The organism is Falsiroseomonas stagni DSM 19981 (genome assembly GCF_900114315.1).
GTDB classification, from domain to species: domain Bacteria; phylum Pseudomonadota; class Alphaproteobacteria; order Acetobacterales; family Acetobacteraceae; genus Falsiroseomonas; species Falsiroseomonas stagni.
Window position 1 is genome coordinate 98282 of sequence record NZ_FOSQ01000007.1, and the last position, 57293, is coordinate 155574.

Sequence of the window (57293 nt, forward strand, 5' to 3'; positions counted from 1 at the left end):
CATCGCCGATGGCATCGACCACGTAGGAATCGTTGCCGGCGCCGCCCACCATGCTGTCGGCGTCAAGCCCGCCATCCAGCCAGTCATTGCCATCGCCGCCGACCAGCGTATCGCCGCCCGCAGCGCCGACCAGCGAGTCATTGCCCGCATCGCCATCCAGCACATTCGCGCCGGTATTGCCGGTCAGCACGTTGGCCAGCGCATTGCCCGTACCGGCCAGGCCGGCCGTGCCGGTCAGCAGCAGGTTATCGACATGCGCCGCCAGGACATGGTTGACGGAGGCATTGACCCGGTCGATGCCGCCGGAAGCCAACTCAGTGACCTCGTCGCCGCCATCGTCCACGACATAGAGATCGTTCCCGGAGCCGCCTTCCAGCGCATCCGCGCCAGGCCCGCCATCCAGCGTGTCATTGCCGTCCTCGCCCCGCAGCACGTCGTTCCCCGCGCCGCCGGCCAGCGAATCGGCCCCACCCCGGCCCAGCAGCACATCGTCGCCACCGGCGCCGCCCAGTTGGTCGGAACGCGCCGTGCCTTCCAGCGTCTCGGCGCCGGTGCCGCCGGACAGGCGCCGCCCCGCGAGGTTGACGACCAGGCTCCCCGCCGTCGTGCCGCCCAGGCCATCATCCAGCGTGATCGTGAGCGTCCGGCGTTCCTCGCCCAGTTCCGCGCTGCTGGCGAAGGCGATCGCCTCCACCACCGCCTCCACCACCGCCACGTCCCGGGTGCCGTTCAGCGCGACGAGGAAATCCGCGCCGCCCGTGCCGCCGCTGACACTGCCGACCACGATGCCGCCATGGATGACGTCGGTGCCGGACAGGCTGATGGCAGCGGTGGAGGCCAGGCCGATCACGTCCTCCGCCAACTGGCCGGAGACGACGATGCTGCCCGTGAAGAAGACGCCATCCGGATCGCTGACGCTGACATCGGGGTCGAGCCGCACCGGCCCGGCCTCGATCCGCGGGGTCGAGAGGTTCAGCGCCGCCGCCAACCCGGCCAGGACCGGGGGGGCGGAGGGCCGCAGCGTGATGCTCTGGGTGGACGGCGTCTGGTCCTCGTTGCCCGCGTCATCCACCGCGGTCACGGTGACGGTCCAGTCGCCTCGCGGCGCGGCCGGGATGCTGTAGGACCAGGAGCCGACGCCGCCGCCCTCGTCCTGGACGGCGGCGTAGACGATGCTCTGGGTACCGGATGGGTCTTCGAGCAGCAGGCGGACCACGGCCGAGCTGTCAGACACCGTGCCATCCAGGCGCAGCGTGGCGGCGGTGCTGATGACCGGCAGGGCCGCAAAGGTCGCCTCCGGCGGCGTCGTGTCGATCGTGATCTCGGTGGCGGGCGAGGTGGCGGATACGTTGCCGGCGACATCGGTCAGCCTGAAGGTGACGCGGTGCGTCCCCTCCGCCAGGACGGGAAGGTCGAGTTCCCAGACGCCGAAGCTGTCCGCAATCGCGGTGCCGACGGCAATGTCGTTGACGAGGACCGTGGCGGAGGACCCGGCCTCCCCATAGCCCCAGACCAGTGGGGTCGTGTCGGAGGTCAGGCGATCATTGTCGAGGACACCGGTGTCCGACGTCTCGTCCAGTTCCGCCGCTTCCAGGCTGGCGATCGTGAAGACCGGCGTGAAATGCAGCGGATTGGACGAAGCGCCGCCTGTGTTGTTGTTGCTGAACAGCCGCGTGCCGGCGAAGGTGCCGTCGGTGATCCAGAGTTCCCGCCCCCGCAAGCCATCATCGGCCCAGAAGACGACGCTGCCATCGGCCATCCGCGTCAGCGTGCCGGGGTCGGAGGACGCAGCGCCCGCGTTGAGGTCCAGCAACTGGTAGGTATCGCCGGTGCCGATGTCGAAGACCCAGAGTTCCCTGCCATAGTCCACGGTGGTCGCGGCGAAGACCACGCGGCCGTCGATGGTCTCCACCATCCCACTCGGCGTGCTGCTGTCGATGCCGGGCTCGATATCCGCCAGCAGGCGGGTGTTGGCGCTGGTCAGGTCGGTGATCCACAGCTCCGCACCGCGGATGTCGTCATCGGCCCGGAACAGGACCTGGCCGTCGGACAGCAGGGTGAAGTCGCCGGCTGCACTGCCATCCGAGCCGTCCTGGATGTCCTTGAGCATCCGGGTGCCGATCGCGGTGCCGTCCGTGATCCAGGCTTCCGCCCCCTCCGCCGCCGTCAGGCCGAGGAAGATGGCGCGTCCGCCGCCGATGGCGGTGAAGGGATCGGCGGTGCTGGCGACATGGACGTCCCCGAGCGCCGTCGTGCCCGGCGCCGTGCCGTCGGTGATCCAGAGCTGCCCGGACAGCGAGGCGAAGAGAGCTGTCCCGTTGCCGAGCGCCGTGATCTCCCGCGGCGAGGACGAGCCCAGCCCATCGAGGTCCTTCAGCAGATAGGTGCCGCCAGCCGTACCGTCCGTGATCCAGAGTTCGCGGCCCGATACGCCATCATCCGCCGTGAACAGGGCCTTCCCCGCGGTGAGCGAGACGATGCCCTGGACATCGCTGCCATCCGCGCCCGGCCTGATGTCCTTCGCCAACCTGGTGCCGTCGGCGGTGCCGTCCGTGATCCAGAGTTCGCGGCCCGATACGCCATCATCCGCGGAGAACAGGGCAAGCCCGGAGGACGCATCCAGCAGCGTCAGATGCCCGGGGTTGGCACCGCCACCCAGGTTGATGTCCTTCAGCAGGGTCGTGCCGGCCTCGGTCCCGTCCGTGACCCACAACTCCCGGCCGCTGGCGGGGTCGTCGAGCGTGAAGAGGACCTTCTGGTTCGGCAGCACGACCAGGCCGGCAGGATCGCTGCCGGCGGCGCCGGCGAAGGCATCGGTCAGGCGATGGAGGCCATCCCGGGCACCGTCGGTGACCCACAGCTCCGTCCCCGTCTCCCCAGTGCTCGCGTTGAAGACCACGCGCCCATCGGCGAGGGTGGCGATCTCCGCCGGGCCGACGGGGGCGCCGGAATAGCCGGTGGCGTTGAGGTCGGGAAGCTGGACGGCGTAGTATTCGCTGCCGTTGTAGAGCCAGACCTCGCGGTCACCCCCATCGCCGGCGGCGGTGAACAGGAAGGTGCCGGGATAGACCATGGTGAAGTCGCGCGGCGCGCTGCCCAGCGTGCCCCCGCGGATCTCCTGGAACAGGTAGGTGCCGGCGCTGGTGCCGTCGGTGATCCAGAGTTCGGCGTTGCCGGCGACACCTTCCGCGCTGAAGACGGCACGGCCATCGCCGATGCTGGTCAGGCCCGTGATGTTGGCGGAGTCTGGACCAGGCGCGATGTCGGCAAGGCGCCCGCCACTCGGCGTACCGCCATCGAACAGGAAATAGCCGAGTTCGCGGCCGAAGCCCGCTTCCTCGAAGGTGAAGATGAAGGCTTCGGGCAGGGTGAAGGTGCCGCCGGGAAACCGGACGACGGGGCCGAGGATCGTGAAGTCCCGTATGGCGCTGCCGGCCGCGCCGGGCGTGAGGTCGAGCCCCCCCACCACGGTGTCGCCGGAGACGAGGAACAACTCCTCCCCCATGCCGGCGACATCGGCGATGACGACTGCCACGTCGCTGAAAATCGGCACGATGTCGGAGACGGAGAGAAGCGCGCCCCCGAAGACGTCCCAGCCCGTGATCGTGATCGTCGTATCGCCAACGGCCTTGCGGAGCGTGACGTTGCCGGTCCCGTCATCCGCCGCGAATAGCAGCGTCCCGTCCGCCAGCGCCGCGAGATCCCCCACCTGCCCGCTGGCCGGACCCGGCGCGGCATCGAGGAACTGGGTCGTTCCGGCGGCGGTGCCATCCGTCACCCAGAGTTCGCGCCCATGGGCTGCCGTTTCCGCCACGAAGAAGACGCGGCCATCGCCCGAAGCGGTGAACTGGGTCGGCGTGGCGGCGAACAGGCCGCCCTCCGTCAGCGCATGGGTCCCGAAGGCGCTGCCATCCGTCACCCAGACATGGCTGCCATGCACGGAATCCACGGTGGTGAAGACGGCGCGGCCATCGGTGGTCGCGGTCAGGTTCTGGATGGCGGCGCCGTCGGGCAAGGTCGTCAGCGCGGTGGTGCCGGCACCGGTGCCGTTCGTCACCCAGAGTTCGGCGCCCGACGCTCCGTCGTCGCCGACGAAGAGCACCCGGTCCGTCGTGCCCAGCACCACCGGCGTGACACCACCATCGACCCCGCCGCCACCGAGGGGCGAGACGTTCACCACCGGGTAGAAGGGGCCACCGGAACTCAGGAACCATTCCCGCACGCCCGACCCGCCATCGGCCGTCACCAGGACATCGAGGTTCCGGCCGCCGCCGGGGGCCTCCGTATCGATGAACAGCGTCAGCGCATCCGAGACATCGGACACGATGCCGCCGGCCTCGGTCTGAACCCGGAGCTCTTGGCGCCCATCGGCCAGGGCCTGGGTGGGCGTGATCGACCAGTTGCCGTCCGCATCCGCCGTGCCGGTGCCCAGCAGCCGCCCGCCGACGAGCAGGCGGATATCGGCGAAGGCCGCCGCAACGCCGGTGATGGTCGGCGTGTTGTCGTTGGTGATGCCGTCGCCGATGGCACCGCCATCGGATGCCACGGCAAGGCCGGGCGCCGCCGGCGCCGCCCCCGCGATGGTAAGCGACAGGTCGCGGGAGGCAGGGCCGGCATTGCCCGCCGCATCGACCTCCTGCGCCGTCACCACGCGGCTGCCGAGTTCCAGTGTATCGAGGGGCGTGAAGGTCCAGCCGCCGGTGGCGGAGGCGCTGGTGGAACCGACCACGATCCCGTCCACCAGGATCTCCACCATGGCGAGGGGCGTGGCCTGGCCGCGCAGGGTGGGCGTGACGTCGGTGGTGATGCGGTCGCCGACCACGCCGCTGTCGCCGGTGGGGTCGAGGCTGACGGTCGGCTGGGCGGTGGGGGGCGTGACGTCGATGACGAAGGTCAGCGGTGGTGAGGGGTCGGAGGGCGCCATCTCGCTGAGTTCGGCCGTGACCGTGACGTCATGCGACCCCTCGGCCAGGGGGCTCAGGGTGAAGCTCCACTGGCCGTCGGCGAAGGTGTCGCTGTCCACCAGGGCCCCGTCCAGATAGACGGAGACGAGGGCACCGGGCGCCGCAATCCCCTCGATCGTCGGTGCCGTCACCTTCGTGATGTTGTCGCCCGCCAGGCCGGAATCGGAGCCGGTGGCCAGGACCGGGGCGTTCGGCGTCGGGGAAAACCCACCACTCGGCATCGTCCATCAACTCCATCGGGGCAGAACAGGGCCCGGTGCTGGAAGCCCATCCTGGCTTCGCCACGGCGGGCAGGCAGGCGCCCCGCCGCGTTCACGAAGGAACCGCCCCTGCCGTGGCCCTGCCCGGCCGGGGCTCCAATCGTTAACGAAACCTTGCCGATATGGCACGAAACGGCAACGGCCCAAAACCCGATTCCATGAGACAGACGAGACACTTGCGTGCCGCACACCCCCATGGGATCACGTCCCGGATCAGCGCCGCCGGGAACCATGTCCGACGCCACCGTCCAGATCCGCAGCGGCGGCGACAGTGCGCCCCCCTACCAGGTGGAGGCCTCCGCCGGCTTCGCGGCCTGGCTGCGGGCGCAGGACATCGCATTGGCCGTCACCACCTACCAGATCGGCAAGGTCTTCCTGGTGGGGGCGGAGGATGAGCGGCAGCTCAACGTCACCGAACGCACCTTCGAACGCTGCCTCGGCATCGCGGCTGGCGGCGGGGCGCTGGCCCTGGCGGGGCGGAACGCGATCTACCGCTTCAGCAACATCCTGGCCCCGGGCCAGGTGCTGGAAGGGCATGACGCTGTCTATGCGCCGATGGCCGCCTGGTACACCGGCGACGTCTTCGCCCATGATGTCGGGCTGCTGCCCGATGGGCGCCCGGTCTTCGTCAATACCATGTTCTCCTGCCTGGCCGCGGTGGATGAGGCGACGAGCTTCCGCCCGGCCTGGCGGCCATCCTTCATCACCCGCCTGGCGCCGCAGGATCGCTGCCACCTGAACGGCCTGGCGATGGAGGAAGCGACGGGCCGCCCCGCCTTCGTCACGGCCTGCGCCACCACCGACACGCCGCGCGGCTGGGCGGAGCAGCGCGTGGGCCAGGGCGTCGTCATCGACCTGGCGCGGGATTCCGTGGTCTGCACCGGGCTCACCATGCCGCATTCGCCGCGGCTGCATGACGGGCGGCTCTATGTGCTGAACGCCGGCACAGGGGAGCTGGGGCTGGTGGATACCGGCGCTGGGCGGTTCCATCCCCTTGCCTTCCTGCCCGGCTTCGCGCGCGGCCTGGCGCTGCATCGCGGGCATGCGCTGGTCGGCCTGTCCCTGCCGCGGGTGAACCAGGTCTTCGCCGGGCTGCCGCTGGACGACCGGCTGAAGGCGGAAGGGCGCGCGCCGGAATGCGCCGTGCTGGTCGTGGAACTCGCCAGCGGGCGGGTGCTGCACTGCATGCGGCTGGGGGGCATCGTGCGGGAACTCTACGACATCGCCATCCTGCCGGGCGCGCGGCGGCCGATGCTGGTGGGGCTGGCGCAGGGGCAGATCAACCGGCTGATCTCCGCCGGGCCGCCGACCACGCTCGCGGCGCTCCTGCCGCGATGAGCAGCCGGGTGACGCCCGCGACGCGCGCGGCGGAGGCAGCGGGAATCCCCTTCCGACTGCTGGAATACGCCTACGATCCCGATGCCGATGCCATCGGGCTCCACGCCGCCGCCTCGCTCGGCATGGACCCCGCCCTGGTGTTCAAGACGCTGGTGGCCGTGCTCGACAGCGGCGAGATGGTGTGCGCGGCCATCCCCTCCGCCGCGCGGCTCGGGCTGAAGGCGCTGGCGGCGGCGGCGGGTGCCAGGCGGGCGGAGATGGCGCCCCCCGCCAAGGCGGAACGCGCCACCGGCTATGTCGTCGGCGGCATCAGCCCCTTCGGCCAGAAGAAGCGGCTGCGCTGCTTCCTGGATGCCAGCGCGCTGGCCCATCCCGAGATCGTCGTGAATGGCGGCCGGCGGGGCTTGCAGATCCTCCTCGCGCCGGCGGATGCGGTGAAGGCGCTGGGGGCGACGGTGGCCGCGATATCCGCCTGACCGGTGGGCCTGCTGCGGGACGTGGAGACGCCCCCGCCAAGCGCGCCATGGCCGCCGCATTGTGCTGCCTGGGCCGGGAGGCGGGCGCTCACATCGTGGCCGACGGGATCGAGACCCGGGCTGAGTGCCAGGTGCTGGCAGCGTCGGGCGTCAGCAAGGACCGGGGCAACCTGCTGGGCCGGCCGCTGGAGTTGACGGCCGGGAAGGCCGCGCCGGGGTCATCCCGCACCCCGGCTGCCAGAGCAATATGCGTTCAGAGGGAATCATCTGAACGCATTTCTTCCTCTAGATTCAGTAACTTCTAGAGCATGAGCTGCGTTCATTTGAACGCGGCCTGCTAGACCCGGATGATGTCGCGCGAAGCCTCCGACAGCAGCGTCGCCCCCGTCGCGGTGACGATGACGTTGTCGATCAGCCGCGCGCCCAGGCGTTCCTTGTGCAGGAAGATCGGCGGCTCGATCGTCAGCACCATGCCTTCCTCGATCACGCCCGTGGCGCCGCCGAACATGTTCAGGGGCTCGCCCCAGGATGGCGGGAAACCCGGCGCCAGGCCGTAGCCGGAGGTATGCAGCCGGCCCGCATCGAAGCCCGCCTCGGCGATGATGCGCTTTGCCGCCAGATGCGGCCCGATCGCGGGAACGCCGGGACGGATGGCGGCGATCATGGCATCGCCGGCGGCGCGCACGACGTCATGGATATGCTGGTATCGCGCGGAGGGCGTGCCGAGGCAGAAATCGCGCCCGAGCGTCGCGGTGTACCGGCGAAAAGCAGCGCCGAGTTCGATGTTGCCGCCATCGCCCGCCCGCATCACCCGCTGCGTCGGCGCGCCATGCGCGTAGCAGAGGCGCTCCCCCGTCACGAGGTTCATGGTGCTGGCCGGCAGGCCGCAGCCGCTGGCGAGCAGGGCGCGATAGGCTTCCCCCGCCATGGCCAGTTCCGTGCAGCCCGGCCGCGCCACGGCGAGGCAGGCGGCCAGGGCGGCATCGGCATGGCGCGCGGCCTCCCGCACATGGGCGAGTTCCGCGGGCGACTTCCGCGCCCTTATGTCGTGGAGGAGGGTCGCGGGCTCCGCCACCAGCGCATCGCCCAGCAGGTCCTTCATCCGCGTGTAATGATGGGGGTGCAGGTAGTAGCCCGTCATCTCGATGCCGACGCGCGCGGTGGTCAGCCCGTGCCGGCCCGCCAGGGTGGCGAAGGCCTCGATCGGGTCCTCGGGCTCCGGGCCGCCCCAGGGGATGGCATCATCGACCCAGGCATCGTCGCGCCACTCGCCGATATCGGAACCGCGCGAGAGCAGCGTCAGCGGCCGGTCCTCCGCGGCCAGCAGCAGGCACTGGAAGGATTGGTAGGACTTCGCCTCCCCGCCCGTCAGCCAGAACAGCGATACGGGATGCAGCACCACCAGCCAGTCCAGCCCGGCATCCGCCACGGCGCGGCGCGCGCGGGCGACGCGATCCGCGAATTCGTCGCGCGTGAAATCATGCTTCGACATGGCGTGCCCCTGGTTTCGCTGCCGTCAGGCTAGTCAGGCCCGCGGCGCCGCCGCAAGCGGGCGGGCCGGCCAGCCCCCGGCCTTGACGACATCACGCACCACGCGCCGCAGCAACGCCGCCACCGGATCGACGAGGTCCGGCTGCGCCGGCGCGGCCGCGGTGACCAGGGTCAGCTTCCAGTGCACGCGCGGGCGGAAGGGCACGCCGGCGAGTTCGCCCCGCGCCGCTTCCTGCGCGAAGCCGCCCCGCGTCAGCAGCGTGTAGCCCATGCCGGCGCGCAGCAGCGCCCGGATCACGGAATGGTCGTCCACCTCCAGCCGCGGCGCGGGGGCGCCGCCTTCCTCCGCCAGCCAGTCATCCAGCAGGCGGCGGGATGCATTGGGCCGGCCCGGCAGGATGAGGGGCAGGTCGACCAGGTCGGCGGGCCTGGCATGGCCGCGCGCCAGGGCCGGCGCGCCTGGCGTGCCCACCAGGCAGACCTCCTCCTCCGCCAGCGGCAACAACCGAAATCCCTTCTGCGGCAGGGGATCATGCACCAGGGCCAGGTCGACCCGGCCGCGCACCAGCCAGTCATGGATGGTGCCGGAAAAGCCGCCGAGGATGCGCAGCTGCACGCCGGGCAGCGCCTCCGCCATCCGCTCCGCCAAAGGCGGCACCAGCCAGCGCCCGGCGGCGGGGGGCACGGCGATGGCGATGGCGCCTGACGGCCCCTTGGCGGCACCGCGGATCTCGGCGCGTGCCTCGTCGAACTGGCGGAACACGGATTGCGCGCGGTCCAGCAGCACGCGCCCCGCTTCGGTCAGCGTGACGCCATGCCCGTGCCGGCGGAACAGCGCGCGGCCGACATCCAGTTCCAGCTTGCGGATCTGCCGGCTGACGGCGGGCTGGGAGATGCGCAGCGCATCGGCGCCCCGGCTGTAGGAACCGTATTCCGCCACCACCTGGAAGTAGCGCAGCGCGCGCGTATCCATGCCTCGCTCGATCCAACATCTGGGTTATGGACGCTATGCCGCTTATGCCTTTGACGCCAGGGTGGCGCGGCCATAGCGTTTCCATCGAAGCAAGGCTTCGGCGGGAGATGAAGGCGTGAAGTTCGGGCTGATGACCCAGATCCAGATGCCGCGGCCCTGGACGGAAACAACGGAACGCCAGGGCTTCTGGAACTGCGTGACGCAGGCGGAGGCCGCGGATGCCGTGGGCTTCGAGCATTTCTGGATCACCGAGCAGCACTTCTTCATCGAGATCGGCCACTGCTCCCAGCCGGAGATGGTGCTGGCCGCGATCAGCCAGCGCACGAAGCGCATGCGGCTGGGCTTCGGCGTCATCCTGATGCCGGTCCACAACCCCTTCTTCATCGCGGAGCGCGTCGCGACCCTCGATGTGCTGAGCAATGGCCGCTGCGATTTCGGCGCGGGGCGCGGGACATCGCCCTATGTCGTCACCGGGCTCGGCCATGATCCCGCCAAGGGGCGGGAGATCGGGCGGGAATCCATGGAAGCCGTGCTGCGGATGCTGGAGAGCGACCTGTTCCCCGGCTTCAAGGGCGAGCATTTCGACCTGCCCGCGCGCCATGTCGTGCCCCATCCCATCCAGCGCCCGCATCCCCCGATCTGGGTCGCGGCCTCCACGCTGGAGACCTGGCAGCATGCGGGGCGGCAGGGTTTCGGCGTGATCGGGGTCAGCCGCTACACGCCGGAGGAAACGGCGCCCTCCATCGCCGCCTATCGGGAAGCGGTGGCCAAGGCGGATGCCTCCACCCTCGTCGCGCGGGTGCCGAACCCGCAGACCGGCGTCTTCGCGATCAGTTGCGTGCATGACGATGATCGCACGGGCCGCGACCTCGCCTGCGCCGCGGCACGCTGGTACTACGGCGACAATGATGCGGAGCTGAACCGCGTGCGCTTCGCCACCGATGGCGGCGTCGGCAAGGTCAGCGACAAGATCGCCAGCCGCAGCAATGATGAGCTGATCGAGGACGCGATGGCGATCGGCGGCAATCCCGACACGGTCTGCCGGCAGGTGGAGAAGTGGCAGAAGGTCGGCATCGACCAGATGATCTTCTTCCTCCAGGCCGGCAACACGACGCATGACCAGGTGATGCGGTCCATCGAGCTGATCGGCGAGAAGGTCATCCCGCGTTTCAGCTAGCGGCCGCAACCCCCTCGACAAGCGCTGCCCGCCGGGCGGAACATCGGGCCAAGCAAGGCCAACAGGGTTGGGGATGAGGAGAGCGGACATGAAGCTTCTGGGCAGGCGTGGCCTGGCGAAGGCCGGTCTTGCGACGGCGATGCTGGCAGCCCCGGGCAACGCCCGGGCGCAGGCGCTGCCGAAGGTGCGGATCTGGGGCGCCTCCGCGACGATCGAGGCCTATCACGGCTTCCTCTTCCTCGGCATGCCGCTGGGCTTCTATCGGGACCAGGGGATCGACGCCGAATTCGGCACCGCCGCCGGCTCCGCCGCCACGCTCCAGCTTGTCGCCACCAACCAGGCGCAGCTCGGCTATGTGGGGATGGAGACGCTGATCCTGGCCAAGGCGCGCAACCCGACGCTGCCCGTCACCGCCGTCTACCTCCAGGATCGCGGCAACATCTATGAGATCGTGGTGCCGGAGGACAGCGCCATCCGCTCCGTCGCCGACCTGCGCGACAGGAACCTCGGCGTCGCGAACCTGGCTTCCGGTGCCATCCCCTCCATCCGCGCCATGCTGGCCGATGCGGGGCTGAACCCGGATACGAGCATCGGCATGATCCCGGTGGGCAATGGCGCCGCTGCCGCCACCGCGCTGCGGGCCAACCGCGTGCAGGCGCTGTCGCTGTTCCGCGCGCAGCATGCGGTGATCGAGACGCTGGGCGTGAAGCTGCGCTACTTCCAGCGCGAACAGCCTTCCGCCGTGCTGATAGCCAACACCAATTTCCTGCGCAGCAACCCCGATGCCTGCGTGGCCGCGCTGCGCGGCGTGGTCGCGGGATCCGTCTTCGCGCAGATCGCGCCCCAGGCGACGGTGCGCGAACACTGGAAGATGTTCGGCCGCCCGACCGGCATCAGCGAGGAGGAGGCGATGTCCCGCGCCACCCATGTGCTGACGCGCTCCGCCGAATTGTGGAAGCGCTGGGACGATGCGGCCACGCCCTGGGGCTCCATGACCAGGGAACAGTGGGACGCCATGCAGCAATTCATGGTGACGCAGAAGCTCATGGAACGCGCGATCGACAGCGGCACGCTGTTCAACACGGATCTGCTGGCCCGCGTGAACGCGATGGATACGGCACCGGTCATCGCGCGGGCCCGTGCGGCCTGATCGGATGGAGCACGCCGGAGGGGGCGGCGCGGCGCTCGAGATCCGCGGCCTCCGCATGGTGTACCGGCGCGGGGATGCGGCGGTGGAAGCGATCGCGGGCCTCGACCTCGATGTCGCGGACCGGGAATTCGTCGCCATCGTCGGTCCCTCCGGCTGCGGGAAATCCACGCTGCTGAAGCTGGTCACGGGCCTGCGCCAGGCGACGTCCGGCCGCATCACGCTGCATGGGCGGCCGGTGGCCGGGCCGCGGCCGGATGTGGGGATCGTGTTCCAGTCGCCGGTGCTGTTCCCCTGGCGGACGGTCCTGGACAATGTCCTGCTTCCGGCCGATGTGCTGAAGCTTCCCCGCGCGCAATACACGGACCGTGCGAAGGAATTGCTGGAACTCGTCGGCCTCGGCGGGTTCGAGACGATGTACCCCCAGGAACTGTCCGGCGGCATGCAGCAGCGCGCCGCCATCGCCCGGGCCCTGGTGCATGACGCGCCGCTGCTGCTGATGGATGAGCCCTTCGGCGCGCTGGACGCGATGACGCGGGAGCAGATGAACCTGGAACTTCAGCGCATCTGGGCAGCCAGCCGCAAGACCGTGGTCTTCATCACCCATTCCATCGCGGAAGCCGTCTTCCTGGCCGACCGCATCGTCGTGATGTCCCCCCGCCCCGGCCGGATCCTGGAGATCATCAGCAACCCGATGCCGCGGCTGCGCACCATGGAGGACACCTTGAGCCCCGAATTCGGCGCCATGGTCCATCATGTGCGTGGCCTGCTGGGCGGCGGCGGAACGGGGGCGGCGCTGTGATGGCCAGGTTGCGGCACGCGGCGCTGCCGCTGACTGTCTTCGTCATCTTCCTCGCGGTGTGGGAAGCGATCATCCGGGGGCTGGAGGTCCCGTCCTACCTGGTGCCCGCGCCCAGCGCCGTGGCGGGCGCCTTCTGGCGCGGCTTCACGCAGGCGCGATACCTGGACCACGCGATGATCACCGGCTTCCAGGCCATTGCCGGCTTCATCGCGGGCAGCCTGCTCGGCATCGCGATCGGCGCGATGGTGGTGGTGTTCCCTGTCGCGGAGCGGATCGTCTATCCGTACATCGTCGCCTTGCAGACCGTGCCGAAGGTCGCCGTGGCGCCGCTGATCATCGTGTGGTTCGGCTTCGGGATCGAAAGCAAGATCGTCATCGTCGCGCTGGTGTCGCTGTTCCCGGTGCTGGTGAACGTCATCGCCGGGCTGAAGGCGGTGGACCAGGACAGGCTGGACCTGATGAGCGCACTCGGCGCCACGCGCTGGCAGATCATGCGCTACCTGCGGCTGCCGAACGCCCTGCCCTTCGTCTTCGCCGGGCTGAACACCGCCATCGTGTTCAGCGTCATCGGCGCGATCGTGGGTGAGTTCGTGGGCGCCAACAAGGGCATCGGCTTCCTGATCCTGCAGGCGAACTTCGCGCTCGACATCGCGGCGGCCTTCGCCCTGTTCGTCGTTCTCTCCATCATGGGCGTGACCATGCATGCCACGCTGCAATGGATCCAGCGGAAGGTGGTGTTCTGGTCGCGCGCGGAGGAGCATTTCCGCCCCTGACCGGCCGGCGCCTTGGCGCCATCGCCCCTTGCCTTCCCTGGCGCGCCGTCTTCCTATCCACGGGGGAAACGAGAAGAAGTCAGTCCCGGCCATGCAGACCCTGCGCACGATGAGCCTGTTCGCCGCGATCGCGCATCACGGCAGCCTCTCGGCCGCCGCGCGGAAGCTGGGGCTGTCACCCGCCTCCGTGTCTCGCCAGATCACGGCGCTGGAGGAACAGCTCGGCGCCCGCCTGCTCAACCGCACCAGCCGCAGCATGACGCTGACCAGCACCGGTGAGATCTTCCTGCGCCATGCCGAGAACATCCTGCATCAGGTCGAGGAGATGCAGGTCGAGGTCAGCCAGCGGGAACAGCAGCCCTCCGGCCTGCTGCGCGTGCATTCCCGCATGCTGGTGGGAACGCTGGTGCTGATGCCGAACCTGCCGCGCTTCCTCCAGGCGCATCCGCAGATCACTGTCGAACTGGCGATGTCGAACCACGCCATCGACCTGGCGGAGCGCAATGTCGATGTCGACATCCGGATCGGCAAGCTGACGGAAAGCGCGCTGATCGCGCGGCGCCTGGCGACCAGCGAACGCGTGGTCTGCGCCGCGCCCGCCTACCTCGCCGGCCGGCCGGCGATCCGCGAACCCGCCGACCTGATGCGGCAGAACTGCCTCACCTACCGCCTCGGCATGGGCCGGACCGTCTGGCGCTTCGTCGATGCGGCGGGGCAGACGGCGGAGGTGCCGGTCACAGGGTCTCTCACCACCGACAACGGCCCCGCTTTGCACGCCGCGGCGCTGGCCGGGCTCGGCATCGCGCTGATGCCGGACTGGTCGGTGCGGGAGGATATCCGCGCCGGCAGGCTGGTGCGCCTCTTCGCCGGCCATCGCGCCAGCCACCTGGAATTCGAGAATGGCGTCTTCGCGGTCTACCAGCGCAGCCGCCACCTCTCGGCCCGCGTGCGGGTCTTCGTCGATTTCCTCGTGGAGATCTTCAAGGACGCGGAGCGCTAGTCGCCGCCTATAGCGGGGATCGCCACATCGCGGGCACGAAGCCGTAGCCCTCACTCCGCCGCGCGACATGGCCGATGCCCGGGAAGCCGAGATGCGATCCCGCGATGACGATGCGGTCCGTCGCGGCCATGTCGAAGATGCGCGTGCGGGTGCGCGCGGCCAGGTCCGGGTCGGAGTCAAAGGAGATGGACCAGTCCGGCCGCGCGAATTGCAGCGTCTGGCTGTGCACCACATCGCCCCACATCAGGAACTGCGCGCCGCCGGAGGCGACATGCACGCCGAGGTGCCCGGGCGTATGGCCCGGTATGGCCAGGGTCCGAACCCCCGGCGCCACTTCCGTCTCCGTCCCGATCCGGCGCAGGCGGTTGCCATAGGCGGCCAGCACGGCGCGGGCCGGGCCGAAGAAGGGGCTCAGCGGCGCCGGCGCGCGCGTCTCCTCCCCCGTGTCGGACCAGTAGGCGGCCTCCGCTTCCGCGACCAGCACCTCGGCGCGCGGGAACAGCGCGGCGCCGTCGGCGGTCAGCATCCCCGCGGCGTGGTCGCGGTGCAGATGCGTCAGCACCACCGCATCGATGTCCTGCAGCGTCACGCCCGCCGCGCGCAGGTTGCGCGGGATCTGGCCGAGTGCCGGTCCCAGCGCCGCGGCGGCACCGGCATCGACCAGGACCAGGCGGCTGCCCGTATTGACCAGGAAGGCGTTGACGGCCAGCGGCACGCCACCGGGCGCATCGAAGGCTTCCGCCTTCAGCCGCGTGCCGATCGCGGCATCGTAGCGCTGGAACAGGTTGGGCAGCGCCGCATCGGGGAAGGCGAGGTTGCCGTCGAGCAGCGCCGTCACCTCGATATCGCCGACACGGTGGCGGTAGAAGCCGGGCGCCTGTTCGGTGGCGCGCGGCACCGCGGCGCCGGCCGGGATGATGGTGCCGCCCAGCGCGGCCACACCAGCCAGGCTGCCCAGCAGCAGGCCGCGGCGCGGCAGGTTCATCCCGTCCATGTCTCTTCTCCCCGTTTCATTCCGCACGGATGTTCGCCCGTTGGATGGCGTCCCGCCATTCCGCGATGTCGCGGCGCAAGGTGGCGCCGAATTCCTCCGGCCCCAGGCCGCGCGGCACCATGCCGAGGGGCATCAGCCGCTCCCGGAAACCAGGTTCGGCCAGGGAGGCGCGTACCGCCTCCGCCATCCTCGCCTGGATCTCCGGCGGCAGCCGCGCTGGGGCCAGCAGGCCCAGCCAGAATTCATTCGCGAAGTCCGGCAGGCCGCTTTCGACGATGGTCGGCACCTGCGGCAGCAGGGGCGCGCGTTCCGCGCTGGTCACGGCCAGCGCGCGCAGGCGCCCATCCTCCACCAGGGCGCGGGAGCCCGGGATGGTGTCGAAGATGAACTGGATCTCGTTCTGCATCAGCGCGGTCACGGAAGGGCCGCCGCCGCGATACGGGACATGCACCATCTGCGCGCCGGCGCGCAGCGCGAACAACTCCCCGATCAGATGGCCGGAGGACCCTGTACCGGCGGAGCCGAAATTGACCTTGCCCGGATTGGCGCGCGCGAAGGCCACCAGCTCCCCCACATTGCGGGCGGGCAGCGCGGGATTGACCACCAGCAGATAGGGCCCGGTGACGAGGAGCGAGACCGGCACCAGGTCCGTGAGCACATTGTAGGGCAGGTTCTGCTTGAAGCTCGGCTCCGTCGCCAGGACGGAGGTGTGGAACAGGAAGGTGGTGCCATCCGGCGCGGCCCGGGCCACGGCTTCCGTCCCGATGGAGCCGGCGGCGCCGGCGCGGTTCTCCACCACCACGGGCTGGCCGAGGCGGTTCTGCAATTCGCTGGCCAGCAGCCGCGCCACCGGGTCGGTGGAGCCGCCCGGGGGATAGGGGACGATGATGCGGATGGGGCGGTCCGGCCAGCGCGGCTGCGCCTGCGCGGCGGGCAGCAGCGCCGGCATGGCGGCGGTGATGCCCAACAGACGAACAGCCTGCCTGCGGCCGAGCTTGCGCATCGACGTTCCCCCCTTCTCGTCCCGTGCCGCGTCGCGACCGGGTTGCGGGAACGTTAGGCATGGCGCGCGGCCAGGTGAATGTCGTTCCTGGGCACGGCATCCTTGCGCCCGGTGAAAGGATGGTGGCCCGGCGGGGCGGCGGTCACCGCGGCGTTGCATCCAGAGCAAGGATGCTGCTCATCCGCTGGATGTTGTCGGGCAGCACCCCCCGCCGCAACACTTCGCGGACCAGAACGGGAGGACGGCAAGGATGCAGGCAACCCGCCGCGCGGTATTCGGCATGGGGGCGGGGCTGGCCCTGTCCTCCCCTGCCCTCGCCCAGGGCACGGCGCCCTTCCCGAGCCGCCCCATCCGCTTCGTCGTCCCCTTCGCCCCGGCCGGCGGCAGCGACATCGTCGCGCGGCTCCTGGTCGAGGAACTGGCGCCGCGGCTCGGCCAGCCGCTGGTGGTGGAGAACCGTCCGGGCCAGGCGGCTTCCGTGGGCGCCGCGCATGTCGCGCAGCAGCCGCCGGATGGCTACACCATCCTGATCTGTACCCCCGGGGTGCAGATGACGAACCCCTTCCTCTACAGCAACCTGCCCTATGACGCCGAACGCGGCTTCACGCCGATCGTCCACATCGCCTACCTGCCCAACATCCTGGTGGTGCATCCGTCGCTGCCCGCGCGCAGCGTGGCGGAATTCGTGGCCCATGCCCGGGCCAATCCGGACCGGCTGAGCTTCTCCTCCACCGGGCCCGGCAGTTCCAGCCACCTGGCGATGGAATTGTTCATGAGCATGAGCGGCACGCGCATGACTCATGTGCCCTATCGCAGTTCCGGCCAGGCGCTGACGGATCTGATGGCGGGGCGCGTGGACGCCAGCCTCGACAGCTTCGCGGCGATGATCCCGGCGGTGCGCGCCGGCAGTCTCCGCGTCCTCGGCATCTCGACCGAAAGGCCGCTGGAGGATCATCCGGAAATCCCGGCCATCGCCGCCACCCTTCCGGGCTATGAGGGCACGACACTGCTCTACATGGTCGGGCCGGCCGGCATCCCGGCACCCATCGTGCAGCGGCTGAACACCGCCTTCAACGAGGTGCTGGCCCTGCCCCGCATCCGGGAACGGTTCCGGGAGATGGGCATGGCCGCGTCCGGCGGCACGCCGGAGGAACTGGCGCAGGTCATCGCGGAAGGCCGAACGAAATGGCGCGGCGTGATCGAACGCGCCAACGTCAAGCTGGATTGAGCGCCATGGAACTGCAGACCTGTCGGCTGGAGGTGTCGGACGGCGTCGCCATCGCCACGCTCGATCGCCCGCCGGTGAACGCCCAGAACCGCCGCCTGCGCCAGGAACTCACCTGGATCTTCGACAGTTGCAGCGACCGGCGCGACGTGCGCTGCGTGGTGCTGACCGGGGCGGGCAACAGCTTCTCCGCCGGCGCGGACATCAAGGAACGCGTGGGCCTGGTGCAGGAACCCGGTGACTACATCGCGCATAACCGGCTGACGCGGGAATTCTTCTACGCGCCGATGGATTGCCTGAAGCCGGTGATCTGCGCGGCCAATGGCCCCGCCATCGGCGCCGGCTTCGCGCTGATGCTGTCCTGCGACGTGATGTTCGCCGCCGAGACCTGCTGGGTGCAGATGCCGGAGATCGATGTCGGCCTGGCCGGCGGCACCAAGCTGCTGTCGGAGCATTTCTCGCGCTCCATGGCGCGGGCCATGTACCTCACGGGTCGCAAGGTCGCGGCGGCGGAGTTGTATCGCCTGGGCCTGATCGAACCGCCCCTGCCGCGCGACGCCCTGCTGCCGGCGGCGATCGCCATGGCGCGGGAGATCGCGGCGAAAAGCCCGCGCGGATCGCGGGAGATCAAGCGGTCCTTCAACGTGGTGGAGACCATGCCCTACCGCGAGGCGTATCGCTTCGAGCAGACCATTACCGAGGAACTCTCGCACACCGCCGACGCGAAGGAAGCGCAGCGCGCCTTCGTCGAGAAGCGCAAGCCCGTCTTCAAGGGGGAATAGGATGGCAACCGGCCGCTACACGAGTGACCTTGAGGAAGGCGATCGGCTCGGGCCGGTCGAGGTGGTGATCAGCCCCTTCCAGGTGCGCGAATACTGCCACGCGAATGAGATGCACCAGCCCTGTTTCCAGGACGATCCGAACCCGATCGTGCCGCCCAGCATGGCGCATCTGGAGAAGCTGCGATTCTATACCCTGTATTGCCCTGAGGGCTGCGGGCCGAATGCGCGCGTGCACTACACCTTCGATGTGCGCTGGCACGGCGCCCTGCGCGCCGGCACGCCATTGGCGGTCGAGGGCGTGGTGCGCAGCCGCAGCATGAAGCGCGGGCGCGAATACATGGATGTGGACATCACGATGCGGGAGAAGGCGACCGGCCGCCTGCTGGTGGAATACCGCGACACCGTCTGCCTTTCCTACCGCGAAGCCGCGAAGGACGCCGCGTGATGGAACTCCGCCCCGGTGACGAAATCCGCGCCAGGCCCCGCATCATGACGCGGGAACGGATGCGCTGGTATGTCGATGCGCTGCCGACCGTCGAAGCCAATGACGGCCGCGTGCATTTCAGCGTGCCGACCATCCATGATGATGATGAATACGCGAAGGGCCAGGGCCTGCCGGGCATCATCTCCGACGGCATGATCACCACCAACTGGATCCTGGACCTGCTGCTGCGCAGCTTCGGCACCCAGGTGCTGGAGGATCCGGGTGCGCTGGTCACCAAGTTCATCGCCCCGGTCTATGAGAATGTCCCCATCACCTGCGCGCTGCGGGTGGAGGGGGTGGAGGCGCTGCCGGAAGGCGGCAGCCGGCTGGCGCTGAAGGTCTGGGCGGAGGATGGTGCGGGCAGGATCGTCACCGTCGGCACCGCCGCCCTTCGCGTGAACTGAGCATGGATGGCGTCCTCGATGGCGTGCGCGTGCTGGACCTCAGCCGCGTCTTCGCCGGCCCGGCGGCGACCCAGGTGCTGGGCGACCTCGGCGCCGATGTGATCAAGGTGGAGGAGCCCGGCCGCGGGGATGAGGCCCGCGGCTTCGGCGTGACGGCGCCGGTGCTGGAACGGCTCGGCGCCAGCCCGTCCTACCTCGCGCTCAACCGCAACAAGCGCAGCATCGCGATCGACCTGAAGTCGCCGGCGGGCCTCGCCCTCGTGAAGCGCCTGGCGGCATCGGTGGATGTGCTGGTCCACAATTTCCGGCCCGGCGCGATGGAGAAATGGGGCCTCGGCTGGGATGACCTGCGGGCCGCCAATCCGCGCCTGATCCATTGCGGCTTCTCCGGCTATGGCGAGAGCGGGACGCTGCGCGACTTCGGCGCGAATGACGTCGCGTTGCAGGCGCATAGCGGGCTGATGCACCTGACCGGGGAGCCGGACCGCCCACCCGTGCGCGTCGGCACCGCGGGGATCGATCTGCATGGCAGCCTCGGCATGGTCTGCGCCATCCTCGCCGCGCTGTTGCACCGGGGAAAGACCGGCGAGGGGCAGAAGGTCACCTCCTCCCTCCTGCAATCCTCCGCGCATCTGATGAGCTACTTCTACACCGACTGGTGGCTGGCCCGGACCGAGCACCGCCGCATGGGCACGGCGAATCACCTCAGCGTCCCGAACCAGGTCTTTCCCGCCGCGGACGGCGATGTCGTCATCATCGCGCCGTCGGACGACATGTGGCGCCGCCTGGCGCATGCGCTGGATCCGGCGCGGCTGGACCGGCCGGACTTCACCACCGCCATGGATCGCCGGACGCATCGCGTGGCGCTGGTGGAGACGCTGTCTGCCGTGACGCGCGGCCTGACCTGCGACGAGATCCTGCGCCGCCTTGGCGCGGCCAAGGTCAATGTCGCGCGGGTGCACAATGTGGGCCAGGCAGCCGACCATCCCCAGCTGGAGGCGGTTGGCGCGGTGCTGCACTGGGAGCGGAACGGACAGGCCGAGCAGGGCGTGGCACCCCCCTTCACGCTCGGCGCCGCCCCGGTGGGCGTGCGCCTTCCCCCGCCTTCCGTCGGGGAGCACACCACGCAGATCCTGGCGGAGCTTGGCCTGGATGACGCCGCCATCGAGGCCGCGCGCCAGGCCGGCGCCTTCGGCCTGGCGGAGGCAGCGCCCCCGGCGTAGCCGGGCGAGTGTCGGGAGTTGGCGTTGACCCGGTTGCGTGGACACCCCGACGCCGGCGAGGGAGGTGTGAATTCAGGGTGCCCTCGGGCCTGTGGACAGTGAGCCGCCTGACGCCGCAGGCGCGGAAAAGCGCCGCCGAACGTGCCCGCAGGCTGACTGTCCACAGGCCCTGACCGCCGGAGTTCCGGCGGCAGCGGGTGAAGGTGATCCGATCAGGACGACCACCCGAGGGTCTTTCGCCGGAGTTTCTGCCCACGGCGCAGTCGATCTGGAACCGGGTACCGGCCGCCCGCTGTGTGCCTGGGATCGTGCAGCACGCCGCACCGCCCCGTCAGCGCCTCCGCCAGCCGGTCCAGTTGGGCGAGGGTGGCCGACGCCTCGACATAGGCCGGGCTGGTGATCGGCGCCTGAGTGCAGACGCGCACCGCGGCAGCGCGCATCGCCTTGGCCGCATCCATGGCGGCGGCCGAAGCTTCGATGGACAGAGAGCGGCGGCGCGGCATCCCGCCATGCTACCAGCCGAATGCGAACGTATAAAGAACGCCTTGGGCCATCCGGCGCCGTCACGGGACGGGGGTAACCTTCACCGCCACCCGGGGAAAATCTGGACCGGGGGAAGGATGACAGCGGGGCGAAGTGTGCGGGCGACCTCTCCCCCTCCTCCCCTCTCCCGCGAAAACCCCCTCCCCCACCCCGCCGGGGGGCCTTGTCGTAGGGCGCGATCACACCGCACGCGCGGAGACGTGACCGCCGCGCAAGGGGTATCGCGACGGCATTACGGGGACGGATCGGGGGATGATGAGGGGATGCGACGCTAAGCCGCTGAAATCACGCGATGCGTGGAGGAGGGGAAGGGATTCGAACCCTCGATAGGGTTTTACCCCTATAACGGTTTAGCAAACCGTCGCCTTCAGCCACTCGGCCACCCCTCCTCAAGGGTGTTGAAGTTGCACGACGTATGCAGGGGTCCTCATAGCGGCAGAGGCGCGGGGGCACAAGCGCGCCCCCGCCGGTCTATTCAGGAAAGCGCCACTTCGAAGCCACGGGCGGTCGCCGGGCGGGCCATCATCCGCTGGTACCAGGCGGCGACGTTCGGCAGGTCGTCGAAGGGGACCTCATGCCGCTCATGCCGCCAGGCCCAGCCCAGGATGGCGAAATCGGCGATGGAGGGCTCGCCCTCCGTCGCCACATACTCCCGTCCCGCCAGGCGCTTCTCCAGCACGCCGTAGAGGCGCTTCGTCTCCGTGTGGTAGCGCTTGAAGCCATAGTCCCGCGCCGGGCCCTCCGGCTGCATCAGGAAGTGATGGACCTGGCCGGGCATGGGGCCGAAGCCGCCCATCTGCCACATCAGCCATTCCGTCACGGCGACTTTTCCCCGAGTGTCCCTCGGCAGGAATTTCCCGGTTTTCTCGGCGAGGTACAGAAGGATCGCGCCCGACTCGAAGACGCTGATCGGCGCGCCGCCCGGCCCATCCGGGTCCACGATGGCCGGGATGCGGTTGTTGGGGGAGATCGCCAGAAAGGCGGGTTCGAACTGCTCGTTCTTGGAGATGTTAACCGTATGGACCTTGTAGGGCAGGCCCATCTCCTCCAGCGCGACCGAGATCTTCCGGCCGTTCGGCGTGTTCCAGGTGTAGAGGTCGATCATGCGGGGTCCTCTCCTCGTGGCAGGCTTGGGCCTGTGATCCCATGGCGGGCGGCCTGGGCAAAGGGGTGTGGCGCACGCCACGCTTGACCAAGGCGCCCGGGGTTTGCGATCCAGGGGGGGTGAAGCCCATCATCCCCGTCGGCAGCGGCGATGACGATACGCTCTGGGCGGTGATCGCCACCGCGGGGCGGAAAAGCCGCGTCGCCAACGTCTACCGGAACCGCACCGCGGCGCTGGAGGATCGTGCCTGGCGCGCCCAGCAGGTCTCGGCCTATGAGGATTTCCTGCGCCGGTCGGAACAGCCGGTGCCGCATTACAGCGTGGCGCCGATCCGCCGTGCCGACCTGCCGAAGAAATGGAGCCCCCTGCCCGCGCTCGGGTTCCTGCGCGGCCAGTTCATCTGACCGCAGCGACTATCTTGGCCGCCGAGGCCGGTTGGCCGCATTGATGCGGGCATTGGCGCCCGCATCGGATGATGCGGCGCGCCCGCCCGGGCCACCTTCAGGCGGGCGGTCTGCCGCGGCCGCCAGCCGGCTTTCCGCCATGTTGAGGAAGCTGCGGGAGAAGCGTTCGCTGAAGCCCGAGAGGAAGCCTACGACGACGTAGAGCCAGATATTGCCGCCCGGCACGTTGCCAAAACTGATGTTGACGATGTTCGCCGCCAGCAGGGCGGCGATGACGGCTCCGAAGGCGCCGCCAACCAGCGGTAGCGTCGCGCCGGTCAGTTCCAGGAAGCTCTTCGATCTCCCTCGCGTGCTTTCGAACTCGGCGATGCGCAGAAGGATGCTGACGATGCTACCGAGCATCCCGCTGAGCGCCGCCACGAGAACGGAATACGCCTTCGGATCGATGTCCTGCAGCAAGCTGGTGATCCGGGCGGTCCCACCCGGAAACAGGGAGATGCTCAGCGCCGCATAGGCAACAAAGAAGCCGAGGATGATCCCGATCCGCATGAAGGACCCGACACCCCGCATGACGTAGCTGAGCGCCTTCGGCGTCGAGATCTGAAATTCCACATTGTTCACGATAGCGGATGCTTCTTGCAGCCGCCCCGTCTTCAGGAATTCAAGCCCGAGCAGCGTCTGCGCGCTGTAGCGACGGTTCTCCGGCTGTTCGAGTAGGGGCCAGAGCGCGGCGTAGTGGGCGACGAGTTCGCTGTAGGAAGCGTCCTCGTCCCGGTGTCCCCGCAACAGGCGCCTGAATGACCAGGCAGGAGACAATGGTTCGGAAGACCGGATTGACCCGGGCCTTTCGACGAGGCTGAACAGCTCATCCTTGAAGCGCTCAAAATCATCGAATGCCGTATCGGCCGGCGGGAGCGCGGCAAGGTCGACCGCATCCGGGGCGGCCCCGCCGGACCCGGCTGGAAGGGCCGTCCGATGCTCGGTTTCGGAAGCGCTGGCGGCCTCCTGCGTCGCGGTAGTCCCATCCGGCGGCATGGGCGGTCGGTCCGATGTGCTCCGGATCGCGGTGCATGCCGCGAGCCATACTCAACTATCGCGCGGAGAACGAAACGGCCGCAACACCAAGAATCTGTCGGGACTTGCTCCCCGGTCGCGGCTCGATGTGGGAGGGGCAACCCCCAACGCGTCGGCCGCCAGCGCCCCTGCTGTCGTGACCTCGATGTCGTCGCGTGCCGCCAGCCAGGCCAGGCTTTCCGCGAGGTAGCGGATGCGGTGGGGCGCGCCCATCACCCAGGGATGGATGCCGATGCCCAGCACCCGCCCGCCACGCTCCTCCGCCACCAGGCGCTCCACCGCATCCCGCACCAGGCCGGGCCAGCGGGGGACGGGCACGCGGCGCAGCACCAGGGTCTGGACATCGTCCCATTCGCCGGGCGGCGGCATCGCCACCAGGCCCGAGGCGTGGTGGTAGGGTTCCTCGTCATTCGCCCAGTCGAGGCCATAGGCGAAGCCCGCTTCCGCCAGCAGGCGCGTGGTGTGGGCGGTGGCGCCGTGATCCTGGCCGAGCCAGCCGGTGGCGCCGGGCCAGATCGCAGCCAGGCCGTCCCGTACCTCGATGATGGCGGCGCGCTCCTCGGCCTCCGTCATGCGTGATGTCGGCATGCGGCTGGCGGAGACGCCATGCGCCACCGGCTCGAACCCCCGGTCGCGGCAGGCGGCCACCAGTTCCGGATGGCGCTGCGCCGCCATCAGGTTCACGGCCACGCTGGCGGGCAGTTTCAGGCGATCAAGCACGTCCAGGATGCGCCAGGCACCGATGCGGTTGCCGTAGTCGCGCAGCGTATAGGCCGTCCAGTCCGGGGTGCCGCTGAAGAAGGCGCCGCGGAAACGCGGGTCGCGGTGGGTGTCGGCCGGTGGCACGATCTCCGTGTGCTCGACATGCAGCAGCAGGTAGACGGCCAGCTTGCGGCCGCTGCGCCAGGCGCGTTCGGGTCGCCAGGGCTGCGCGGAGAAGGCGTGGATGTCGTGGTCCATGCCGGGCTGCAGGGTCATCGCATCGCCGCGTCGTAATGGTGTTCCAGGTACCAATCCGCCATTTCCGCGCCTGTCGCGAACCAGACGCCCTCATGCTTCCGCATATGGGCGAGGATCTTGTCGAGGTAGCCGATGCGGTGGGGCCGCCCCATGAGGTAGGGATGCAGCGCCACGCACATCACCCGCGGCTGCGCCTCCCCTTCCGCGTAGAGCGTGTCGAACATGTCCACGGCCGTCCGAAGAAAGTCCTCGCCCTCATTCGCCGCGGCGCCGATCATCACGGCGTCGTTGAGGTCCATCTGGTAGGGGATCGACACCAGCCTGCCCGACCGCACGCGCACCGGCACCGGCTGGTCGTCATGGTAGAAGTCGGTGATGTAGGAAATCCCCGCCTCCGCGACGAGGTCCGGCGTGACCAGCGTGTTGGAGGCAGCCGGGGAGAACCAGCCGCGCAACTGCTTCCCCGTCATCCGCCGCCAGGCCTCGACACTCGCCTGGATTTCCGCGCGCTCTGCATCCTCGTTCAGGTTCCAGTGGTAGCGGGTGTTGTAGAGGCCGTGGCTGAACACGTCCCAGTCCCGCTTCAGCATGCCGTCCAGCACCTGGGGGAACATCTCCCCCACGCTCATCGAGAAACTGACGCTGCCGCGGATGCCGTGATGGTCCAGCACCTCCATCATCCGCCAGACGCCGGCGCGGTTGCCGTAGTCCTTCAGCGAATAGGACAGCACATCGGGATGCGGCGTGCGCGGCCAGGGATCGCGCGGGCTGCCGACCTGGGCCGGCATGAATTCGTAATGCTCGATGTTCGGGCAGACCCACACCGCGATCCGCGCGCCCCCCGGCCAGGTGAGCCTGGGACGGAAGGGCAGCGGGGCGTGCGGGAAGCGGGCCTCCGGATCAATCATGCCGCGAGGGCATCCTTGATGAAGCGGCCATCCTGCATGATGGCGGACAGGTGCTTCCCCTGCCCCGTCAGCAGCGACAGGTCGGCCAGCGGATCGCCATCCACCACGACCAGATCGGCGAAGGCGCCGGGCGCGATGGTGCCGATCTTGCCTTCCATGCGCAGCAGCTTCGCGGCGTGGACGGTGGTGGAGCGGATGACCTCCATCGCCGGCAGCACGCGGCCGCGGATGACGAATTCCTCCGACTGGTGGCGATGCATCTCGCCCAGCAGATCGGTGCCGAAGGCCATGGTCAGGCCCGCGCGCTGCATCTTCTCCAGGCTCTCCAGCCCCGCCAGGCGGACCGTGTCGATCTTGGCGACACTCTCGGCGCCGAGGCCGAGGGAGGCGCCCTCGATCTTCAGGTATTCGTAGGTGACGAGGGTCGGGCAGGCGATGGCGCCGGCATCGGCGGCCTTCCTGGCCGTCTTCTCCTCGATCAGGTTGCAGTGTTCCAGGGACAGGACGCCGCATTCCACGGCGCGGTCGATCGCCTGGTCGGTGTAGAGGTGGGCTGCGACATAGGTCTGCGCCATATCCGCCTCCTCCACCGCCGCGCGGATCTCATCCTTCGAGTAGCCGAGGAAGGCGATGGGGTCGGTCGGCGATGCGACACCGCCATTGGCCATGATCTTGATGTAATCGGCGCCGGCCTTGATCTCCTCCCGGCACGCGCGCCGCACGGCGTCCACGCCATCGGCGATCCGGCCGAGGCAGCCGAGGCGCGCTTCCAGATAGGCCATGTCGCGGCTGTCATACCGCCCGCGGCCGTCGCTGTGGCCGCCGGTGGCGGAGAGCGCCTTGCCGCAGATCACCATGCGCGGTGCGTCGAAATGCATCTCGTCCCGCGCCTGGCGCAGGCCCTGGGTGGCGCCGCCGAGGTCGCGGATGGTGGTGAAGCCGCGCATCAGCATGGCGTTCATGATCTTGGAGGCCCGGAAGGCGACGACCGCATCCGGCAGCAGCGCGTGGCGCGCCAGGTTCACCTCGCTCGCGATCACATGCACATGGGCGTCGATCAGCCCCGGCATCAGCGTGCGGCCCTTGAGGTCGATCACCCGGGCGGTGCTGCTGGCGATGGGCTTGTCGGAAACCTCGCGGATCGTGCCACCCTCCACCAGCACATGGCCCTCGATCCCGCCATCGACGCGGCCATCGAGGATTCGGGCATTGGTGAAGATGGTGGCGGACATGCTAGACCCCTGCTGGATGCGGCGCGGAGGCTAGCCCGGAACCGGCCGCGCCGACCATACCCGGGGGAGCCGATCCATGGACCGCACCGCCTTCGAAGCCGCCCTGGCGCGCGACGGCTATACCGAGACGGTGGAGCGGACCCTGCCGCCGGATGAGGCGACGCCCGACCATACCCACCCCTTCGATGCGCGGCTGCTGATCCTGTCCGGCACGCTGACCTATGGCACCGGGGAGAGCCGCCGCGCCTACCAGGCGGGCGAGAGCTTCGAGGTCGCGCGCGGCACGCTGCACGCGGAAATCGCGGGGCCGGCGGGCGCGTCCTATCTGGCGGGGCGGCGGCGCTAGAACCCCACTCCTTCCGCCTCCAGCCGCGCCTTCACCAGGTTCTTCGGCACCTTGCCGTAGCCCGATTTCGGCAGCGCGTCCCAGACCACCACCCGCAGCGGCTGCTTGTAGCGGGCGATGCGGTCCCGCAGATGGGCCAGCACCGCGGCTTCCTCCACCGCCATGCCGGGGCGGGGCACGACGCAGGCGATTCCGGCCTCCCCCCATTTCGGATGCGGCATGCCCACCATGGCGCATTCCGCCACCGCCGGATGGGTCAGGATCGCTTCCTCGGCCTCCCGCGGATAGACGTTCGATCCGCCGGAGATGAACATGTCCGACGCCCGGCCGGTGATGAACAGGAACCCCCGCGCATCCATCCGGCCGAGATCGCCGGTGTGGAACCAGCCACCGGCGAAGGCCTTGGCGTTGGCGGCGTCATTCTCGAAATAGCCGGCGAAGACGGCGGGGCCGCGGACGCAGATCTCCCCGATCCTGTCGGGCGGCAGGCGCGTGCCGTCCTCGCCGAGGATCGCGACCTCCATGCCCGTGCGGGGCGCGCCGCAACTGCCGGCATTATCCGGGACATGCTGGTCCGGCCGCAGCACGGTGATGTTCCCCGTGACCTCGCCGAGGCCGAAATACTGCACCAGGCAGGGGCCGAGCTTCGCCAGCGCTTCCTGCTGGTCGGCGTCATACATCGGCGCGCCGGCATAGATGACGTGGCGCAGCGAGGCATGGTCGTGCCGGTCCACCGCGGGGTCACGGACCAGCGCGGTCAGGATGGTGGGGACGGTGAACATGTTGGAGACGCGGTGTTCCTCCACCAGCGCCCAGGCCTCCGCCGGATCGAATTTCTCCCCGGCCAGCAGCACGGAACGGGCGCCGCGCGCGACCTGCGCCAGCGCATGGATGCCGGCGCCGTGCGACAGCGGCGCGACCACGAGCGAGGCGTCATGCTCCGTCGTGCCCGGCATCAGATCCGCCAGGTGGTTCGTGACGACGAAGGCCATGTGCCCATGCGTCAGCACCGCCGCCTTGGGCCGGCCGGTGGTGCCGGAGGTGTAGAAGAACCAGCAGGGATCATCGTAGCCGACAGCGGCCTCATGGTCCGGCGGCGGCGGAACCGCGCCGGCGAGCAGCGTCTCGTAATCCTGCTCCCCCGGCCCCGCATCGCCGACCGCGACCACGGCGCGCAGATGCGGCGATGCCGCGCGCACCGCCGCGGCGTGCCCCGCGAAACCCGCATCGCGGATCATCACCACGGCGCGGGAGGAGGTGGCGAGGTAGGTCACCTCCGCCGGTGTCAGCCGGAAATTCGTCGGCACCCAGACGGCGCCGGCCTTGAAGCAGGCCCACATCGTCTCGAACATCGCGTTGGTGTTGCGGGAATGGACCAGCACGCGGTCGCCCTTGCCGACGCCAAGGTCGCGCAGCGCCACCGCCAGCCGGTCCACCCGCGCATCGAGCGCCGCCCAGCTCCAGGCCCGCGCGCCCCAGACCAGCGCAATCGAGCCGGGCACGCGCCGCGCCGTCTGCGTCAGCAGGCGCCCGAGATTGGCCGCATTCGCGTGTCCCACGCTGTCCTCCCCGCCTGTTGCCGGCAGGGCAGAGTAGCCTAGGCCATCGCCCTTGCCACCCGCCGCGGCGCGAAGCTTCCGGCATCCGCCATGGCCCAGGCATCGCGGAAGCGCGGATCGTCGCAGCCCCGCAGCAGCGCGCCATCCTCCAGGCGGGGGAACAATTCGGCGAAGCTGCGCACATCCTGGCCGGAGACGCGGCGCATGAAGTGTTCGGGCCGCAATTGGCTTGGATGGTCGAGGCCCGCGGCCGCCACCATGTCGCCCAGCGCCTCCAGCGTCGCGGCATGGAACTGGCGCACGCGCGTCGCCTTGTCCGGCACCAGCAGCGCGCGGCTGCGCGTTGGGTCCTGCGTCGCGACGCCGGTCGGGCAGCGATCCGTGTGGCAGGAGAGCGACTGGATGCAGCCCAGCGCGAACATGAAGCCCCGCGCCGAATTGCACCAATCCGCGCCCAGCGCCATGGCCCGAGCCATGTCGAAGCCGCTGGCGATCTTGCCGCTGGCGCCGATCCGCACGCGGTCCCGCAGGCCGACGCCGATGAGCGCGTTGTGGACGAAGTCCAGCCCCTCCCGCATCGGCATGCCGATATGGTCCATGAACTCCAGCGGCGCCGCGCCCGTGCCGCCCTCCGCCCCATCCACCACGATGAAATCGGGGGTGATGCCGGTCTCCAGCATCGCCTTGCAGATCGCGAGGAACTCCCAGCGATGCCCGATGCAGAGCTTGAAGCCCGCGGGCTTGCCGCCGGACAGGCGCCGCATCTCCGCGATGAAGCGCATCATCTCGATGGGCGTGGAGAAGGCGGAATGGCTGGGGGGAGAGACGCAATCCGTGCCGATCGGCACGCCGCGGGTCAGCGCGATCTCCGCCGTCACCTTGGCGCCGGGCAGCACGCCGCCATGGCCGGGCTTGGCACCCTGGCTGAGCTTCAGCTCCACCATCCTGACCTGGTCGCTGGCCGCGACCTTCGCGAACAATTCCGGGGAGAAGCTGCCATCCGGGTTGCGGGCGCTGAAATAGCCAGACCCGATTTCCCAGATCAGGTCGCCGCCATGTTCCTTGTGATGCGGGCTGAGGCCGCCCTCCCCCGTGTCATGCGCGAAGCCGCCATCGCGCGCGCCCTTGTTCAGCGCCTTGATGGCGTTGGCCGAGAGGCTGCCGAACGACATGGCGGAGATGTTGAGCAGCGAACTCGCATAGGGCTTCGCGCAATCCGGCCCGCCGATGACCACCCGCGGCGCTTGATGCGCCGGCGGCTTCGCGGCCATGGAGTGCTGCAGCCATTCGAACCCGTTCTGGTAGACGTCGTACTGGGTGCCGAAGGGGCGCTTGTCCAGCTGCATCTTGGCGCGCTGGTAGACCACCGCGCGCTTGTCGCGGCTGAAGGGCGTGCCGTGCTTCTCATCCTCGAAGAAATACTGCCGCATCTCCGGCCGGATGCTTTCCAGGATGAAGCGGAGATGCGCGGCGATGGGGTAGTTGCGCAGTACGGCATGGGTGGGGTGGAACAGGTCCCGCAGCCCCAGCGCCGCCAGGCCGCCCGTGACGGCCAGCGCCACCGCCGGCCAGAAGCCCGGCCAGGCCAGCAGCGAAATCGCCGACAGCCCCGCGCCCCCCAGCGCCAGGGCCAGGGGGATGAAGCGGGCATGGGGCAGGCGGGGCATGGGCGCGTCCTCGATTCGCCTCAGTCTATTCGCGAACCGCAACCCAAGTGTTACGGCCGCGATGACATCACACCGGCCGGTCGCCCTTGGTTACCTTCAGCGTCCGGTTATCCGCCGCCGGCAGCATCTTGGCCGGGTCGCGCGTGACGACGATGTCCAGCACCGTCGGCGTGTCCGTGTTCTCCAGCCCTGCCCGGATGGCGTCGCCGAGCCTCTCCGGGTCCTCCACCCGGATCCCCTGGCAGCCCATGGCGTCGGCGATGTTCGCGTAGTTCATCTCCACCAGGTCGGAGGACTGGTAGTTGCCATGCCCGAAGACCGCGTGCTGCAACGCCTTCACATAGCCGCTGGCCGCGTTGTTGAAGATGCAGGCGACGATGGGCGCGCCGACGCGCCGCGCCGTCTCCAGGTCGCCCATCGACATGTTGAAGCCGCCATCACCCGTCAGCGACACGACGCGGCGCTTCGACCCCACGCCGATCTGCGCCCCGATGCCACCCGGCACGCCATAGCCGATGGAAGCGAAGCCGCGATCCGCCACGAACCCCCTGCCCGCCCGCTTGGTGTCGAAGAGCAGCCCGCCCCAATGCCCGGCGAAGCCGCCATCCGCCACCAGCACGGCGTCGTCGGGAAGGATCTTGTTCAACTCGCCCATCAGGCGGCCGACATTGATCGGGCTTTCCACGCTCTCCAGCCGGTCCCGCGCGCTGTCCAGCCAGGTGGCCATGCGCTTCGGCACCTCCGCGCACCAGGCCGCGCGGCGGTCCGTGCGCGGGCCGAGTTCGGCCAGCAGATCCTCCAGCCCGCAGCGGGCATCGCCGACGAGCGCGACATCCTGCCGCGTCGTCCGCCCGATCTCCTCCGCCACGATGTCGAGGTGGATCAGCGGCACGCCCGCCGGCATCAGGGTGAAGCGCTTGGTCGCGATCTCCCCCAGCTTGCAGCCCACCACCAGCAGGCAGTCGCTCATCCCGATCAAATCATTGGCGATGCGCGAATAGCGGCCAAAGACGCCGGCGGAGAGCGCGTGGTTGCAGCCGATCGCGCCCTTGCCGGACATGGTGTGCGCCACCGGGATGCCCTGTGCCTCCGCCAGCGCCAGCAGCGCCTCCGACGCCTCGCTGATATGCACGCCGCCGCCAGCCAGGATCAGCGGGCGTTCGGCCTTGGCCAGCAGCGCCGCGGCGCGGGCCAGGTCGTCCCGCGCGGGGCGGGAACGGCGTGCCTGCGCCTTCAGTGTGCCGGGGTCGATCCAGAAATCGCCGGCGTCGAAATCATGCTCGCCATGGGCGATATCCTCCGGCACCGCCAGCAGCACCGGGCCAGGACGGCCGGAGGTCGCAACGGCGAAGGCGCGGCGCAGGTGTTCGGGGATGCGGGAGATGACCTCGACGCGGATCGCCTCCTTCACCAGGGGCCGCAGCACGTCGAATTGCCGCGCCTCCTGCGTCATGTTCTTCCAGGCGTGCTGGCGGTTGGCGTCGCCGATGATGGCGACCATGGGCATGCCCGCGTTGAACGCCTCCGCCAGTCCCGTCGCCAGATTCGTCGCACCCGGGCCGAGCGTGCCATCCACCAGGCCGGGCCGGTTGGTGACGCGCGCATAGGCATCCGCCGCGAAGGCCCCGCAGCGTTCGTCGTTGATGAGGTAGTGCTGCACCTTCAGCACCCGGCACGCCTCGTAGAAGGGCAGCAACTGGAAACCGCCCATGCCGAACATCGGGCCGCTCTCATGCAGCTTGAGCATCTCCGCGAGTGCGGCGCCGCCGGTCATGCGGCGGGTGGCATTGGCAGTCATCAATCGTGCTCCAGCATGGCGGCGACGAAGTCGCGCGCGGATTGTCCGATGCGGCCGCCGCGTTCGGCGGCCAGCGGATTGACGGCGGAGATGATGCCATCCCGCCAGGTGCTCATCCCGTCCCCGATCAGGGCGGTATCGGCGCCGACGGTGGCGCCGGCGATGCCGCGCGCCTGCAGCGCAGGGAGGCGGGAGATGCCTGCATCATCGATCCCGATGCCGGCATCGTTGTAGAGCGCGGCGCGCACCGCGGCCTTCACCGCCGTCTCCGGCCGCCCGCCCAGCAGCCCGCCATGCGATCCGGTGACGACGATGTGCCCGGCATCGCCCGGCCCGACCAGGCCGTTCGAATCGAGCGCGAAGACCCGCATGGCGCCGCGCCCCGGCAATTCGTGCCGCGCCTCTCCCATCCCGCCGACCTCGGGCGCCGCCGGCAGGCGGGCGGACTCGAGCAGCGCCATCGCCGCCCTGCATCCCATGCCCGGCGCCAGGCCCAGCGCGGCCGCGGGCGCGTTGACGAAGCTCAGGACACCGCGCGCCATCATGTCCGCGCCATCGCCGATGCGCGCCGTGCGGAAACCGACCGTGGCGCCCGGCACGCCATGCCCCGCCAGCCAGTCCAGCCCGCCGATCCCCGCGCCGTCCCGGCCGATCCCGGCATCATGCAGCACCACCGCGGACACGCCCGCGCGCGCCGCATACCAGGCGGCATAGACACCACCATGGCTGGCGCAGCAGGCGACACGACCCCGCGCGGCGGATGACAGCTGCGTAACGCTATCCAGGACCAGCCTGCCGCCGTCCATGCTTCCCCCCGAACCGGGTGTTGACCACCCCGGCTTGATTCCTTCGCCCGCTCAAGCATCCTCCGCAAGCCCCCCGCATCGCGCCGGGGTGCCAAGGGCTACGGTTGGGGAAACGGAACCGGATGACGAATACAGGCGGGGATAACCGCGCGCGGCTCATCACGCTCTACGGCACCATGTGCCGCATCCGTGCCTTCGAGGAGACGGCCCTGGCCGCCCACAAGGCGGGCGAGATCCCCGGGCCGCTTCATGTCTCGATCGGGCAGGAAGCCGTGGCCGCCGGGGTCTGCGGCAACCTCCGGCGGGATGACCGCATCACCTCCAACCATCGCGGCCACGGCCATGCGCTGGCCAAGGGGGCCGGCGTCTCCGGCATGATGGAGGAGCTGTTCGGCCGCGCCGGCGGGCATTGCCGGGGCAAGGGGGGCTCCATGCACATCGCCGATTTCAGCGTCGGCATGCTGGGCGCGAACGGCGTGGTGGCGGGGGGAATCCCCATCGCGGTGGGCGCCGCGCAGGGCATCAAGCTGCTGGGCGCGGACAGCATCGTCGCCTGCTTCTTCGGCGATGGCGCCATCAACCGCGGCCCGTTCCTGGAGGGGCTGAACTGGGCCGTACTGTACCGGCTGCCGGTGCTCTTCGTGTGCGAGGATAATGGCGTCGCCGCCTTCACCGCCACCGCCTCCGTCACCGCCGGCCCCGGCGTGGCGGCGCGGGCGCAGTCGCTCGGCGTGCCCTGCACAAGCGTGGACGGCAACGACGCCGCGGCGGTGGACGAAGCCGCTGCCCGGCTGGTGGCGGAGATCCGCGGCGGGTCCGGCCCCCGGCTGCTGCACGCCACCACCTATCGCATCACCGGCCACACCAGCAGCGACCCCGCCGCCTGGCGCGACCCCGCCGCGGTGGCGGCGGCGAAGGAGGCCGAGCCCATCGGCCGCCTCCGCGCCCGCCTGCTGGCGGAAGGCGTGCCCGCCGCGATGCTGGACGGCATCCAGGGGGAGGCCCGGGCCGAGATGACCCATGCGCGGGAGGATGCCCTCTCCGCCCCCTGGCCCGACCCGGCCATCGCCTGGGAAGACGTGCAGGATTGCGGCGCGGTGGAGGCGCATTGACCATGGCGCAGGTGACGCTCGTGGAGGCCGCGCGCCTCGCCGCGCTGCAGGAGATGCGGCGCGATCCAACCGTCTGGGTGCTGGGGGAGGACGTGGCCCGCGGCGGGCTGTTCGGCCAGTATCGCGGGTTCCTCGATGAATTCGGGGCCGACCGCATCGTCTCCACGCCCATCAGCGAAAGCATGATCATGGGCGGCGGGCTCGGTGCCGCGCTGGTCGGCACCAGGCCGATCATCGAGATGCGGATCTTCGACTTCGTCATGTGCGCGATGGATGAACTGGTGAACCAGGTCGCCAAGGTGCGCTACATGTTCGGCGGCCAGGCCAAGCCCGCCGTGGTGGTACGCATGCCGCACGGCATCTGGCGCAACTCCGCCGCACAGCACAGCCAGACGCTGGAATCCTGGTTCACCCACATCCCCGGCGTGATCGTCGCCGTCCCCGCCACGCCCGCGGATACGGCCGGGCTGCTGGTCTCCGCCATCCGCAGCGACGATCCGGTGCTGTTCTTCGACCCGAAGAACCTGTTCCCGCTGACCGGGGAGGTCCCGGCGGTGATCGACCCCATCCCCTTCGGCAAGGCGCGGCTGGCGCGCGCGGGCAAGGACCTGACCATCGTCACCTGGTCCGCCATCGTGCCGCAGGTGGAGGAAGCCGGCGCCATGCTGGCGGAGCGCGGGATCGAGGCCGAGATCCTGGACCTCCGCACCCTCTGGCCCTGGGACGAGGAGGCGGTCGCCGCCTCCCTCCACCGCACCGGCCGGCTGCTGGTGGCGCATGAGGCGGTGACGGTCGGCGGCTTCGGCGGGGAGGTCGTGGCGCGGATGGTGGAGCGCCTGGGCCCCGCCGCGATCAAGGCCGTGGCGCGGGTCGGGCAGCCCCGCGTGCCCGTGCCCTTCGCGCCCCCGCTGGAGGATGCGCTGAAGCCCGACACGGCGAAGATCGTGGCGGCCGCGGAAGCGCTGATGCGGCGATAGGCCCGCCTAATCCCGTGGCCTGACCGGTCAGCGCCGCAGCAGCTGATAGGCCGACAGGCCCGACAGCCCCGCGAGGCCCAGCAGCACGCCCATGGCCAGCGCACCGCCGCCGATCGCGCCCATCAGCGCGCCGACCAGCGCGCCGAGGCCGAACTGGATCGTGCCCATCACGGCGGAGGCACTGCCCGCGACCCGCCCCATGGGCTGCATGGCCAGCGCGCCGGCCAGCGGCAGGGTCGCGCCGAGCAGGCCGAGATACAGGAACAGCGCGGCCAGCAGCGGCACCAGCAGGCCCGACAGCACCGCCCCCAGCGCCAGCACCCCGGCCGCCGCCTGCACCACCAGCACCCGCGGCAGCAGCCAGCCCGGCGCATGGCGGCGCACCAGCCGCGCCGTCACCTGGCTGGCCGCGATCAGCGCCAGCGCGTTGGACCCGAAGGCCAGGCCGTATTGCGCCGGCGTCAGGCCATGGACGTTCATCAGCACGATCGGCGACCCCGCGAGATAGGCGAAGAGGCCCGCCATGGGGACGGAACTCGCCAGCGCCGGCGCCAGGAAGCGCCGGTCCCGCAGGATGGCGAGGTAGGTGGCCAGAACCTCCATCGGGCCGTCGCGGCGTCGCTGCTCCGGCGCCAGGCTCTCCGGCAGCGTCGCGGCCAGCACGGCCAGCGCGACCGCGCCATAGAGGGCGAGGAACCAGAAGATGCTCCGCCAGCCGAAGCCCACCAGCATCCAGCCGCCGAACATGGGCGCGAGGATCGGTGCGGCCCCCATCGCCAGCATCAGCAGCGACATCATCCGCACCGCGCCACGCTCGTCACACAGATCCCGCACCACGGCGCGGGAGACGACGGTGCCGACGCAGCCGCCCAGCGCCTGCGCCAGCCGCAGCCAGGCGAGCGACTCCGCGGATTGCGCCAGGGCGCAGCCGATGGAGGCCAGGATGAAGAGCACGAGGCCCACCATCATCGGCACGCGCCGGCCGATGCGGTCCGCCAGCGGCCCATAGACAAGCTGGCCCAACGCCATGCCGAGCAGGAAGGTGGCGAGCGAACGCTGCACCTCGGCCGGGGAGGCCGCGAGATCGGACCCCATGGCCGGGAAGGCCGGCAGGTACATGTCGACGCCGAGCGGCCCCAGCGCGGTCAGGGCGCCGAGCAGGATCGCCAGGCGCCTGTAGTGTTCGGGCATGCGCGAAGCCTTCATGCTGCAACGCAACATGGCTAGACCCCGGAGGCTTCCCGCGTCCAGCGCGAAGCCATGCGCGACGCACAGGTGAACCACGCAGTTACTGCGCGAGGTTGCGCGTATGCCAAACCCATGCCTAGCTTGCGGCTGCGCAGCCCCGGCAAGTGAGGCGCGCGGGGGGCGACGCATGGCGACAGTATCGGTGCGGCAGGCGAAGAAGGTCTTCGGCAGCACCAAGATTCTTCATGGCGTCGATGTCGAGATCGCGGATGGCGAATTCGTCGTCCTGGTCGGTCCGTCCGGCTGCGGGAAATCCACGCTGCTGCGGATGATCGCGGGACTCGAGAACATCTCGGGCGGAGAGATCGCGATCGGCGGGCGCGTGGTGAACAACGTCCCGCCCAAGGACCGGGACATCGCCATGGTGTTCCAGAACTACGCGCTCTACCCGCACATGACGGTGCGGGAGAACATGGCCTTCTCCATGAAGCTCGCGAAGGCGCCGGCTTCGGTGATGGAGGAGGAGGTGAATCGCGCGGCGAAGATCCTCGGCCTCGACGCGCTGCTTGATCGGTATCCGAGGCAGCTCTCCGGCGGCCAGCGCCAGCGCGTGGCGATGGGGCGCGCCATCGTGCGCCACCCGCAGGTCTTCCTGTTCGACGAACCGCTATCCAACCTCGACGCCAAGCTGCGCGTGCAGATGCGGTCCGAGATCAAGGAACTGCAGCAGCGCCTGGCCACGACGACGATCTACGTCACGCATGACCAGATCGAGGCCATGACCATGGCCGATCAGATCGTCGTGATGAATGGCGGGCGGATCGAGCAGGCGGGCGCGCCGCTGGCGCTGTACGACCGGCCGGCCAACCTGTTCGTCGCCGGCTTCATCGGCAGCCCCGCCATGAACCTGCTGCCCGGCCGCATCGCCGATGGCGGCTTCCGCACCGATGGCGGCGCGCTGCTGCCCCTGCCCCCCGGCACCAGCGGCAATGCCGCCACCTACGGCATCCGGCCGGAGCACCTGATGCTGGCGGATGACGGCGTGGAGGGGACGATCGTGATCGTCGAACCCACGGGGTCGGAGACGCAGGTGACGCTGCGGATCGGGGAGACGCAGATCATCGGCGCCTTCCGCGAACGGGTGCAGGGACGCCCGGGCGACCCGCTGCGGGTGATGCCGGACCTCTCGCTCGTGCATCTCTTCGGCCCGGACGGGAACCGCCTGTCCTGACCCCTGCCTGCGTGAACGACAAACAAGGAGGAAGCAGAACAAGATGGCCAACCTGATCACCAGACGCGAAACCCTGGCCGCCGCCGGCGCCGTGGCGGCCGCCACCGCGGGCGGCGCCGCCCAGGCGCAGATCGCGACCCAGCCCGCGACGCCGCCCAGCCTGCCGATCGAACGGGGCGCCACGCTGCGCATGCTGCGCCCCGTGCGCTTCGTGCAGCCGGATGAGGATGTCTGGCGCGCCAATTGCCAGCGCTTCGCCCAGGCGAACGGCATCGAGGTCCGCGTGGACTTCGTGGGGTGGGAGGACATCACCCAGCAGACCGCCGTCACCGCGAACACCGGCGCCGGCCCCGACATCATCGTGGGCTTCGACGCCGGGCCGCACCTGTTCGCCGACAAGATCCACGACGTCACCGACGTCGCCACCTATCTCGGCCAGAAATACGGCGGCTGGCGGCCGCTGGCGCAGGCCTATGGGCGGCGCGGCGAACGCTGGATCAGCCTGCCCTTCGGCGCCTCCGGCGGCCCGGCCATCTGGCGTACCTCCACGCTCCGCGAAGCGGGCTTCGACAGCGTGCCGGACGACCATGCGGGCTTCCTGCGGCTCTGCCAGGCGCTGCGCCGCATCAACAAGCCCGCGGGCTTCGCGCTGGGCAATGCGGTCGGCGACGGCAACGCCTTCGCGAACTGGCTGGTCTGGTCCTTCGGCGGGTCGCTGACGGATGAACAGGGCGCGGTCAGCATCAACAGCCCGCAGACCATCGCGGCGCTGAACTACCTGCGCGAACTCTACCCGACCTTCGTGCCTGGCACGCTGGCCTGGGGCGACATCAGCAACAACCGCGCCTATGCGGCGGGCGAATGCCACCTGACGCAGAATGGCGTCTCGTTGTATTTCTCCATGCTGAACGACCCGGCGCTGCGGCCCATCGCGGAAGACACGCAGATGACGCCAATGCCGAAGGGCACGCTGAACGCCGTGCCGAATGCGGGGCTGACGCTGAACGCCATGGTGTTCCGCCACAGCCGCTTCCCCAATGCCGCCAAGGCGCTGCTGCAGTACCTGTTCGAGGCCGAGCAGTACGACCCCTGGCTGCAGGCCAATATCGGCTACTGGTCGCAGCCGCTGAACGCCTATGCCGCCAGCGCCACCTGGACGCGCGATCCGAAGATCGCCGTGTTCCGCGACACCATGAACAACCCCTTCTGGAACGGCTACAAGGGCCCGATCACGGAAGGCTCCGTCGCCGCGACGGCGGACTATGTCATGGTGCAGATGTGCGCGGCCGTCGCCTCCGGCCAGGCCACGCCGCAGGCCGCCGCGGCGGAAGCGGAACGCCGCGCCCAGCGCTACTTCCGCCGCCGCTGAACGAACGGGGCCGGCCATCCTGGCCGGCCCCTCCCCGCCGGGAGGGACCATGTCCGCCACCACCGCACCCGCATGGACCAAGACGCGCCAGCAACCCGGCGCGCTCGCCCGGCTGTTCGACAACAAGGCCTTCCTCATCATCGTCTGCCTGGCCCCCGCGGTCGGGCTGCTGATGACATTCCTGACCTATCCGCTCGGCCTCGGCATCTGGCTGGCCTTCACGGACACGACCATCGGCCGCGCCGGCATCTGGGTGGGGCTGGAGAATTTCGAGTACCTGATGGGCGATCCCATCTTCCTCAATTCGGTCTTCTACAGCGTCTTCTACACCGCGGTCGCGACGGTCGGGAAATTCGGCCTCGGCCTCTGGCTCGCGCTGCTGCTGAACCAGCATTTGCCGATGAAGTCGCTGTTGCGCGCGATCATCCTGCTGCCATGGATCGTGCCGACGGTGCTGTCCGCCATCGCCTTCTGGTGGATCTACGACCCCCAGTTCAGCATCCTCTCCTACCTCTCGATGAAGATGGGGCTGACCGAGGGGCCGATCGACTTCATCAACACCGCCTGGCCGGCGCGCTGGTCGCTGATCTTCGCCAATATCTGGCGCGGCATCCCCTTCGTCGCGATCTCGCTGCTCGCGGGGCTGCAGACCATCTCGCCCTCGCTGTATGAGGCCGCGCTGCTGGACGGCGCGACGCCCTGGCAGCGCTTCCGCCACATCACCTTCCCGATGCTGATGCCGATCCTGGCGATCGTGATGACCTTCAGCATCATCTTCACCTTCACCGATTTCCAGCTGGTCTACGCCATCACGCGCGGCGGGCCGGTCAATTCCACCCATCTGATGGCGACGCTCGCCTTCCAGCGCGGCATCCCGGGCGGGCAGCTCGGCGAGGGTGCGGCCATCGCGGTGGCGATGATCCCCTTCCTCGTCTTCGCGACGCTGTTCAGCTACTTCGGCCTTGCCCGGCGCAAGTGGCAGCAGGGAGAGTCCAATGACTGAGGCCACCAATTCCGCCACCGCGGCGCCGGAGATGCTGAGCTGGGACAGCAAGTCCCGGCGGGTCGTGATGCTCTACGTCCCGCTGGCCTGCTTCCTGCTGATCCTGCTCTTCCCCTTCTATTGGATGGGTGTGACGGCCTTCAAACCGAATGCGGAGCTGTACGACTTCGCGCAGCACAACCCGTTCTGGATCACCTCCCCCACCCTCGACCACATCAAGCACCTGCTGTTCAACACGAGCTATCCGAGCTGGCTGTGGACGACGATGCTGGTCTCCATCGCGGCGACCTTCCTGTCGCTCTTCGCCAGCACGCTCGCGGCCTACTCCATCCAGCGGCTGCGGTTCCGGGGCAGCCAGTATGTGGGCCTCGCCATCTACCTGGCGTATCTCGTTCCGCCCTCCATCCTGTTCATCCCGCTGGCGACGATGGTGGTGCAGCTTGGCCTGTTCGACACGCCCTTCGCGCTGATCCTGACCTACCCGACCTTCCTGGTTCCCTTCTGCACCTGGCTGCTGATCGGCTATTTCAAGTCGATCCCCTATGAGCTGGAGGAATGCGCGCTGATCGATGGCGCGTCCCGCCTGCAGATCCTGCGGCAGATCACCCTGCCGCTGGCGATCCCGGGCCTGATCTCCGCCGGCATCTTCAGCTTCACCCTGTCCTGGAACGAGTTCATCTACGCGCTCGCCTTCATCCAGAGCAGCGAGAACAAGACCGTTCCCGTCGCGATCCTGACGGAACTGGTGACAGGCGACGTCTACCAGTGGGGCGCGCTGATGGCGGGGTCGCTGCTGGGCTCGCTGCCGGTCGCGATCTTCTACAGCTTCTTCGTTGACTACTACGTCAGCAGCCTGACGGGCGCCGTGAAGGAATAGCCACGGCGCCCAGGCCCGCTACAGCTTCCGCTCCAGCGTCGCGATCAGGCTGCGGTTGTGGCGCGGCGTGATCCAGACCTCGTTCAGCACGACATGCGGCGGCAGGCAGGCGATGTAGCGGATCAGGTCGCCCACATCGGCGCTCTGCACCATCTTCGCCCGCTCCTCCTCGCTCACGGGGTTGGGGCGCTTGTCGAGGATCGGCGTCGCGACCTCACCCGGCAGGACCACCGATGAACGGATGCCGTTGACGCATTCCTCCGCGTTGATCGAATGGCTCATCGCCACCACTGCGTGCTTGGCGGCGGTATAGCCGGGGCCGGACATGGGGGAGACGAGGCGGCCGGCCATCGATGCCGTGTGGATCATCGCGCCGCCGCCCTGCTTCCGCATCAGCGGCAGCGCCACCGTGACGGCGTAGAAGGCGCTGTTGAGGTTGCCGCGGATCAGTTCATCCGCTCCCTCCATGGACAGCACGCCCCAGCGGCGCGGCGTGATGTTCAGGCCGGCATTGTTCACCAGCACGTCGAGCCGCCCGAACTTCTCCTCCAGGAAGGCCCCGATGGCGGCGACCTGCGCGCCCACCATCATGTCGGCGGCCTGGACATGCGCCTCCCCGCCCTTGGCGCGGATGCGCGCCGCCACATCCTCCAGCGGCGCCACGCGGCGGCCGGTCAGCACCAGCGTGGCACCTTCCTCCGCCAGCGCGAGCGCCGCGGCCTCCCCGATCCCGCTGCCCGCGCCCGTCACCCAGGCGATCTTCCCCGTCAGGCGTGCCATCGCGCCTTCCCTCCCTGCATTGCTGATGCGCGAAGCCTATCAGCCCTGCCGCGCTTGTCGCCCCCTGGGGCGCGTGCAACCGTTCTTGCCATCCGATTGGGGGAACGAAACGCCATGCCGAAGATCCTGACACCCGCGATCGCCGCCGCCGGCGGCTATGGGTACGAGATGGATGCGCTGGAACGCCTGGGTGCCGAGATCGTCGAATGCGCGCCGAACGAGGCCGCCTTCATCGCCGCCGCCGGCGATGCGGACGCGATCTACATGAAGGGCATGAAGCTGACCGCGGCGATGATCGCGGCCGCGCCCAAGGCCAAGGTCATCACCTGCGCCAGCGTCGGCGTGGACTACATCGATGTCGTCGCCGCCACCGCCCGCGGCATCCCCGTCACCAACTGTCCCGACACCTTCATCGAGGAAGTGGCCGACCACGCCATGATGCTGCTGCTGGCGACGCATCGCCGCTGCATCGAACAGGACCGCATGGTGCGGGAGGGCCGCTGGGGCGAGGGCCGGCCGCAGCTCAACAGCGTGCCGCGGCTGATGGGCCAGACGCTGGGCTTCGTCGCCTTCGGCCGCGTCGCCCGCCTGGTCGCGATCCGCGCCAAGGCCTTCGGCCTGCGCCTGATGGCCTACGACCCCTTCGTGGATGAGCTGACGATGTCCGCCCTCGGCGTCGTGCCCGCCAGCCTGGATGAGGTGCTGGCCCAGTCCGACTTCATCTCCATGCACGCGCCGTCCACGCCCGACACCGGGAAGATGCTCACCGCGAAGCACTTCGCGAAGATGAAGCCCACCGCCATCTTCATCAACACCGGCCGCGGTCCCACGGTGGATGAGGCCGCGCTGATCGCCGCCCTCGAATCGAGGACGATCGCCGGCGCCGGCCTCGACGTGCTGGAACAGGAACCGCCGAGCCCGGACAATCCGCTGCTCAGGATGCCGCACATCATCCTGAGCCCGCACAACGCCAGCGCCTCCGCCCGCTTCGACCAGGCGCGGAAGCGCCGCGCGGGGCAGGAGATGGCGCTGGTGCTGTCCGGCCGCTGGCCGATGTCCTGCGTCAACCCGACGACCCTGCCGGAATCGGGGCTGCGCCGGTGGCAGCCCTATGCGATGGAACGCGGCCCGAACAGCTGAGGGCCCGTTGGCCGGTGCCGGAATTCTTCCTCCCCTTCCCTGACGAGGGCGGCTGGCGCGCCTGGCGCACCACGCAGGCGCCCGGCATCGCGGATGCGGTGGTGGCCGCGGCCGCGCGCCACGGTGTGACGGATCCGCTGACCGGGAAGATGGGCCCGGCGCCGGCCGATGCCTTGCAGGGCGCGCCGCGCCGCGCCCTGCAGCTGGCCATGCGCGTCGCCCTGCGGCGCCGTGGCTGGGGGCATCGGCAGGATCTGCGCATCATCGCCCGCGTCGATCCCGCGCCCGCCCAGCATCGACTCGGGCTGCTCGCCTCCCACGATTCGCTCCATGCCGAAGGGCGGGCGGACCTGCTGGTCGGCGATGCGCCGGGGTGGGAGACTGCGCTGCCCGCGCTGCGGCCGGGCGGCATCGTCATCGTGCCCCTGCCCGCCAGCATCGGCCCCGGCGCCTGGGCGCAGCTGGGCCGGCTGCGGGCGGCGGGCTTCGCCGATGCAAGCCTGGTCCTGATCGCCTCCGCCCGCCACGCCATCGCGGCGGAGGGCGAGGGCATGGTCCCCATCCTGCTCGCCACCCGGGGCATCGCGGCGACACCACCCCCCGCCATGGCCGCGCCCGCCGGCCTGCCCGGGCGCCTGGCGACGCTGATGGCGCTCCCGCGTTCCGGCACCACGCTGCTGACGGCGATGTTCCAGGTGCATTCGAAGGTGGATGCGGTGTTCGAGCCGTGGAACGGTCGCCTGCTGGATGGCGCCGCGGATGCGACCCTGCCGCGGCTGATGGAAAAGGCCGGCATCGCGCCGGACCCCGCCCGCTGCCTCTTCGTGAAGGAGACGGCGGCCAATCTCGACTACCTCGGCCATTTCCGGCTGCTGCTCGACCAGTCGCCCCTGCCGCTTGACCGCGCCGCGCTGATGCTGCTGCGCAAGCCCGCCCACACCTTCCTGTCCGAGGTGGAGCGCCGCGGCCAGTGGTGGGGGGACCAGGTGCCGCTGGATGCGCGCCAGTTCGGGCTGTGGAGCGACAAGTACCGCCGCGCCGTCTCCACCATGCTCGGCATCCTGCGCGACCAGGATGGCGCGCTGCTGGCGTTCGAGGCTCTGGCCGCGAACCCCGCCGCCCTGCTGCCGCGCATCGCCGCCTTCATCGGCGTCCCGGCCGAACCGGCGCAGTTGCACTACGAACAGCATCTCGACCTCAGCCAGGTGCGCGGCGACCTCAATGTGGGGCGGAATCCCGCGCCGATTTCCGATGAGAGCGTGCGGCACCGCGCCCGCTCGGAACGGCTGGTCGGGCAGCTCGCCGTCGGCAGCCCGCATGCCGCCTGGTTCGATGCCCTCACCGCGCTGCATGCGGCGGTGGCGGAGGCCGGGCTGCTGCGCTACCGCTCCCTGCCCGCCGCGCTGCTGGACCCGCTGGCCTGACGCAACCCCTTGCGGCGGGCCGCCCTGCTGCCGCATTGATGATGCCGGCGCCGTGATGCGCGCGCGCCTGCCAGGGGAGTAGCCGATGCGGCGCCAGCCATCCCGCGAAGCCGCCAGCCGATGAACAGCGGCACCCTTGCCCTGCTCCGCGGGCTGTCCGCGCCCGCATCCGCGGCGCCCATGGCGGACAAGCCCGCCCCGCCGGCCGGCGCCGCGCAGCCGCATGGCACGGTGGAAAGCTGGACCGACACGCATGTCTGGGGCTGGGCGATCGATCCCGCCCGGCCGCATGAACCCCTGTCCGTCGAGCTCTGGGACGGGGAACAGCTGATCCTGCGCACCCGCGCCGATCTATGGCGGCCGGATGTCGCGCCCCCCGGCGGCGCGCCCGGCCTGCTCTGCGGCTTCAACATCGCCATGCCGCAGCATCTGCTGATCGAAGCGCGCCACATCCTCCATCTCCGCATCGCCGGGCAGGGCGAGGACCTCGCCAATTCGCCGCTCGTGCTCGACAACCCGAAGCCGCCCTTGCGGTGGGAGGACGTGGCCGCGCTGCTGCCGAAGCTGGAGGCACGCGCTGCCGCCGCGACCTCGGCCGCGGAGATGCGGGACGTGGTCGGGCCGGTCATGGCGACGCTCGGTGCCATGCTGCCCCGCTACACCCAGCTTGCCGCCCAGGCCGGGGAGGATCGCGCCCAGGCGACGATCGACCTCGCCTTCTCCTTCTCCGACCGCCTCGGCACCATCCTGCAGGATTTCTGCGCGCGCTACCCGCAGCTGTCCTTCCCGGACGCGCCCGATCCCGAGGTCAGCGTCATCATTCCCGTGCACGGGAAGTTCGCCTACACCTACCAATGCCTCGCCAGCATCCTGAAGGCGCTGCCGCGCACGGGCTTCGAGGTGATCGTGGTGGACGACGCGTCGATGGACGAGACGCTGTTCCTGCCCTCCGTCATCAGCGGCGCGGTGCTGTATCTGCGCAGCCCGCGCAATGGCGGCTTCATCGCGTCCTGCAACGCCGGCGCCGCCGCGGCGCGCGGCCGCTACCTGCTGTTCCTGAACAACGACACGGAAGTGCGCGACGGCTGGCTGGACGCGCTGCGCGACACCTTCGCGGAAGTGCCGGATGCCGGGCTGGTCGGCTCCAAGCTCATCTTCCCCGATGGCAGCGTGCAGGAAGCCGGTGGCATCGTCTGGCGGCTCGGCGATGGGTGGAACTACGGCCGCGGCAGCCGGCCCGACGATCCGCGCATTTCCTACATGCGGGACGTGGACTACGTCTCCGGCGCCTCCATCATGGTGCCCCGCCCCGTGTTCGATGCGCTGGGCGGCTTCGACGCGCATTACAGCCCCGCCTATTACGAGGATACGGACCTCGCCTTCCGCATCCGGCAGCGCGGGCTGCGCGTGCTGTATCAGCCGCTGTCCGAACTGGTGCACCATGAGGGCATCACCAGCGGCACCGATGTGAAGGGTACCGGCGCCAAGCGCTACCAGCTGGTCAATGGCCGCAAGTTCTTCGATCGCTGGCGCGATGCCCTGTCCCGGCACCGGCTGAACGGGGATGAGCCGGAACTGGCCAAGGAACGTGGCATCACGCGCCGCATCCTCTTCATCGATGAGACGACGCCGACGCCGCAGGAGGATGCGGGATCGGTCGCCGCCGTCGCGCATATGCGCGCGATGCAGGCACTGGGCGCCAAGATCACCTTCGTGCCGGCCGACAACATGGCGCATCTCGGCACGCTGACGCAGGCGCTGCAACGCATCGGCATCGAATGCCTGCACCACCCCTGGTACTGGTCGCTGGAGGAGGTGATCCGCAAGCGCGGCGCGGAATTCGACACCGTCTTCCTGCACCGCTTCGTCAACGCCTTCAAATATGCCGGCCTGATCCGCAGCGCGATGCCGCAGGCACGGATCATCTATTCCGTCGCGGACCTCCATCACCTGCGGCTGGAGCGGGAGGCCGCCATCACCGGCAGCCCCGCCATCGCCAAGGAAGCCGCGGTGGTGAAGGCGCGGGAAGTCACGGCCCTGTCGATGGCGGACCAGGTGATCGTCCATTCGACGCATGAGGCCGCCTACCTCGCCGGCGCGGTGGCCGAGGACCGGCTGAACGTCATCCCCTGGACGGTGAAGGCCCGTCCGGGGGCCGCTTCCTTCGCGGATCGCCAGGGCATCACCTATCTCGGTGGCTACCGGCACACGCCCAATGTCGATGCCGTGACCTTCTTCGTCGAACAGGTGATGCCGCATCTGCGGCCGCTGCTGCCCGGCATCGTCTTCCGCATCGCGGGGTCGCACATGCCGGACAGCTTCCACCGGCTGGCCGCGCCCGATGTGCATCTGGAAGGCTTCGTGCCGCAGCTCGGCCCCTATCTGGACCGGCAGCGGCTGATGGTGGCGCCGCTGCGCTACGGCGCGGGGGTGAAGGGCAAGGTGCTGGAAAGCCTGGCGCATGGCGTGCCCTGCGTCGCCACCACCATGGCGGCGGAAGGCATGGGCCTGACCCATGCGGAGGACATCGCCCTGGCCGATGAACCCCGCGCCATCGCGGAGGCGATCGCCTGGCTCTACCAGGACGAGGCCGCCTGGCAGCGCCTGCGGGCGAATGGCCTTGCCTATGTGGAACGGACCTGCGGCGACGACGCCATCAATTCACGATTCAAGACGCTGTTCGACCGCCTTGCGTGAACCCCGCCGGCGCCCGCCCCGGTTCCCCCGGGGCGCCGCCTGTGCCAGTTTCCCTCCCCGCCAGATCACCCTATCCGCGCCCCGCATACGGGGCCGCCGAGGAGACGCGCATGTATCCCGACGTCCAGCTCTTCATCGATGGCAAGTGGCGCAACGCCGCCGGCAACCGCTCCATCCCCGTCCTGAACCCCGCGACCGAGGAAGTGCTGGCCACCGTCGCCCATGCCAGCAAGGACGACCTCGATGAGGCCCTGGCCGCGGCGGAGAAGGGTTTCGCGGTCTGGAAGAAGGTCTCGGCCTATGACCGTTCCAAGCTGATGCGCAAGGCGGCCGACATCTTCCGGTCGAGGAACGAGGAAGTCGCGAAGCTCATGACCCTTGAACAGGGCAAGCCCCTGGCCGAGGCGAAGATGGAGGCGATGGCCGCCGCCGACATCATCGACTGGTTCGCCGAGGAATCGCGCCGCGCCTATGGCCGCGTCATCCCCGCGCGCGGCGAGGGCATCTACCAGCTGGTGGTGAAGGAGCCTGTCGGCCCCGTCGCCGCCTTCACGCCCTGGAACTTCCCGATCAACCAGGTGGTGCGCAAGCTCTCCGCCGCGCTGGCCACGGGCTGCTCCATCATCGTCAAGGCGCCGGAGGAGACGCCGGCCTCCCCCGCCGCGCTGATCCGCGCCTTCGCCGATGCGGGCCTGCCCGCCGGCGTCGCCAACCTGGTCTTCGGCGTGCCGGCCGAGATCAGCGAATACCTCATCCCGCATCCCGTCATCCGCAAGGTGACCTTCACGGGTTCCACCCCCATCGGCAAGCACCTGGCGGCGCTGGCCGGCGCCCATATGAAGCGCGTGACGATGGAACTCGGCGGCCATGCGCCGGCGATCGTCTTCGACGATGCGGATCTCGACCTGGCCGTGAAGACGCTGGCCGGCGCCAAGTTCCGCAATGCGGGCCAGGTCTGCGTCTCGCCGACGCGGTTCCTGATCCAGGAGAAGCTCTACGCCCCCTTCGTGGAGAAGTTCACCGCCGCCGCCGCCGCGCTGAAGGTCGGCAACGGCATGGATGGCGATACGCAGATGGGCCCGCTGGCGCATGAGCGTCGCGTCCCCTGGGTGGAGGGCCTGGTGGCCGATGCGCGGCAGCGCGGCGCGGAAGTCCATACGGGCGGCGAGCGGATCGGCAACAAGGGCTATTTCTACCAGCCCACCGTCATCACCGGCGTCGGCCGCGATGCCCGCATGATGAACGAGGAGCCCTTCGGCCCGCTCGCCATGATCGCGCCCTTCACCGACCTCGATGAGGTCGTGGAGGAAGCCAACCGCCTGCCCTTCGGCCTGGCCTCCTACGCCTTCACCCGCAGCGCCAAGACGGCGAACGCCATCGCGGCGCGGGTCGAGAGCGGGATGATGACCATCAACCACCTCGGCCTCGCGCTGCCGGAAGTGCCCTTCGGCGGCATGAAGGACAGCGGCTATGGCAGCGAGGGCGGGTCCGAGGCCATCGAGGCCTACCTGAACACGAAGTTCGTGTCCCAGGCCGGGCTGTAGCGCCCACAAACGCCCTCGCCCCGTCACGGGGCGAGGGCGCGTCGCCGTCAGCTCGCGGTGATCCCCGCTTCCCGCACCACCTCGCCCCATTGGGCGGTGTCGCTTTCCATCAGCGCGCGCAGATCCGCGGCGGATGACCAATCCGCATCCGCCCCGGCGCGGGCCAGCGCCTCCCGCAGCGTCGTCTCGCCGAGCGCCTGGCGCGATGCCTCGCTGAACCGCTGCACGATGGCGGGTGGGGTGCCGATGGGGGCGAGGGTCGCGATCCAGGTGCCGGCCACGCAATTCGGCACGCCGGCCTCCGTGATGGTCGGCAGGTTCGGCAGCAGCGGATGGCGCTTCGCCCCGCACATCGCCAGCGGCTTCACCGTGCCGCCCCGCACCTGCGGCCAGCTCGATGGCATGCTGTCGAACATCGCCTGGATGTTGCCCGCCATGAGGTCCGCCATGGCCGGCCCGCCGCCGCGATAGGGTACATGCGTCAGGTTCACGCCGGCCCGCAGCTTGAACAGCTCCGCCGCCAGGTGCAGCGAGGATCCGGCACCGGCCGATCCGTAGTTCAGCGCCCCCGGCCGCGCCTTCGCCAGCGCGATGAACTCCGCGACATTGTTGGCGGGCAGGTCGGGATGCACGACCAGCAGCTGCTCGATCCGCAGGATCAGCCCGATGGGCAGCAGGTCCCGCAGGGGATCGTGGTTCATATCCTTGTAGAGGTAGCGGTTGACCGTCAGCGGCCCGTTGCTGGTCAGCAGGATCGTGTAGCCATCCGGCGCCGCGCGGGTGAATTGTTCCTGCCCGATATTCCCGCCGGAGCCGCCGCGATTGTCGATGACAAGCTGCTGGCCGAGGATCTCGCTCATCCGCGCGACATAGATGCGGGCGGAGACATCGGTTCCACCGCCGGCGGCGAAGGGCACCACCACGCGGATGGGACGGTTCGGCCAGGCGCCTTGCGCACTGGCGATGGAGGGTGCGGCCAGGAGGGCCGCCAGGGCGGTACGACGCGCGATCATGTCGGCTCCTTCCAGTGGCGCAGCGCCTCCGCCACGCGGGTTGCACCATAGTCACGCTCGGCGGCCTCGCGGCTCACCTTGCCGTCCAGGATATCGGCGGCCAGCGCCATCGGGTCCCGCTTCGCGGGGTCCCCCATGCCGCCGCCGCCGGGCGTTTCCATCCGCACGCCGAGCCCCGCCGTCATCGGCAGCGCCGTCGTCGCCGTGGGCAGCAGGCGTTCATCGGCCGTGCCAGGCGCGATCAGCAGCAGCGCCCGCCCACCGGGCAGCCCGCCATCGAGGCCGGGCGCCACCTTCACATGCCCCTCCCCCCGCGCCGTCAGCAGCGAACCATCGACACGGGAGGAAATCTGCCGCGCGATGCCGAGCCCGCCGCGCCACTGCCCCGCGCCGCCGCTATCCGCGACCAGCGCATATTCATCGACCAGCAGCGGGTATTCGATCTCCAGCGCCTCCGCCGGCAGGTTGGAGCTGTTGGTGACGTGCATCTGCACCGCCTCCGCCCCATCCGCGCCGAGCCGCGCGCCGGCACCCCCACCGATGGTCTCCAGATAGACATAGGTCCCGCCACGCCGCTGGCCGGAGACGAGCAGCGCCGGCACGCTGTCATGGCTGTGCGCCATGCGGCGCTCGGGCGGCAGGATGCGGTTCATCGCATCGAAGATCGCGGCCGCCAGGCGGTTGCAGGAAATGGCGCGCGCGGCGGTCGCGGCGGGGAAGCGCGGGTTGCAGATGCTGCCTTCCGGCGCGCTGATGCGAATGGCCTCGAACAGCCCGCTATTCGCCGGCAATTCCGGGTCCAGCAGCGCCTTCACCGCGTAGTAGCAGGTGGCCTCCAGCGCATTGGTCGCGATGTTCAGCGCGCCGCGGGCCTGGGCGGCGGACCCCTCGAAATCCAGCAGCAGATCCTCGCCCCGCACGGCCACGCGGGCGCGCAGCAGGATGGGCTCGCCGCCCGGCACGCCATCGCTATCCATCCAGCGTTCGCCGACATAGTCGCCATCCGGCAGCGCGGCGATGCGGGCACGCAGACGCCGCCCGGTATAGGCCAGCAGCGCCTCCACCGCCGCCTCCACCGCCGGCAGGCCGTCCGTCGCCACCAGGCGCTGCATCAGTTCCGCGCCGCGTTCATTCACCGCGATCTGCGCGCGCAAATCGAGGATACGCTCCGCCGGTTCGCGCGAATTATGCGCGATCATCTCCAGCAGATCGGTGTCGAGCTCGCCTTCCCGCACGATCTTCATGATCGGGATGCGGATCCCTTCCTCGAAGATCGTCCGCGCGCTTTGCGACATGGACCCCGGGTTCGGTCCGCCGACATCGCTATGGTGGCCGGTGTTCACGGCGAAGAAGGCGACGCGGCCATCGACGAAGACGGGGGTGATGATGTTGATGTCGGGCTGGTGCGTGCCGCGGGCCAGGAAGACATCGTTGCAGATGAAGGCGTCGCCCGGCTTCATCCGGTCCAGCGTGTAGCGTTCCAGCAGCGTCACCACGCTGCCCATCAGCGATCCCAGATGCATCGGCATATGCGCGGCCTGCGCCAGGCAGCGCCCGCGCCAGTCGAACATGCCGACGGAGCAGTCCTTCCGTTCCTTGATGTTGGTGGAGAAGGAGGCGCGGACCAGGACGTTGCCCATCTCCTCCGTGATGGAGAGGAGGCGGTTGGCGAAGACCTCCATGGCGATGGCATCGGCCGCCGGGCGCGGGGGGGTCATGTCAGGCATCCGCCGTCTCCCGCTTCGCGCCATCCGTGGCCGCATCATCGGCCTGGCGCAGGATGATGTTGCCATCGGCATCCAGCGTCGCCGTCTGGCCGGGGAAGACGAGGGAGGTCGCCGACATCTCCTCGATCACCGCCGGGCCGCGCAGCACGCCGCCGATCGGCAGCCCTTCCCGCGCATAGACCGGCGTTTCCTGCCAGCCGAGGCGCGGGTCGAAATAGACCTGGCGCGTGCCGATGCGCGCTGCCTCCGTCGATCCGCCGGAGGGTGGCGGTTCCGGCATCCCGCGCGGCACATGGCCGACCGCCGTCAGCCGGCAATTCACGAGTTCCACGCCACGGCCCGGAATGTCGTAGCCATTGGTGCGGGCGTGCTCCACCGCGAAGCTGGCCAGCACCGTGGGCAGGTCCGGCAATTCGTGGCCCAGCGGCACGCGAACCTCGAAATTCTGGCCCTCGTAGCGCAGTTCCACGGCGCGGATGGTGGCGCGGCGTTCGGGCAGCACACCCTCTCCCGCCAGCCAGGCCTCGGCCTCCGCCGCCATCTCCGCGAACAGCGCCTGGGCGCGGGTCCAGGCGGCGTCGTCCAGCGGCCTGATCTCGCTGCGCACGAAATCAAGCGCGATATCGGCCAGCAGGATGCCGCGGGCGCACATCGTGCCAGGCTCCCGCGGCACCAGCACGGTCGGGATCGAACATTCGCGCGCCACTTCGGTGGCATGGATCGGCCCCGCGCCGCCGAAGGCGAACAGACAGAAATGCTCCGGCGCGTAGCCGCGTTCCGTCGTCACGCCGCGGATGGCGCGGCCCATATTCGCGACCGCGATGCGGATGATGCCGAGCGCCGCCTGTTCCAGTGTCAGCCCGAGCGGTTCCGCCACCTTCTCCCGCACCGCGCGGCGCGCGGCCTCGGCATCGATCGGCATGGTGCCGCGCAGCAGCGCCGTCTGGTCCAGCCGTCCCAGCACGATATTCGCATCCGTCAGCGTCGGCTCCGTGCCCCCGCGCCCATAGGCCGCCGGGCCCGGATCCGCCCCCGCGCTGCGCGGCCCCACCTTCAGCGCGCCACCGCTGTCGATATGCGCGATGGAACCGCCACCGGCGCCGATCACATCGATGCCGATGCTCGGCACCTTCACCGGATAGCCCGCGACATCGCGCGCACTGGTGGTGGTGCTCTGCCCGCCGGCGACGACCGAGACATCCGTGGACGTGCCGCCCGCATCGAAGGTGACGATATCCGGAAACCCCGCCTGCGCCGCCACCACCGCCGCGCCGATCACGCCGGCGGCGGGGCCGGAGAGGCAGGTGCGCACCGGCGTCGCCGCCGCCGTCGCGACCGACATCAGCCCGCCATTGGAATGCACGGTGTAGGGTTCCGCCGTGATGCCGGTATCCCGCACCCGCGCCAGCAGCCGGTCCAGGTAATGCGCCATGCGCGGCCCGACGAAGGCATTCACCACCGTCGTGGAGAAGCGGTCGAATTCCCGGAATTCCGGCAGCACCTCGCTCGACACCGACAGGTAGACATCCGGCATCACCCGGCGGATCGCCGCCTTCGCCGCCCTCTCATGGCTCGCGTCGCGCCAGGCATTGAGGAAGCAGATGGCGACCGAGGTCACGCCCTCCGCCGCGAAGCCCTCGGCCGCCGCGACCACGGCCGCCTCATCCATCGGCACCAGCACCTGGCCATCGGCCGCGATGCGTTCCGCAATCTCGATCCGTCGCCGCCGCGGCGCCAGCGGCGCGGGGCGCTGCAAATCGTAGTCGTAGAGATGCGGCCTGATCTGGCGCGCGATCTCGATGACGTCGCGGAAACCCCTGGTCGTGACCATCGCCGTCCGCGCGCCGCGGCGTTCGATCACCATGTTGGTGGCCACCGTCGTGCCATGGCCGAGGAAGGCGACTTCCGCCGCGCCGCGCCCGTTCCTGGCCAGGATCTCCCTCACCCCCGTCTCGATGGCCTGGGAGGGGTCGGCGGGCGTGGAGGGCACCTTGTGGAAGGCGATGCGGCCAGTCGCCTCATCCACCATGGCGAGGTCGGTGAAGGTGCCGCCGACATCGACGCCGATCCGCAATCGCCGGTCGTTCATCCGCGCAATCCCGCTGTGCCTGGGCCAGGATCGTGCGACCCGATCCCGCGCCCGGCAAGCGAATCCGCGACGCTATTTCCGCATCACCGCGATCCAAGGATCGGCAGCGACAGCGGCATCAACTCATCCACCGTCGCGCCCCGGGGATCGCGATCCGCCACCAGCGCCGCCAGCCGCGCCTGTTCCCGCGCCACATCGGCGGAGGCGCGCGCGCGGTCGATGGTCAGCACCTCGCCCCCCTCCACGCGCTGCACGCCATCGACGAAGACATCGCGGACAGGCCTTTCGCCCGCGACATGCACCAGGTTGCGCAAGGGATCGCGCGCCGGCTGCATCGCTGGGTGGTCCAGCGTGGCGATGACGATATCCGCCTTCGCCCCCACCGCGAGCCTGCCGATATCGTCGCGCCCCAGCACATCAGCCGCGGCGGCGGTGGCGGCGTGGAAGATGCGCGCCGTGTCGCAGCGATGCATCGGCCCCGCCGCCGCGCGCGCCTGCAACTCCGCCACGCGCATCTCCTCCCACAGATTCTGCGGGTGGGTATCCGTCCCCATCGCGATGGCGATGCCGCGTTCCATATAGGCGCCGAGGTCATGCAGCATCGAGCCATCCCGCAGGAACACCGTCGGGCAATGCGCGACCGCCGTGCCCGTCTCCGCCAGCAGCCGAAGATCCTCGCGCCGCGGCCAGAGGATCCAGGGATGCGCATCGGTGAACACGGCATGGCCGAGGATGGTGGTGGGGCCGAGGAAGCCGAGCCCGTGCAGATACTCGATCGGCGTGCAGTCATGACGCCGCGTCATGCCCGCGAATTCGGCGATGCTCTGCGCGGCATGGGTGTGCAGCGGCCTTCCCCTGGCGCGCGCCAGTTCCGCGCCGCGCCGCAGCAGATCGGGCGTGCAGGTATCCACCTGCGCTGGCGACACCATGGCCGAGAGGCGCCCGCTCTCATGCGCCTCCGCCTGGTCCATTACCTCCGCCGCTTCGGCGAAGGCAGCGGCGCCGAAATCCGGGACCCAGTCGTATTGCGTCTCCTGCCCCGTCTCCGTGAACCAGTTGGCGGATCGGAACATCGGCGCGACGACGCCGCGCAACCCGCTCACCGCGAACTGCTCGATCCAGCCGGGATAGGCATGGCTGAGGTCGACGGCGGTGGTGACGCCGGAGGCCAGCAACTCCGCATAGGTGTAGCGGGCGCTCGCGCGGATCGCCTCCGCATCCGGGATGAAGGCCTGGCGGAAGCGGTGGCGGCCGGAATTGAACAGCCGCGGATTGCCGAATTCCTCGACATAGCCGCGGAACAGCGGGGACTGGCCGGGATGGCAATGGATGTTGATGAGGCCCGGCAGCACGATGGCGGCGCTGCCATCGATCTCCCGCGCCGCAACCCCATCCCAATGCCCGCCGACCTGCACCAGGCAGTCGCCGGCGAAGGCGACATCGGCATCCCGCAGATACCCATGCGCCCCCGCCACCCCGTCCCAGGCCACCACCCAGGCGGCCCGGCGGATGACGGTGACGGGGGCCGTCATGCTCAGCGGATCGCCATGCCGCGCGCGCGGCCGACCGTGTCGTTCCACACCTGCGCGCAGCCGGGATAGGCGCGGTTGCAGCGCGCCGCCCATTCGGAGAGGATCACCTCCTCCGAGATCCGGCGCAGCCGGGTCTTGTCGGCCTCGCTGACCGTGGCCAGCGTCATGTTGAAGGGCTGGTGCGCCTGGCGCAGGCATTCCGGCCGGCCGAGGCTGCAATTCGTCGCATCCTCATTGGTCGTGCGCGCCAGTTCCCACAGATCATTCTCCATGCGCGTGAACTGGGCCAGGTAGGCGTCCCGCTGCGCCGGCGTCTGGCGGTTCCACCAGGCCAGGTTCACGAGATGCGCCTGCACCGCGCCCGACACCGACAGCGGCAGCAGATGCGTCGTCACCTCCGGCCACTTGCCCGTATTGGCGGAGGTGGGCGAGGTGATGCCGCAGGACGCGACGCCCCGCTGCAGCGCCGGATAGACTTCCGGGAAGGACAGCGTCACCGGCGTCGCGCCCAGCCGTTCCAGCAGTTGCGACATCGACGCGGTGAAGGACCGCACGCGCTGGCCGCGGAGGTCATCCAGCGTGCGGATGGGCTGGCTGCAGAAGAAGACCTGCGACCCGAAGGGCCAGATCGCGACGACCTTGGCGCCGAAACGCTGCTGGATGCGGGCGTCGAAGACCTCCCGGAACGCATTCACCGCGCCGCGCAGTTCCTCCAGGTCCGTGGAGACGCCGATCAGGTCGATGCCTTCCAGGAAGGGATCGTCACGCGACGCCAGGCCGATCTGCGCGGAGACGACATCGAAGGTGCCGGCGCGGACCAGGCGCAGCGCATCGGCCATGTTGATGCCGAGGCCCTGGAACTCGCTGCGCTCGATGCGGACGTTGAGCCCCGTGGTGATGCGCTCCATCGCCGCATTCTCCACCGGGAACTGGGTGGAGACCGCCTGCGACTGGCTGAGCCAGCGCACCGGCGCCTGGGCCATGGCGGCGCCCGCCGAGAGGGAAACGGCGAGCACGGCGCCGAGCAGGCTGCGGATTGGGTTCATGGGTGTCCCCCCGAGGATCGATGGCGCGCGCATTACGCGGCGGCCACGCGCCGGGCGCAAGGCCGCTGCGGCGCCCGAAGCGGGGGCGGCGGCCGCTGATCCGCCCACCCCACGGGCAATCTGCCGCGATATTCGGCAGCATCGCGCCTTTGCGGGACCCATGCATAATCCCGGCGCCATTTCCCGGACGGAGTCGCGCCGTGCGCCTGCTGGTCGCCAACCCCAACACAACCCCGCAGGTCACCGAACTCTGCGCGACCGCCGCCCGCGCCGTCGCCTCCCCGGGTACGGAGATCCTGCCCCTGACCGGCCGCTTCGGCGCCCAGATCATCAACTCCCGCGCCGAGAACGCGATCGCCGGCCATGCGATGCTGGAGATGCTGGCGGAGAATGTGGCGGGCGCGGATGGCGTGCTGCTCGCCGTCTCCTACGACACGGGCTTGCTCGCGGCGCGGGAGGTCCTGCCCGTGCCGGTGGTCGGCATGACGGAAGCGGGCATCGCGGCGGCCTGCCTGCTCGGCACGCGCTTCGGCCTCGTCACCTTCGGCACGCCCTTCATCTACCAGGAGCTGGTGGCGCAGCAGGGGCTGACGGGAAGGCTGGCCGGCATCCGCGCCATCACCGCCTCGCCCAAGGATGCCTATGCCGATCCGGCGACGGTGGACGCCAAGGTGGCCGATGCCGCCAGCGCCCTGGTTGCCGAGACGGGGGCGGAAGTCGTGGTCCTGTGCGGCGCCGCCATGGCCGGCATGCCCGCCCGCATCCGCGATGCCGTGCCCGTGCCGATGCTGGATGGCATCGCCGCCGGCATCGGCCTGCTGGAGATGCTGGTGCGCCTGAAGCCCGCCAAGGCGCGCACGGGCAGCCTGGCGCATCCCGGGCAGCGGCCGACCCAGGGCCTGTCACCCGCCCTCGCCGCGTTGCTGGCGGCGGGCGCATGAGGATGGCACGGGAAATGCCTGGGGCCGGTCCATGAATGACGGCAATCCCCTCACCCGCCTCCTCGGCCCGCCCGCCCGCGTTCTCGCCTTGGCCGGCGGCTGGTGGCTGCTCGGCTTCTCCTTCGTCACCTGCTTCGAGATCATCGCCCGGAAGTTCTTCGGCTTCTCGCTGCAAGGCATCGATGAGGTCGGCGGCTACACCACCGCGGTCGTCTCCTCCCTCGCCTTCGCCTGGGCGCTGGTGACGAAGTCCCATACCCGCGTCGATTTCCTGCTGGCCCACATGCCGGAATGGCTGCGCGCCTTCCTCAACGCCTTCGCCTATGCGCTGCTGGCGGGCTTCGCCGTCTTCGCGTCGCTCCGTGGATGGGCGGTGCTGGAGGAGACGATCGAGTTCGACGCCCATGCCATCACGCCGCTCGGCACGCCGCTCTGGATTCCGCAATCGCTCTGGCTGGCGGGCATCGTCGTCTTCGCGGTCATCGCAGTGCTGCTGGCGCTCCACGCCGCCTGGCTGCTGCTGACGGACCGCAAGCACGTGAACCACCTCTACGGCCCCATGACGCTGGATGAGGAAGTCGCCATCGAGGCCAGCGCCATCGCGACGCGCACGGCCGGCAAGGATCTCGCCCCATGATCGGCGTCGGTGAAACCGCGATCGGCTTCGGCCTCCTGGTCGGGCTGC

At 69.8% G+C, this 57293-nt stretch carries 49 protein-coding genes and 1 tRNA gene (1 of these 50 cut by a window edge); 27 read left to right on the forward strand and 23 right to left on the reverse strand.

The features are described 5' to 3' along the window. A partial coding sequence (locus tag BM041_RS18095) for an Ig-like domain-containing protein (RefSeq protein WP_217648757.1) occupies nt 1–5185 on the reverse strand: 5185 nt, incomplete at its 3' end. A gap of 270 nt (nt 5186–5455) precedes the next feature. On the opposite strand from BM041_RS18095, the gene BM041_RS18100 reads away from it, so the two are divergent. Together BM041_RS18100 and ybaK are read left to right on the forward strand one after the other, a co-directional pair. After that, nucleotides 5456–6562: a TIGR03032 family protein gene (locus tag BM041_RS18100; protein WP_092961292.1), complete on the forward strand. Its 1107-nt coding sequence runs from the start codon at nt 5456–5458 to the stop codon at nt 6560–6562. Next, nucleotides 6559–7038 (forward strand): Cys-tRNA(Pro) deacylase, encoded by a 480-nt coding sequence (ybaK, locus tag BM041_RS18105; protein ID WP_092961293.1) that lies wholly within the window; start codon nt 6559–6561, stop codon nt 7036–7038. The genes BM041_RS18100 and ybaK overlap by 4 nt, the downstream gene beginning before the upstream one ends. Before the next feature lie 337 nt (nt 7039–7375). On the opposite strand, the gene BM041_RS18110 is transcribed toward ybaK, so the two are convergent. Further along, nucleotides 7376–8530 carry a M24 family metallopeptidase gene (locus tag BM041_RS18110; protein ID WP_092961294.1) on the reverse strand — a complete coding sequence of 385 codons (1155 nt, stop codon included), beginning with the start codon at nt 8528–8530 and terminating at the stop codon, nt 7376–7378. Between the two features lie 33 nt (nt 8531–8563). Further along, nucleotides 8564–9502 carry a LysR family transcriptional regulator gene (locus tag BM041_RS18115; RefSeq protein WP_092961295.1) on the reverse strand — a complete coding sequence of 313 codons (939 nt, stop codon included), beginning with the start codon at nt 9500–9502 and terminating at the stop codon, nt 8564–8566. A 115-nt stretch (nt 9503–9617) separates the two neighbouring features. Here BM041_RS18115 and BM041_RS18120 point away from each other — a divergent pair, with 115 nt between their 5' ends. The 5 genes from BM041_RS18120 (at nt 9618) to BM041_RS18140 (ending at nt 14401) form a co-directional block, all read left to right on the forward strand. Beyond that, nucleotides 9618–10679, forward strand: coding sequence for an LLM class flavin-dependent oxidoreductase (locus BM041_RS18120; RefSeq protein WP_092961296.1), 1062 nt, complete (start codon nt 9618–9620; stop codon nt 10677–10679). A gap of 88 nt (nt 10680–10767) precedes the next feature. After that, nucleotides 10768–11829: an ABC transporter substrate-binding protein gene (locus BM041_RS18125; protein ID WP_175534010.1), complete on the forward strand. Its 1062-nt coding sequence runs from the start codon at nt 10768–10770 to the stop codon at nt 11827–11829. A gap of 4 nt (nt 11830–11833) precedes the next feature. Next, nucleotides 11834–12628: an ABC transporter ATP-binding protein gene (locus BM041_RS18130; RefSeq protein ID WP_092961298.1), complete on the forward strand. Its 795-nt coding sequence runs from the start codon at nt 11834–11836 to the stop codon at nt 12626–12628. Next, the gene (locus BM041_RS18135) at nt 12628–13401 is read left to right on the forward strand and encodes an ABC transporter permease (protein ID WP_092961299.1); all 774 of its coding nucleotides are present in this window, start codon (nt 12628–12630) and stop codon (nt 13399–13401) included. Before BM041_RS18130 ends, BM041_RS18135 begins: the two co-directional genes overlap by 1 nt. A 91-nt stretch (nt 13402–13492) precedes the next feature. Continuing rightward, nucleotides 13493–14401 (forward strand): LysR family transcriptional regulator, encoded by a 909-nt coding sequence (locus BM041_RS18140; protein ID WP_092961300.1) that lies wholly within the window; start codon nt 13493–13495, stop codon nt 14399–14401. Between the two features lie 7 nt (nt 14402–14408). Here the strand turns inward: BM041_RS18140 and BM041_RS18145 are convergent, their stop codons facing one another. Together BM041_RS18145 and BM041_RS18150 are read right to left on the reverse strand one after the other, a co-directional pair. After that, entirely contained in the window at nt 14409–15395 is a 987-nt protein-coding gene (locus BM041_RS18145; RefSeq protein ID WP_217648758.1) for an MBL fold metallo-hydrolase, read from the reverse strand. A 16-nt stretch (nt 15396–15411) separates the two neighbouring features. Continuing rightward, nucleotides 15412–16344: a Bug family tripartite tricarboxylate transporter substrate binding protein gene (locus tag BM041_RS18150; protein ID WP_217648759.1), complete on the reverse strand. Its 933-nt coding sequence runs from the start codon at nt 16342–16344 to the stop codon at nt 15412–15414. A 304-nt stretch (nt 16345–16648) separates the two neighbouring features. Between BM041_RS18150 and BM041_RS18155 the strand changes: the two genes are divergently transcribed. Genes BM041_RS18155 through BM041_RS18175 form a run of 5 tightly spaced genes read left to right on the forward strand, consistent with a single transcriptional unit; the run spans nt 16649 to nt 20516 of the window. Next, a complete protein-coding gene (locus BM041_RS18155) occupies nt 16649–17626 on the forward strand; it encodes a Bug family tripartite tricarboxylate transporter substrate binding protein (RefSeq protein ID WP_092961302.1) in 978 nt (325 codons plus the stop codon). A gap of 5 nt (nt 17627–17631) precedes the next feature. Then, complete coding sequence (locus tag BM041_RS18160; protein WP_092961303.1) at nt 17632–18405, forward strand: enoyl-CoA hydratase/isomerase family protein; 774 nt, start codon at nt 17632–17634, stop codon at nt 18403–18405. 1 nt (nt 18406) lies between these two features. Continuing rightward, a complete protein-coding gene (locus BM041_RS18165) occupies nt 18407–18850 on the forward strand; it encodes a hypothetical protein (RefSeq protein ID WP_092961304.1) in 444 nt (147 codons plus the stop codon). Beyond that, the gene (locus BM041_RS18170) at nt 18850–19293 is read left to right on the forward strand and encodes a MaoC family dehydratase (RefSeq protein WP_092961305.1); all 444 of its coding nucleotides are present in this window, start codon (nt 18850–18852) and stop codon (nt 19291–19293) included. Before BM041_RS18165 ends, BM041_RS18170 begins: the two co-directional genes overlap by 1 nt. A 2-nt stretch (nt 19294–19295) precedes the next feature. Next, nucleotides 19296–20516, forward strand: a complete 1221-nt coding sequence (locus tag BM041_RS18175; RefSeq protein ID WP_092961306.1) for a CaiB/BaiF CoA transferase family protein — start codon at nt 19296–19298, stop codon at nt 20514–20516. 212 nt (nt 20517–20728) lie between these two features. Here the strand turns inward: BM041_RS18175 and BM041_RS18180 are convergent, their stop codons facing one another. The 3 genes from BM041_RS18180 to BM041_RS18190 form a co-directional block, all read right to left on the reverse strand. Next, the gene (locus tag BM041_RS18180; RefSeq protein ID WP_092961307.1) at nt 20729–21019 is read right to left on the reverse strand and encodes a hypothetical protein; all 291 of its coding nucleotides are present in this window, start codon (nt 21017–21019) and stop codon (nt 20729–20731) included. A 337-nt stretch (nt 21020–21356) separates the two neighbouring features. Then, nucleotides 21357–21448: transfer RNA gene (locus BM041_RS18185), tRNA-Ser, on the reverse strand. 86 nt (nt 21449–21534) lie between these two features. Further along, on the reverse strand, nt 21535–22164 hold the full coding sequence (locus BM041_RS18190; RefSeq protein WP_092961308.1) for a glutathione S-transferase family protein: 630 nt from the start codon (nt 22162–22164) through the stop codon (nt 21535–21537). 119 nt (nt 22165–22283) lie between these two features. Between BM041_RS18190 and BM041_RS18195 the strand changes: the two genes are divergently transcribed. Beyond that, entirely contained in the window at nt 22284–22568 is a 285-nt protein-coding gene (locus BM041_RS18195) for a hypothetical protein (RefSeq protein ID WP_092961309.1), read from the forward strand. Nucleotides 22569–22577: 9 nt separating this feature from the next. Here the strand turns inward: BM041_RS18195 and BM041_RS18200 are convergent, their stop codons facing one another. From BM041_RS18200 to BM041_RS18215, 4 genes are read right to left on the reverse strand one after another with little or no spacing between them, the layout of a single operon-like run. Next, nucleotides 22578–23603: a hypothetical protein gene (locus tag BM041_RS18200; protein ID WP_092961310.1), complete on the reverse strand. Its 1026-nt coding sequence runs from the start codon at nt 23601–23603 to the stop codon at nt 22578–22580. A gap of 51 nt (nt 23604–23654) precedes the next feature. Then, entirely contained in the window at nt 23655–24602 is a 948-nt protein-coding gene (locus tag BM041_RS18205) for a polysaccharide deacetylase family protein (protein WP_217648760.1), read from the reverse strand. 14 nt (nt 24603–24616) lie between these two features. Continuing rightward, entirely contained in the window at nt 24617–25510 is an 894-nt protein-coding gene (locus BM041_RS18210) for a polysaccharide deacetylase family protein (RefSeq protein ID WP_092961312.1), read from the reverse strand. Beyond that, nucleotides 25507–26742 carry a metal-dependent hydrolase family protein gene (locus BM041_RS18215; RefSeq protein WP_092961313.1) on the reverse strand — a complete coding sequence of 412 codons (1236 nt, stop codon included), beginning with the start codon at nt 26740–26742 and terminating at the stop codon, nt 25507–25509. The genes BM041_RS18210 and BM041_RS18215 overlap by 4 nt, the downstream gene beginning before the upstream one ends. Nucleotides 26743–26818: 76 nt before the next feature. Here BM041_RS18215 and BM041_RS18220 point away from each other — a divergent pair, with 76 nt between their 5' ends. Further along, the gene (locus tag BM041_RS18220; protein ID WP_092961314.1) at nt 26819–27088 is read left to right on the forward strand and encodes a cupin domain-containing protein; all 270 of its coding nucleotides are present in this window, start codon (nt 26819–26821) and stop codon (nt 27086–27088) included. Here BM041_RS18220 and BM041_RS18225 read toward each other — a convergent pair. The 4 genes from BM041_RS18225 to BM041_RS18240 form a co-directional block, all read right to left on the reverse strand. Then, the gene (locus BM041_RS18225; RefSeq protein WP_092961315.1) at nt 27085–28647 is read right to left on the reverse strand and encodes an acyl-CoA synthetase; all 1563 of its coding nucleotides are present in this window, start codon (nt 28645–28647) and stop codon (nt 27085–27087) included. The two genes, BM041_RS18220 and BM041_RS18225, sit on opposite strands and share 4 nt — an antisense overlap. Before the next feature lie 38 nt (nt 28648–28685). Beyond that, nucleotides 28686–30314, reverse strand: a complete 1629-nt coding sequence (locus BM041_RS18230; RefSeq protein WP_092961316.1) for an FMN-binding glutamate synthase family protein — start codon at nt 30312–30314, stop codon at nt 28686–28688. 67 nt (nt 30315–30381) lie between these two features. Then, nucleotides 30382–32112: a thiamine pyrophosphate-binding protein gene (locus BM041_RS18235; protein ID WP_092961317.1), complete on the reverse strand. Its 1731-nt coding sequence runs from the start codon at nt 32110–32112 to the stop codon at nt 30382–30384. After that, nucleotides 32112–32918: a hypothetical protein gene (locus BM041_RS18240; protein WP_092961318.1), complete on the reverse strand. Its 807-nt coding sequence runs from the start codon at nt 32916–32918 to the stop codon at nt 32112–32114. Before BM041_RS18240 ends, BM041_RS18235 begins: the two co-directional genes overlap by 1 nt. A gap of 122 nt (nt 32919–33040) precedes the next feature. Between BM041_RS18240 and BM041_RS18245 the strand changes: the two genes are divergently transcribed. Next, nucleotides 33041–34030 (forward strand): thiamine pyrophosphate-dependent dehydrogenase E1 component subunit alpha, encoded by a 990-nt coding sequence (locus BM041_RS18245; RefSeq protein ID WP_092961319.1) that lies wholly within the window; start codon nt 33041–33043, stop codon nt 34028–34030. 2 nt (nt 34031–34032) lie between these two features. After that, nucleotides 34033–35007 (forward strand): alpha-ketoacid dehydrogenase subunit beta, encoded by a 975-nt coding sequence (locus BM041_RS18250; RefSeq protein ID WP_175534012.1) that lies wholly within the window; start codon nt 34033–34035, stop codon nt 35005–35007. Between the two features lie 27 nt (nt 35008–35034). Here the strand turns inward: BM041_RS18250 and BM041_RS18255 are convergent, their stop codons facing one another. Continuing rightward, nucleotides 35035–36198, reverse strand: coding sequence for a multidrug effflux MFS transporter (locus tag BM041_RS18255; protein ID WP_175534013.1), 1164 nt, complete (start codon nt 36196–36198; stop codon nt 35035–35037). 184 nt (nt 36199–36382) lie between these two features. Here BM041_RS18255 and BM041_RS18260 point away from each other — a divergent pair, with 184 nt between their 5' ends. From BM041_RS18260 to BM041_RS18275, 4 genes are read left to right on the forward strand one after another with little or no spacing between them, the layout of a single operon-like run. Then, a complete protein-coding gene (locus tag BM041_RS18260) occupies nt 36383–37426 on the forward strand; it encodes an ABC transporter ATP-binding protein (protein ID WP_092961322.1) in 1044 nt (347 codons plus the stop codon). 43 nt (nt 37427–37469) lie between these two features. Further along, nucleotides 37470–38795, forward strand: a complete 1326-nt coding sequence (locus tag BM041_RS18265) for an ABC transporter substrate-binding protein (RefSeq protein ID WP_092961323.1) — start codon at nt 37470–37472, stop codon at nt 38793–38795. Nucleotides 38796–38844: 49 nt separating this feature from the next. Further along, complete coding sequence (locus BM041_RS18270; RefSeq protein WP_092961324.1) at nt 38845–39798, forward strand: carbohydrate ABC transporter permease; 954 nt, start codon at nt 38845–38847, stop codon at nt 39796–39798. After that, nucleotides 39791–40675, forward strand: coding sequence for a carbohydrate ABC transporter permease (locus BM041_RS18275; RefSeq protein WP_092961325.1), 885 nt, complete (start codon nt 39791–39793; stop codon nt 40673–40675). The genes BM041_RS18270 and BM041_RS18275 overlap by 8 nt, the downstream gene beginning before the upstream one ends. 18 nt (nt 40676–40693) lie before the next feature. Here BM041_RS18275 and BM041_RS18280 read toward each other — a convergent pair whose 3' ends face one another. Further along, complete coding sequence (locus BM041_RS18280) at nt 40694–41455, reverse strand: SDR family oxidoreductase (protein ID WP_092961326.1); 762 nt, start codon at nt 41453–41455, stop codon at nt 40694–40696. Between the two features lie 114 nt (nt 41456–41569). Here BM041_RS18280 and BM041_RS18285 point away from each other — a divergent pair, with 114 nt between their 5' ends. The 4 genes from BM041_RS18285 (at nt 41570) to BM041_RS18300 (ending at nt 48260) form a co-directional block, all read left to right on the forward strand. Then, entirely contained in the window at nt 41570–42595 is a 1026-nt protein-coding gene (locus tag BM041_RS18285; protein WP_092961327.1) for a C-terminal binding protein, read from the forward strand. A gap of 14 nt (nt 42596–42609) precedes the next feature. Next, nucleotides 42610–44019, forward strand: a complete 1410-nt coding sequence (locus BM041_RS18290; RefSeq protein ID WP_092961328.1) for a sulfotransferase family protein — start codon at nt 42610–42612, stop codon at nt 44017–44019. Between the two features lie 120 nt (nt 44020–44139). Then, nucleotides 44140–46716: a glycosyltransferase gene (locus BM041_RS18295; RefSeq protein WP_092961329.1), complete on the forward strand. Its 2577-nt coding sequence runs from the start codon at nt 44140–44142 to the stop codon at nt 46714–46716. 110 nt (nt 46717–46826) lie between these two features. Next, entirely contained in the window at nt 46827–48260 is a 1434-nt protein-coding gene (locus tag BM041_RS18300) for an NAD-dependent succinate-semialdehyde dehydrogenase (protein WP_092961330.1), read from the forward strand. A 47-nt stretch (nt 48261–48307) separates the two neighbouring features. Here BM041_RS18300 and BM041_RS18305 read toward each other — a convergent pair whose 3' ends face one another. From BM041_RS18305 to BM041_RS18325, 5 genes are all read right to left on the reverse strand, one after another. After that, nucleotides 48308–49273, reverse strand: coding sequence for a Bug family tripartite tricarboxylate transporter substrate binding protein (locus BM041_RS18305; protein WP_092961331.1), 966 nt, complete (start codon nt 49271–49273; stop codon nt 48308–48310). Beyond that, entirely contained in the window at nt 49270–50991 is a 1722-nt protein-coding gene (locus tag BM041_RS18310) for a hydantoinase B/oxoprolinase family protein (protein ID WP_217648761.1), read from the reverse strand. The genes BM041_RS18305 and BM041_RS18310 overlap by 4 nt, the downstream gene beginning before the upstream one ends. A gap of 1 nt (nt 50992) precedes the next feature. Further along, on the reverse strand, nt 50993–53089 hold the full coding sequence (locus BM041_RS18315) for a hydantoinase/oxoprolinase family protein (RefSeq protein WP_092961333.1): 2097 nt from the start codon (nt 53087–53089) through the stop codon (nt 50993–50995). An 83-nt stretch (nt 53090–53172) separates the two neighbouring features. Beyond that, nucleotides 53173–54621 (reverse strand): amidohydrolase family protein, encoded by a 1449-nt coding sequence (locus tag BM041_RS18320; RefSeq protein ID WP_092961458.1) that lies wholly within the window; start codon nt 54619–54621, stop codon nt 53173–53175. Nucleotides 54622–54623: 2 nt separating this feature from the next. After that, nucleotides 54624–55667 (reverse strand): TRAP transporter substrate-binding protein, encoded by a 1044-nt coding sequence (locus BM041_RS18325; protein ID WP_092961334.1) that lies wholly within the window; start codon nt 55665–55667, stop codon nt 54624–54626. A gap of 200 nt (nt 55668–55867) precedes the next feature. Here BM041_RS18325 and BM041_RS18330 point away from each other — a divergent pair, with 200 nt between their 5' ends. The 3 genes in view from BM041_RS18330 to BM041_RS18340 are tightly spaced (at most 31 nt apart) and all read left to right on the forward strand, a layout consistent with a single transcriptional unit that may run on beyond the window. Next, nucleotides 55868–56608, forward strand: coding sequence for an aspartate/glutamate racemase family protein (locus BM041_RS18330; RefSeq protein ID WP_245762154.1), 741 nt, complete (start codon nt 55868–55870; stop codon nt 56606–56608). A gap of 31 nt (nt 56609–56639) precedes the next feature. Next, nucleotides 56640–57245 carry a TRAP transporter small permease subunit gene (locus BM041_RS18335; protein WP_092961335.1) on the forward strand — a complete coding sequence of 202 codons (606 nt, stop codon included), beginning with the start codon at nt 56640–56642 and terminating at the stop codon, nt 57243–57245. Next, a protein-coding gene (locus BM041_RS18340) for a TRAP transporter large permease (protein WP_092961336.1) crosses the window boundary here: on the forward strand, nt 57242–57293 show its 5' end (the start). 1256 nt of this gene lie beyond the right edge of the window; 52 of the gene's 1308 nt are visible here — the first part of the coding sequence; its start codon is at nt 57242–57244; its stop codon lies beyond the right edge, outside the window. The genes BM041_RS18335 and BM041_RS18340 overlap by 4 nt, the downstream gene beginning before the upstream one ends.

Bases quoted from the DNA above. Each gene is read 5' to 3' on its own strand.
- BM041_RS18100 (WP_092961292.1), top strand. From the start codon at position 5,456: ATGTCCGACGCCACCGTCCAGATCCGCAGCGGCGGCGACAGTGCGCCC.
- ybaK (WP_092961293.1), top strand. From the start codon at position 6,559: ATGAGCAGCCGGGTGACGCCCGCGACGCGCGCGGCGGAGGCAGCGGGA.
- BM041_RS18110 (WP_092961294.1), bottom strand. From the start codon at position 8,530: ATGTCGAAGCATGATTTCACGCGCGACGAATTCGCGGATCGCGTCGCC.
- BM041_RS18115 (WP_092961295.1), bottom strand. From the start codon at position 9,502: ATGGATACGCGCGCGCTGCGCTACTTCCAGGTGGTGGCGGAATACGGT.
- BM041_RS18125 (WP_175534010.1), top strand. From the start codon at position 10,768: ATGAAGCTTCTGGGCAGGCGTGGCCTGGCGAAGGCCGGTCTTGCGACG.
- BM041_RS18130 (WP_092961298.1), top strand. From the start codon at position 11,834: ATGGAGCACGCCGGAGGGGGCGGCGCGGCGCTCGAGATCCGCGGCCTC.
- BM041_RS18135 (WP_092961299.1), top strand. From the start codon at position 12,628: ATGGCCAGGTTGCGGCACGCGGCGCTGCCGCTGACTGTCTTCGTCATC.
- BM041_RS18140 (WP_092961300.1), top strand. From the start codon at position 13,493: ATGCAGACCCTGCGCACGATGAGCCTGTTCGCCGCGATCGCGCATCAC.
- BM041_RS18145 (WP_217648758.1), bottom strand. From the start codon at position 15,395: ATGGACGGGATGAACCTGCCGCGCCGCGGCCTGCTGCTGGGCAGCCTG.
- BM041_RS18150 (WP_217648759.1), bottom strand. From the start codon at position 16,344: ATGCCGGCGCTGCTGCCCGCCGCGCAGGCGCAGCCGCGCTGGCCGGAC.
- BM041_RS18155 (WP_092961302.1), top strand. From the start codon at position 16,649: ATGCAGGCAACCCGCCGCGCGGTATTCGGCATGGGGGCGGGGCTGGCC.
- BM041_RS18160 (WP_092961303.1), top strand. From the start codon at position 17,632: ATGGAACTGCAGACCTGTCGGCTGGAGGTGTCGGACGGCGTCGCCATC.
- BM041_RS18165 (WP_092961304.1), top strand. From the start codon at position 18,407: ATGGCAACCGGCCGCTACACGAGTGACCTTGAGGAAGGCGATCGGCTC.
- BM041_RS18170 (WP_092961305.1), top strand. From the start codon at position 18,850: ATGGAACTCCGCCCCGGTGACGAAATCCGCGCCAGGCCCCGCATCATG.
- BM041_RS18175 (WP_092961306.1), top strand. From the start codon at position 19,296: ATGGATGGCGTCCTCGATGGCGTGCGCGTGCTGGACCTCAGCCGCGTC.
- BM041_RS18180 (WP_092961307.1), bottom strand. From the start codon at position 21,019: ATGCCGCGCCGCCGCTCTCTGTCCATCGAAGCTTCGGCCGCCGCCATG.
- BM041_RS18190 (WP_092961308.1), bottom strand. From the start codon at position 22,164: ATGATCGACCTCTACACCTGGAACACGCCGAACGGCCGGAAGATCTCG.
- BM041_RS18200 (WP_092961310.1), bottom strand. From the start codon at position 23,603: ATGCCGCCGGATGGGACTACCGCGACGCAGGAGGCCGCCAGCGCTTCC.
- BM041_RS18205 (WP_217648760.1), bottom strand. From the start codon at position 24,602: ATGGACCACGACATCCACGCCTTCTCCGCGCAGCCCTGGCGACCCGAA.
- BM041_RS18210 (WP_092961312.1), bottom strand. From the start codon at position 25,510: ATGATTGATCCGGAGGCCCGCTTCCCGCACGCCCCGCTGCCCTTCCGT.
- BM041_RS18215 (WP_092961313.1), bottom strand. From the start codon at position 26,742: ATGTCCGCCACCATCTTCACCAATGCCCGAATCCTCGATGGCCGCGTC.
- BM041_RS18220 (WP_092961314.1), top strand. From the start codon at position 26,819: ATGGACCGCACCGCCTTCGAAGCCGCCCTGGCGCGCGACGGCTATACC.
- BM041_RS18230 (WP_092961316.1), bottom strand. From the start codon at position 30,314: ATGCCCCGCCTGCCCCATGCCCGCTTCATCCCCCTGGCCCTGGCGCTG.
- BM041_RS18235 (WP_092961317.1), bottom strand. From the start codon at position 32,112: ATGACTGCCAATGCCACCCGCCGCATGACCGGCGGCGCCGCACTCGCG.
- BM041_RS18240 (WP_092961318.1), bottom strand. From the start codon at position 32,918: ATGGACGGCGGCAGGCTGGTCCTGGATAGCGTTACGCAGCTGTCATCC.
- BM041_RS18245 (WP_092961319.1), top strand. From the start codon at position 33,041: ATGACGAATACAGGCGGGGATAACCGCGCGCGGCTCATCACGCTCTAC.
- BM041_RS18250 (WP_175534012.1), top strand. From the start codon at position 34,033: ATGGCGCAGGTGACGCTCGTGGAGGCCGCGCGCCTCGCCGCGCTGCAG.
- BM041_RS18255 (WP_175534013.1), bottom strand. From the start codon at position 36,198: ATGCCCGAACACTACAGGCGCCTGGCGATCCTGCTCGGCGCCCTGACC.
- BM041_RS18260 (WP_092961322.1), top strand. From the start codon at position 36,383: ATGGCGACAGTATCGGTGCGGCAGGCGAAGAAGGTCTTCGGCAGCACC.
- BM041_RS18265 (WP_092961323.1), top strand. From the start codon at position 37,470: ATGGCCAACCTGATCACCAGACGCGAAACCCTGGCCGCCGCCGGCGCC.
- BM041_RS18270 (WP_092961324.1), top strand. From the start codon at position 38,845: ATGTCCGCCACCACCGCACCCGCATGGACCAAGACGCGCCAGCAACCC.
- BM041_RS18275 (WP_092961325.1), top strand. From the start codon at position 39,791: ATGACTGAGGCCACCAATTCCGCCACCGCGGCGCCGGAGATGCTGAGC.
- BM041_RS18280 (WP_092961326.1), bottom strand. From the start codon at position 41,455: ATGGCACGCCTGACGGGGAAGATCGCCTGGGTGACGGGCGCGGGCAGC.
- BM041_RS18285 (WP_092961327.1), top strand. From the start codon at position 41,570: ATGCCGAAGATCCTGACACCCGCGATCGCCGCCGCCGGCGGCTATGGG.
- BM041_RS18295 (WP_092961329.1), top strand. From the start codon at position 44,140: ATGAACAGCGGCACCCTTGCCCTGCTCCGCGGGCTGTCCGCGCCCGCA.
- BM041_RS18300 (WP_092961330.1), top strand. From the start codon at position 46,827: ATGTATCCCGACGTCCAGCTCTTCATCGATGGCAAGTGGCGCAACGCC.
- BM041_RS18305 (WP_092961331.1), bottom strand. From the start codon at position 49,273: ATGATCGCGCGTCGTACCGCCCTGGCGGCCCTCCTGGCCGCACCCTCC.
- BM041_RS18310 (WP_217648761.1), bottom strand. From the start codon at position 50,991: ATGACCCCCCCGCGCCCGGCGGCCGATGCCATCGCCATGGAGGTCTTC.
- BM041_RS18315 (WP_092961333.1), bottom strand. From the start codon at position 53,089: ATGAACGACCGGCGATTGCGGATCGGCGTCGATGTCGGCGGCACCTTC.
- BM041_RS18320 (WP_092961458.1), bottom strand. From the start codon at position 54,621: ATGACGGCCCCCGTCACCGTCATCCGCCGGGCCGCCTGGGTGGTGGCC.
- BM041_RS18325 (WP_092961334.1), bottom strand. From the start codon at position 55,667: ATGAACCCAATCCGCAGCCTGCTCGGCGCCGTGCTCGCCGTTTCCCTC.
- BM041_RS18335 (WP_092961335.1), top strand. From the start codon at position 56,640: ATGAATGACGGCAATCCCCTCACCCGCCTCCTCGGCCCGCCCGCCCGC.